This is a genomic window from Ruegeria sp. CJ3 (assembly GCF_056536725.1).
The window spans coordinates 1-55,506 of sequence record NZ_JBQFQE010000005.1 but is presented as its reverse complement, the minus strand read 5'-3'; the positions used below and the strand labels follow the sequence as shown (position 1 = coordinate 55,506).

Here is a 55,506-nt window from a genome sequence, read left to right as displayed (position 1 = left end):
GGACGATGACAGCGACAAGTCGTTTGAGGCGACACCGCAGAAGCTTGAGAAAGCCCGTAAGAAGGGCGAAGTCGCCAAGTCCAACGATCTGTCGGTGGTGGCCGCCTATTCCGGATTGCTGGTCGCGATGCTGCTGGTCGGGCAGTATATGGCGGAACAAATTGGCACCCTGTTTGTAGTTCTTATCGACCAATCGGATCGACTGGCGGACCTGCTGACAACAGGCCCGGTGACGGCCCCGGTGGCTGGCATACTGCGCTCTACGTTGGTGCCGGTTGCTGCCCTGTTCGTGGTGCCGGCGGTCGCAGTGGTGCTCAGCCTGATCGCACAGCGCGCCCTGATATTTGCCCCGGACAAGCTGAAACCCAAAACCTCTCGCATCTCGATCCCCTCGAATGCAAAGAACAAATTTGGGCGGGGCGGCCTGTTCGAATTCGCAAAGAGCTTTGTGAAACTGCTGATCTACGGGGCCTGCCTGGCCCTGTTTCTGCGCGCGAACTTGCCCGAGATTCTCTCGGCCAGCGCGGCACCGGCGCGCGCGTCTATCCTGTTGATGATGAACCTGTTGTTTCGGTTCCTGTTCATCGTCATCACCATCGCGCTGGCCATCGGTATGGTCGACTATCTGTGGCAACATGCCGAGCATCTGCGCAAGAACCGAATGTCCCGCAAGGAAATCCAGGATGAAACCAAGGATTCCGAGGGTGATCCGCATGTCAAACAGCAGCGTCGCCAGCGTGCACAGGACATCGCCACCAACCAAATGATGACGGATGTGCCCAAAGCCGATGTGGTGATCGTCAACCCGACCCACTACGCGGTCGCGCTGAAATGGTCGCGCGCCAGTGGCACCGCACCGGTTTGCGTCGCCAAAGGGGTCGATGAAGTGGCCGCAACGATCCGCGCCACAGCGGGCGAGGCCGGAGTGCCCATCCACTCGGACCCGCCAACGGCGCGTGCGCTGCACGCCACGGTCGAGATCGGTCACGAAATCGCCGAAGAATACTATCGCCCCGTCGCTGCAGCGATCCGCTTTGCCGAGGCCATGCGCAAACGCGCCAAGGCGCGGGTGATGTGATGCGCAACCGGATGACAGACCTGCTGACCGTGACCGAAGCGACCTATCAGCGCGAATACCAGAAGCTGCGCCCATTGTTGCAACATCAGGCGAAGCTGTTGCAGCAACTGGCCCTGCTGGACCGCCAGCTGGCTGAAGTGAAGTCGCTTGGTGCTGACACCCACGGGTACCGCGTCACAGGCACCGATCTGGCGTGGCATAGCTGGGAATCGGCCACGCGGCGGCAGCTGAATACAGAACTAGCGCGACTGCGATCGCAAAAACTTGCAGCGATGGACGACTTGCGTCAGGCTTTCGGGCGCAAGCAAGCGGTGACGGAATTGTCGCAGCGCCTGCAGCAAAGCAAGCGCCGCGTGGCGCAGGAATAGGAATGTGTTCAGGTATCCTGCCGGTTGACGCTGGTGATCAATACCTTCGAGACATCCTGGCCAAGATCCTTTTGCGCAACCTCCAGCAACGCCGCGCGCAGAACTGCAAGGTTATCCGAGCGGGTAAACGCCCCATCAAATCCGCCGCTGTTGGCGTGATCGAACAACACTTGCAGAAACCTGTCTCGCAACTTTGGTTCGATCTCGTAGAAGGCATCCTCGATACCCGAACGCACCTCGAGGCTGAGGGACATGGTGACCAGGGCCGATATCTCATGCTCCGAGACAACAGGGATCACGAACTGCTTGGTCAGCTTCAGGTATTCCTGCGCCTTCTTTTCATCTTTTTTCCCGGATTTTGAGGCTTCTTGCTGTCCAGCCTCAGACTGGGCTGGCTTGGCCTCGGCCTTTTCCTCGGCCTTGTCCGAGGGGGCCAGGACAACACCAGCCCCGACACCCGCAGCAAGACCCGCGACCAGACAGATGATCGGCAAGAGTTTTCCCATCACACCCTCCCTTCAGAACGGCAGAACCGTATCAAGAACCTGCTGCCCATATCGCGGCTGCTGAACATCCGTGATCTGACCGCGCCCACCATATGACACCCGCGCCGACGCGATCTTGTCATAAGTGATTTCGTTCTGGCGCGAGATGTCCTGAGGCCGGACATAACCGGCAACCAGCAGTTCACGCAGTTCGAAATTCACGCGCAGTTCTTGCGAACCGGTGATCGACAGCACCCCGTTGGGCAGCACGTCGACAACCGTCGCCGCCACGCGCAGGGTCAGCTTTTCTTTGCGTTTGACCGACCCTTTGCCCTTACTGACAGAGGCCGAGTCGATCGAGACTGCTTCCTCGAGCGGCGCCCCGTCCGGCAACCGCTCGGCCGCGCGTTGCGGTAGGCCGAACAGGCTGGGCACAGCAAGGCTTTCTGACCCGGCGCGGGATCGATTGGTGTCGTTGGATATCTCGGCCTTTTCGTCCAGCTCGATCACCACCGTCAGAATATCACCTTTCTTCATCGCCCGCTGATCCCCAAGCAGGGACTGCTGCCCGCCGCTCCACAAGGAAGCACGGTCCACAGTGCGTTGGGGTTGGCTGTGCAAAGGCAGGCCGGGCCACAGCATCGCAACATGCTCAGGCGATTCCGTATTGGGTGTCAGGCTGGGCGGTTTGCCAAGATGATCCAGCCGACCGCAAGCGGCAACGCTCAGAATGGCAAAGAGCAGGCATTTCGTTAAATTTGACATTACTTGACCTCGATTTGACCATCGGGGCGGATCACGCCCGTTACCGTTGTGCGCGACGACAGGTTCATCACCCGGATGCGCTCTCCCGCAGCCCCGCGCCCCAGCGCGCGGCCCTCGGCGGTGATCGACAGCGCGGTACGATCAAAGACCAGCGTCACCAGATCATTGCGATCGACAATCGCGGGCGGGCCGATATCCGACGGACGGATCGGCCGCCCCGGGTACAGCGCAACGCGCGCCTCTTGCCCAATCAGGTCCGAGAGCTGCCAGACGGCCCCCGCCACATCGGTAGCTTTGACCTGAAGGTCCGCAGCGGCGATAATTTCCTTTGCACGGATCGTCCGGGTTGGCACCACAATCTCGGCCCGTATTGCAGCGGGTATCAGCGTAAGAAGGCAGATCAGAACCCGCATCAGCGCACCTGCGTCGTTGCGCCCATCATCTGATCGACGGCCGAGATGACCTTGGCGTTCATCTCATAGCCGCGCTGCGCTTCGATAAGTTCCGTCACCTCGCGAACCGCATCGACCGAGCTGTCCTCGAGATAGCCCTGCCGCAAGGTCCCCAGCCCATCCTCACCCGGCGTTCCGACCACCGGCGCGCCCGAGGCTTCGGTTTCTTTGAACAAGTTGCTGCCCACGGCCTCAAGCCCCTTGGCATTCGAGAAACTGGCCAGCGTGAATTCACCCAACAACTGCCCCTCGGCAGTATCGTCGAAATAGGCGTAAACCTCGCCCGCGGCGTTGATCGAGATCGATCTGGCATCGTCGGGAATGGTGATCTCGGGGGCGACGGCAAACCCGTCAGAAGTGACGATCAACCCCTCGGCTGACCGTTTCAAACTGCCATCACGGGTAAAGGCCGACTGGCCGTTGGGCAAGGTGACCTCAAGATAACCGCGCCCTTCGATAGCCACGTCCAGATCGCTGCCGGTGGCCGACAGCCCGCCCTGTTCCAGTTGCACCGTCACCGCCGAGGGCCGCACGCCAAGACCCAGCTGAATGCCGGTTGGCAGCACAGTGCCATCCGAGGCGTTCACCGCCCCCGCCCGCGCCATCTGTTGATAATGCAGATCGGCAAATTCGGCCCGCCGCGCGTTGTAGCCGGTGGTGTTCATATTCGCCAGGTTGTTCGAGATCGTCTCGACCCGCATCTGCTGGGCGGTCATGCCCGTGGCGGCGATTTTCAAAGCCCGCATGGTACAGTCTCCTTAAACAATTCAGCGCATCAGCGCCTTGAGGGCGCCACGCACCCGTTGATCCTCGGCATCCAGAAAGCTCTGGCCCAGTTCATAGGCACGCTGAATTTCAACCAGTCGTGTCACCTGTTCGATGGCGTTGACGTTCGATCCTTCGAGAAAGCGGTGCAGAACGACCGGTTCATCCACCGGTTCAATATCAGCATCGGTGCGGAATTGCGTGCTGCCTTCCCGCACCAGATCCTTTGGCTCAGCCGCCCGGTAGACACCGATCTGGCCCAGAAGCTGGCCGTTCACGCTGAGCGTACCATCGCTGCCAACATCAATGCTGGCTGCATCGGGCGGAATGAAAACAGGGGCGCCGTTGCTGTCCAGCACCCGATGCCCGTCCATCGTCACCAGGTCGCCCTCGGCGCTGGGGGCGAAACTGCCTGCACGGGTCAGTCGATTGCCGCCGGGTGTTTCGATCATGAAGAACCCGTCGCCCTCGATGGCGAAATCGAACTGGCCGCCGGTTTCGGTCAGCACACCTTGCTGCAGCGACGTGTTGCGCACCTGAGCGCGGCTCATCGACAGTGAGGGCGCGTGGGGCATGTCGCGGATGAACTCAGAAAACACCAGCCCCTGCTGGCGGTATCCGGTGGTGTTGGCATTGGCGATGTTGTTCGCCACCAGCCGCATTTCGTTCATCAGCCCGGACTGGCGGGACAGGGTGGTATAGGCGGTGTCCATCAGCGACCTCCAGCAATCAGGGGGATCAGTGTCCCGGTGAAGAATGTGACAAGGGTCTGGGTCATGAACCCCATCGAAATCCAGAACACGATGACGATGGCGATCAGCTTGGGTACAAAGGTCAGCGTCATCTCCTGCACCGAGGTCAGCGCCTGAAACAGACCAACCGCCAGACCCGAGATCAGCGCCACCGCCAGAATCGGAACCGAGGTGATCACCGCGACCCACAGCGCCTGACGGACGATGTCATAGAACAGACCTTCGCTCAGCACGGCTCAGACCGGCATCCGCAGGATTTCCTGATAGGCCTCGACCACTTTGTTGCGGACGATCACGGCGGTCTCGACCGCCAGTTCGGTCTGCGCCAGCGCCTGCACTAGCGCGTGCGGATCGGCCTGCCCCACCATCGACGATTGCGCCACCTGCTCGCTGTGTTTCAGCGTTGCGGCAAAATCCTGAAAGGTTGCCCGCAGCCCCTGCGCCCGTCCAGCATGATCGGGGTCGGCCTGCGTGGCGGGGCGCGCGCCGGCATAGCTCTGCGCCGCGGTAAGAGATCGGATATCCATTCTGGCTGTCCTTTATTTGCGAAGTAAATCCATCAGGCCCGACGACATCTGCCGGGTCTGGTCGAACATCTTGAGGTTGGCCTCGTAGCTGCGCTGCGCCTCGCGGGCGTCGGCGATCTCGATCATCAGATCGACATTCGATCCGTGGTAATGGCCAGTCTCATCCGCCATCGGATGGCTGGGGTCATAAATCCGGCTCAGGTCGCGGCGGTCGAGCCTGACGCGGCCCGCCTGCACGGTTTCCGCGCCGCCCTTTTCGACCGTTTCAAACGGTACCGTCTTGCGACGATATCCGGGCGTATCCGCGTTCGAGATATTCTCGGACACATGCCGCAACCGCACCGCCTGCGCCCGCAAGGCACTGGCCGAGGCCGTCAGCGAATGGGAAAAATCGCTCATGCCATTGCCCCCTTACGCCCGGCCCAGAGAAGTGCGCAGGATGCCGATGGACGATTTGTAGATCGCCAGCGCGCGGTCATGCTGGCGCTTTACATCGACGGCTTTCAACATCTCTTCTTCTATGGAAACACCATTGCCGTTCGGGTCGCCTGCCGGCGTGGCCTCATACTCGGCCCAGGGCTGCGCGACCGCTACGCCATTCAGATGACCGGCCCGAGTGGCAGTCATCGAGGCGGCATGCCCCGTGTTTTCAAACGCTGTCTTGAAGGCCTCAAGGTCGCGGGGCTGATAGCCTGGCGTGTCCGCGTTGGCCATGTTGCGCGCGATGACGGCCTGCCGTTGCCCGGCATGGGTTGCCATTGCGTACGCTGTCTTAAAGACGTTCAGGTCAGTGAACATCGGGGCTTCTCCCTCGATCAATTTCAATCAAGGCTTAACCCCGATTCCTTTAGAAAGCGTTTTCAGAAACTGTTGGAGTTCCCGTTATGTCCGATCTCGACCCGGTGCTTGTGAAATGCGAAATCGACCGACTGACCGCCGTGCGCCATATGGGGCGTGTGGCCAGCGTGGCGCGTGGTGTGGTCGAGATCGAAGGGTTGGCCGGACAGGCGCGAATCGGCGACCACCTGACCTTACGGCGGCGCAGCGGCCCGGATTTGCCAGGCGAAGTGCTGCATGTCGAATCGGACCTGATCCACATGCTGCCCGGCGCCGCGCCCGATGGGGTCAGCCTGGGAGATCCGGTGGTGCTGGACCAGACCCTCGCCTTTGCGCCCGGGATGCATTGGCTGGGGCGTGTGGTGGACCCGTTCGGCAGACCTCTGGATGGCAAGCCGCTGCTGGCAGGGGCGCAGGGACGCGACATCATGCAGACACCACCGCCCGCGGTGGACCGCAAACCGCTGGGCGCGCGGATGGAGGCCGGGCTGGCGATCCTCAACACCATGCTGCCGATTGTGCAGGGTCAGCGCATGGGGCTGTTTGCGGGATCGGGTGTGGGCAAATCCACGTTGCTGGCCACGTTGGCGCGGTCGATGCAGGCCGACGCGGTGGTGGTCGCCCTTGTCGGTGAGCGTGGGCGCGAGGTGAATGAATTTGTCGAATCCGCTCTGGGGGCCGAAGGCATGCAGCGCGCGGTGGTCGTGGCCGCGACCTCGGACCAGTCGGCACTGGCTCGGCGACGCTGCGCATGGTCGGCGATGGCCGTGGCCGAGTATCTGCGCGATCAAGGCCTGAACGTCCTGTTTCTGGCCGATTCCGTCACCCGCTTCGCCGAGGCGCATCGTGAGATTGCCGTAGCCATGGGCGAAGCGCCCTCGTTGCGGGGGTTTCCGCCATCGGTCACGCCCCTGATTGCCGCCCTTTGCGAACGCGCCGGCCCCGGCACTGCCGAGCAGGGCGATATCACCGCGGTGTTCAGCGTGCTGGTTGCGGGTTCGGACATGGATGAGCCGGTGGCGGACATTCTGCGCGGTGTTCTGGACGGGCATATCGTCCTGAGCCGCAACATTGCCGAGCGGGGGCGTTTCCCGGCCATCGACCTCAGCCGCTCGGTGTCGCGCAGCCTGCCGGATGCCGCGTCCGAGGACGAAAACCGCATGATCGCACAGACCCGCAAGCTGGTCGGCAGCTACGAGCAATCCGAAGTGATGATCAAGGCCGGGCTCTATGCCGAGGGGGCCGATCCGTTGCTGGATCAGGCGGTGCGCGTGCATGAAGAACTGGATGACTTTTTCGGCAGGACCGACCCGGACGGGATCGCGAACAGCTTCAACCGCCTGGCCGTGATCCTGCGCCGCGCCAATGCTGGCCTGCCCCGATGATCGCCGCTCGATTTCACGACAGTTTTAAGTGTTAAGCCCCCTTTAAGACCTGCGCTGCTACGCCTTTGGATGGGTGAGAAAAAGGTGGTGGAGATGGGTGCGCAATCCAATGCGGCGCCAATCATCATCAAGAAGAAGCGTGTGTCGGGGGGCGATGGCCACCATGGCGGCGCGTGGAAAGTCGCATATGCTGACTTTGTCACAGCCATGATGGCCTTCTTCATGTTGATGTGGCTGCTGAACGCAACGACGGAAAAGCAACGCAAGGGGCTGGCGGATTACTTTTCGCCGACGATTCCCGTCAACCCGGTATCGGGGGGCGGGGACGGGGCTTTTGGCGGCGACAATATGTTCTCGGAGAAGACGCTCGTGATGAACGGCTCGGGCGCGACCCGCCGCAACCCGACCGAGGCCCATCAGGCGCGCGGCTCAAGCGGTGTCGACGCACGGGGCGGCGACAATGGCACGTCCGAGGATTTCTCGTCGCTCGAGGCGCAACTGCTGGGTCGCACGGGCGAGAGCATGGTCTCGGACAAGATGCTTGAGCACATCGTCACCCGCGTCACCGATGAAGGGCTCGTGGTCGAGCTGTTTGATACCGAAGATCAGGCGTTGTTCGAATCGGGCACTGATACTCCGACGCAGATGATGCGGGCACTGGCGCTGCTGGTGGCCCGGTCCTCTGATCTGGTGACGAATGCTGTTGCGGTGAACGGGCATGTCCGGTCGTCCCCGGTGGTGCTGGTGAAAAACCCGGTCTGGGACCTGTCCACCTCGCGGGCGCAGGTGGCGCGTCAACTGCTGCAGGGCAAGGGCGTGGCGGCGGCTCGGATGGACCGCGTGACTGGGCATGCCGACCGGGAATTGGCCACCGGGAACCCGATGGCGGTGCGCAACAACCGCATCGAAATCGTGTTCCTGCGCAATCCGTGACGGCAAAAGGATAGACGGCATTTTAGCTGTTAGCGCGCTGTTAAGGGGCAGCGCGTTAGCTGTTGCTTCAACGACTGACGCAACAGAAGGGCGTGCTGATGACCATTTCCTCTTCGCTGAATGCCGGTGTGGCGGCGCTGAAAGCCAACGCCAACAGGCTGGCGACGATTTCCGACAACATCGCCAACTCGTCGACCTTTGGCTACAAACGGGTCGAGACCGATTTTCATTCGATGGTCACGTCCGGCCAGGGCGGAAGCTATTCGGCGGGCGGTGTTCGAACGACCAGTCAGCGCCTCATCGACCAGCGCGGATCGCTGGTGACAACCAACAACTCAACCGATCTGGCCGTGCGCGGGCGCGGGATGCTACCGGTACGGCCCAGTTCGCAGATCGCGGCGGGCTCGAATGAGATGTTGCTGACCACCACCGGCTCTTTTCGCACCAATGAAGAAGGGTATCTGGTCACGCAATCCGGCCTTGTGCTGCTGGGCTGGCGCGCGGCAGCTGATGGCTCGATCCCCAGCGTCCCGCGCGACACGCCCGCAGCGCTGGAACCTGTTCAGCTAAGCGTCAATCAACTGTCAGGTGCGCCAACCACGCAGATGAACTTGCGTATGAACCTGCCCGCAACCGCCACGGACGCGGGCGCGCCGGGCGATACACAGCCTTTGTCTGTCGAATATTTCGACAATCTGGGCAAATCCGAAAGCGTCGACATCGAACTGGTTCCCACCGTGCCGGCAACCGGGTCCAGCAATGAATGGACCTTGCGGCTGCGCGATTCCGCCTCGGGCGGGGCCGTGGTCGGGGAATACACCCTGACCTTCACCGACAGCCGTAGCGCCGGGGGCACGTTGGCCAGCGTCACAGCCATATCGGGCGGTGCTTACGATCCGGCGACCGGCAGTTTTATCGTCAACGTCGCCGGTGGCCCGATGGAGATCAATATCGGCCAGATCGGCGATTCGGACGGGATCACGCAGCTCTCTGACACGTTTGCGCCGGTTTCGATCACCCGCGACGGCTCGGCCGTGGGCACGATGACCAGCGTCGAAGTTGACGAGAACGGCTATGTCTATGCGTTCTATGACACCGGCGTCAGCCGTCGCATGTTCCAGATTCCGCTGGCCGATGTGCCCAACCCCAACGGTTTGACGGCGCTGGACAGCCAGACTTACGCGCCGTCTCGCGACAGCGGCACGTTCTTTCTGTGGAACGCAGGCGAGGGGCCGACCGGCGACCTCGTATCTTTCGCGCGCGAAGAATCGACCACCGATGTGGCGACTGAGCTGACCTCGATGATCCAGACGCAGCGTGCCTATTCATCTAGCGCCAAGGTCATTCAGACCGTGGACGAGATGCTGCAGGAAACCACCAATATCAAACGCTGATCCGGGGTTTGACCGGCGGAAAGGAACTGTCCGATGAATATGTCGACGGCTTTAAACAACGCGCTCAGCGGGCTGAACGCAGCCAGCCGCGGGGCCGCGGTCGTATCCGGCAACATCGCAAATGCGCTGACGCCCGGTTATGCCCGCCGGTCACTGGAGCTGACCACCAGCCCGGTCTCGGGCAATGGCGTGCGGGTCGTCGGGATCACCCGGCATCAGGATCCGGTGCTGGCCGCCAACCTGCGCGCCACCACCTCTGATCTAGCGGCGACCAGCGCGATTGCACAATTTCACGCCACGTTCGAAAACCTTGTGGGCACCACGGACGATGCGACCTCGCTATCCGCGCGGCTGGCGACATTCGAAAGCCGCCTGATCACCGCCGCAAGCCTGCCCGAATCCGCCGAGCGTCTGGATCAGGTCGCCCGCGCCGGGCGTGATCTGACCGCGGCCCTTAATGCGGCGTCCGAGGGGGTACGGCAAACCCGCTCGGACGCGGACCGCACCATCGGCAAGCAGGTCACCGCGCTGAACACCGCGCTGCAGGATATCGAGGCGTTGAACGCCCGCATCCCCGCCATTCGAAACTCGGGCGGCGACATCGGTGCACTGCTGGACCAGAGGCAGGTGTTAATTGATCAGGTCAACGAACTGGTGCCCGTCAACGTGATTGCCCGGGACAACGATCAGGTATCGCTCTACGCTGATGGGGGCCTGATCCTGCTGGAAGGCACCGCGGTCGAGTTCGGCTTTGCGACAACAGGCGAGACCAAGCCACACATGACCGTGGACAACGGGCTGCTCTCGGGGCTTGAGGTCAACGGCAACCCGGTTCGCATCAGTGGCGATTATGCCCAAATCCGTGGCGGCGCGCTGATGGCGCAGTTCGAAATCCGCGATACGCTGGCGGTCGACGCTCAGGCCGATCTGGATGCGGTTGCCCGCGACCTGATCGAACGGTTCGAAACGGCCGGTCTGGACCCCACCGTCACCGCAACCGACCCGGGCCTGTTCACCGATGACGGCAGCCGCTTCGATCCGGCGATGCAGATCGGGCTGGCCTCGCGCATTAGTTTGAATGCGGCGGTCGACCCTGACGCGGGCGGCGACAGCTGGAAACTGCGCGCCGGTCTGGGTGCGGCGGTGCCGGGCAACCCGGGCGATGCCAGCCAGTTGCAGGCGTTCAGCGCCATTCTGGCCGATGCCCGCCCGATCACCGGCGCAGGTTTCGGCACTGGCAACATGCGCGCCGCAGAGATCGCTGAGGCGCTGTTGTCCAAGGCGGGCACCGACGCTCATGTTTCGGACACCCGCAAGACCTTCGCCGCCAATGCGCAGCTTGAGATGCAAAAGATCGTGGCCGAACAAGGTGTCGACAGCGACGTGGAACTGCAACGGATGATGCAGATCGAACAGTCCTATGCCGCGAATGCCCGGATCGTCGCGGTGGTTGATGAACTGATGGACACATTGCTGAGGCTCTGGTCATGACACTGAATTCAATTGGCGATCTGGCCCGCGGGTTGACGCTGCGCGCCCGCAGCACCCAGATCAAGACCCAGATCGAGACGCTGTCTTATGAGATGTCGACCGGCAAGGTACGGGATGTTTCTGCCCGTCTGGGCGGGGACTATTCGCACTTGCTGGATCTGGATCGCAACCTGGAGCGGCTGGACGCCTTTGGTGTCGCCACAGCCGAAGCGCGCCTGTTCACAGACGCCATGCAGCTGAGTATGACCACATTCAGCGACTCGGTCAGCGAGCTGTCGGCGGCGCTGCTGTCCTTTGGCACCTCAAATCAGGCGGTGACGCATGAACAAGCCTCGGTACAGGCTCGGAATGAGCTGGACACGATGGTTTCGGCGCTCAACACGCGGACCGGCGGGCGCAGTCTGTATTCGGGCACGGCGACAGATGTTTCACCCCTGCCCTCGGCCGGGGCGCTGCTGAGCGCACTGCAGACCGAGCTGACCGGGCTGATCACAGTCACCGATATCCGACAGGCGGCCGAGGATTGGTTCAACGACCCCACCGGATATGACGCCGTGATGTATCAGGGCTCCGGCACGCCGCTGTCGCCGATGCAAATCTCGGAAAATGAGCGGATATCGCTGCCGATCACCGCAACCGATCCGGCCTTCAAGGCCTCGCTGCGCGACGTGGCGGTGGCCGCACTGGTGTCCGACGCCGCGCTCGGGCTGCCGCAGGATCAGCGCACGGCGCTGTTCAAGGATCTTGGTGTCGATCTGGCAAATGCCAAGGACGAAACCGTCAAATTGCGCGCGCAGGTGGGTGCGGCCGAAGCCCGTGTCGAGCAGGCCGCAACGCGCAATGCGGCGGCGCAAACCAGTGCCGAGCACGCACGCAATGCTCTGATCGCCGCTGACCCGTATGAAACCGCAGCGCAGTTGCAGACTGTGCAGTTTCAACTGGAAAGCCTCTATTCCGTGACTGTCCGCAACGCCAACCTGTCCCTGGTGAATTTCCTGAGATGAAAATCCTTGCTGTCCTACTGATATTGCTGCCCAGCCTCGCCACCGCCGGGGCGATCCGGCTGAAAGATCTGGTCGATTTCGATGGTGTGCGCGGCAATGACCTTATTGGGTACGGGCTTGTGGTCGGGCTGAACGGAACCGGCGACGGGTTGCGTAACTCTCCATTCACCGAAGAGATCATGTCGAATATCCTCGAACGCCTTGGCGTCAACGTGACCGGCGAGGATTTTCGCCCCAAGAACGTGGCCGCCGTGCTGGTGACGGCCAGCCTGCCGCCCTTTGCCCGCGTTGGTGGCCAGATCGACATCACCGTGTCAGCCATTGGCGACTCCAAAAGCCTGCTGGGTGGCACACTGATCATGACACCGCTGAACGCCGCCGATGGTCAGATTTACGCGGTGGCGCAGGGTACCGTTCTGGCCGGGGGCGCAGTCGCAGAGGGTGAGGCCGCATCGGTTGTGCGCGGCGTTCCGACCTCGGGCGTCATCCCCTCGGGCGCGCGGGTCGAACGCGAGATTGACTTCGATCTCTCCAGCCTGGCGCAGCTGCGGCTGGCCCTGCGCGAACCCGATTTCACCACAGCGGGCCGGATCGAGGCGGCGATCAACACCGAATTCAACCGCGCCGTCGCAATCATGCGCGATTCTGGCACGGTTGAGTTGAACATCGCCGCCACGCAGGCGGTTTCGACTGCCCATGCCCTTGGCCGGATCGAAAACATCCTAGTCGAGCCCGAAACCCGGGCGCGGGTCGTGGTCGATCAGCGGTCCGGCACCATCGTCATGGGGCAGGACGTCCGGATTTCGCGCGTGGCGGTATCTCAGGGAAACCTGACCCTGACGGTCGAAGAGGCCCCCATCGCAGTTCAGCCCAACCCCTTTGCACGGGGCGAAACAGTTGTGGTCCCGCGAACCATCGCGGGTATCGAGGAAGAAGAGGGCACAGGCCTGGCCGAAATCCCCGACGCAACCACCTTGTCCCAAGTTGTCGCCGGGCTGAACGCGCTTGGGGTGTCTCCGCGGGACATGATCGACATTCTCAAAACGATAAAGGCTGCCGGGGCCCTGCACGCGGAATTCATCGTCAGATGATGCCGGGCATGCGCCGTATCATTTGGACTTCCAGCTGTCCAGCCAGCGACGGGCCTTGCTGCCGCGCTCCTGAATCGCGTCGCCAGCGGCATAGAGACCATCCTCGACATTTTCAATCATCGGATCGATGCGGCGTTGCCGGAATCTGCGCCACCGTACCCAAAGCGCCCAGACGATGGCGAAGAAGACGGTCAGGAAGATGATATTGAACCACGGGATGATCCGAACGTCCGGGCTGTCCACCGGACGCACCGACACGACGTTGGGGAAAATCGACATCAGTTGATTACGCCATCCATAGTGGCGCAATACAACCCATTGCGGGTTATCCGCGGTCGAGACAAGATTGGTCAGCTCTGCCTGCAGGTTCGAACTGTCAAGCTTGAAATATGGCGGCCAGCCCCAGCCAGTATCCTCGTTACGGTAGACACGCGGTTTGCCGTTGGGCCGGAAGGTTTCCACGAAACGCACATCACGATTCACGGTTTGCGCCGTTTCTTGGCCGGTATCCTGCTGCGCCCAGAAAATCGAGTTCTCGCCGAAATCGACCCGCCGCACCTCGGTTTTGACGATCCGCACCACGTCCTGCTGCGGCAGGGTATATTCCAGCACCGAGGCGACAAGCCCCCAAAACACTATGATAAACGCCCATTTGACATAGACCATCTGTCCGGCCCTCACATGAAATTGGTAATATAGATCAGCAGGGCAATCGCCCCAAGCGGCACGACATAAACCCCTAGCAACAGCTTTCGGCGGAAAGAGCTGTCGTATTTCTTCAGCCCGCGCGCGACGAATGCGTCACGGTCTCCGGTCAGCCCCTTCGCCTCCCAATGGGCGATCAGCTTGCGCCGCCGCATCAGGCGGGAATAGATCGACAGGCCGACATAAATCACGGTCAGGACGATCAGCAGCGGGATCAGAAATCGAATAGCGACGATCATTCAGTGCCTCCCAACAGCGCCCCAGGGACCGACACGGGCGATCAGATCATCGCTGGCGCGGTCATCGCCGCTCATATCCGGCTCGTGTCCGAACAGTGCGGCGCGGGCCCCTGATTTGTCCACCTGATATTCCCGCGCGAGGAAGTCGGCAACATAGGCTTTCTTGGCCTCGGGCCAGGTGGCGTAGGTACTGTAGAACAGCTCTTTGTGGCAGATAAACATCTGCCGCGGATCCAGAGGCGCAAGCTCGGCCAGCAGCATGTTCACCAGATCGCGGTTCGGCGTATTCGCCGCGCGAAGGGTATAGAAATAGGCCGGATGGTCCGAAGTGATGCGCGGCCAAGGCCCTCCGTCCGTTGCCCAGCGCAACAGTTGCGCCAGCCCGTGATAAGCCTGCGGCAACCGATCCGCATGGGTGCGGGCCAGCCGTCGCATATCGCTGCGGTCCAGCCCGGTTAGGTCCACATCGGCATCCGCGGCGGCCGCGACGGTCAGGAAATCCATTTTTTGCTGCAGGATCGCGGCGGAATCCACGCCGCGCGCCTCGATGATCGTTTCCACCAACCCGTTCAACCCAAGGAATTTGGCAATCTGATTGCGCTGCGACAGGTCAAAGACGTATTTGACCGGCGTGTCATCAGGCTTTTCGCCCATGCAAATCACCGCCGGATGATCCAGATCCGGAAACAGATAGAGCCCGCCGAAATGCGCTGCCCAGAAATTGCGCTGCTCGAACGCGGTGTGGCGCAGGCGGACGGGATTGCGGGTGACATCACCGGTGTCCCTGGCGGTTTCAATCATCTTTGCGATCAGGACATCGTCGAACCAGGCATCTTCTTCAGTTTTGAACTGTTCGACCATTCCCGCCAGTTGTTCAGCCTTGCGTAGGGTGCCACCCGCGGTGTCAGCCTCAATCTCGATCTTGCGCAGATTCAGCAAGTCACGCGGCGTGGTGAGTTTGATGACCGAGTTCACCAGCTCTCCGGCCACCGCATCGGTGGCGGTCAGGGCAAACAACTGCGCCTCGTTCATCTCGATGAATTCGCGCAGGATATCGCGCGAGGTCGAGAATTTGACGTTCAGCAGAGGCGCGCGTTTCTGCTCGGTCGTCAGCAGAATGAACTGCCGGTTGACCCCGTTGGGGTTGAGGTAGAGCTCGTCCTCCAGCTCAATCCCCACCTCTGGCGAATAGCCCGAGATATCGACATGGAAATCCGTCAGTGCCGTGGTTTTGCCCGCCAGATGCTGCAGCGCGCGGTTATACCGCTCGACCAGAGCCGGGCTGGAGATGTGGACAAGGTTGCCGAACATTAGGCCTTTTTCGATGAGGCGGATCACTATAACGGCTCCCAAACATCTCGACGAAGCAACTCGCTCAATACGCTGTTAGACTGCTTGAGTTTAAGTTTTTCGAACAAGAGCTTGTCCCCGAAAGACAAAGACGTTTCAATTTCTTGAGCTAACTCAAACAATCGTTGAAGCTCCAAGTAGCTTGCACTTTTGGGCCGCAACTCAAGTACTTGTTTGCTGTTCTCAAATTTACTCAATAAGTCGGCAACACCGCGACAAATCTCTCGAACGTAGGTTTCATCGTTGGACGTATCAATTTCATCGAAGGGTCCAAATGACAAATTACCAAAAAACACGAAATCCGTATCATTACTTGGAACTATACCAAATTGCCAGTTTTCTTCGTTAGATTTGATTTCACGCGCTTGCGTGGCAATGGACGAAATCAAAGATACGAGAGCATCTTTGGAGCGTTTTTCATCCCTTTCTAGTTTTTGGTCCTCAAAAATCTGCGCTTGGGCTGCCATCGACCTAGCCATGTCTTGAGTAGCTTTACGCTGCTCTTCCATCTCTTCTTTTTGCATGGCCAAGACTCGTCTTTGTTCGCCAAGCTCCACGGATTGCAGCAAGACAGTCGCAATCAACCATATGAACGCAAGTACCCCAGCCAACCCAGCTAATGTATCTCCTACTTCGTTTGGCGGAGCCGCATACAAATGACGCCATTTTGCGGGACATTCACCCGATGGAAACAAATCACCATTGCAAGTCGGGGCAAGTCCAAACCAAACAATCAATGCGGAGAAGCTTAACGTGGCAGCGCAGGCCCACATAATGGGATTTTCGAGACGAAAGAAACCGACACGCCCCATCATCTCAGCCATTTATCCCTTCCCCTCCAGATACCGCCGTTTGGCCTCTTCCATCCGGCCCATCTCGCGCACTGCGTTTTCGATGGCGACCTCATCGCTCTTGTCGGCATAGCGGAATTCGCTGTCGGCGTAGCGGTTGATCTCTTGTATCACCATCTCGACCGTGATCGGCTGGCGCAGGTCTTCGATCATGGCCTTCTTGGTGTCGTAGTCACGGAACAGGAACAGGTCGGGGTTTTCCATCCATTCGTCAGGCAGTTCGAAATCCATCGCGCGGACCTTGACCGCGTCGGTGATGTTCTTGATCGCGCGGCCAGTGAACCGCTCATCCGCCTGCTGGATCGCTTTGAGGTAAGTGCCCAGCTTGGCAATCGTATCCATCTGACCGATATCGCCGGAGACCCGGTCATAAACCTGCAGCAAAGCGTCCTCATGCGGGCGGGCGTGGCTTTCGAAGCTGGCGGCAACGGCTTTCTTGATCTCCTGCGCGGCATAAGCCTCGTGCTCACCCAGCGGGATGTCATGGTTGCGGCCCATCAGCAGGTGCAAGATGTCGATGTAATCCTCGCGCGTTTGCGGACCGTCCACCAGGAACCGAGCGCCCGCCCGCTGGCGCAGGGCGTCGTCCACATTCTCGGGGTAGTTCGAGAACATGCCGAAGGTGCAGTTGCCGCGCACGACGGTGTTGGCACCCGCAAAGCTCTCCATCAGTACGGCGGTGATTTCCAATTGGCCCGCGCTGGACTGCCGGTCGCCGCGCTTGCCCGCCAGTTGGTCGATATCATCGATGGTGCCGAACCCGATGACCGAGGGGTCAATGATCGAGTTGATAAACGCCTTGGCGTTCTGGCCGGACCTACCCTGATAGCTGTCGATATTGTCGGTGCTCAGGTTCTGATAGCGAAACGGATAGCCCGCGTTCTGGCAATAGTCGTTGATCAACCCGGCCATCATCTGGATCAGGGTGGTCTTGCCTGTGCCCGGTTTGCCATCGCCCATGAAGGTAAAGATGAACCCGCCAAGCTCGGCGAACGGGTTCAGGCGGCGATCGAAATCATAGGCCATCACCATCTTGGCCAGCTTCATCGCCTGATACTTGGCGATATGGTTGCCGACCACCTCGTTCGGCTTCTTGAACGTCATGGTCAGGGTGGTGGATTTCGCCTTTGAAGCCGGTTCGAACCCTCGAATGGTCAGGTCATCGGCCTCAATATGCCATGCGGCATTCTGGAACGGAGCCAGATGGCCAGCAGACCCTGCGCGCAGGGCGGCCTTGTCCATTAGGTGTTCCGCATATGCGCTGGTGGCCGCAATCAAATGCGCGTCGTCAAGCGCATGTTTGGCCAGCGTCTGATCCAATTCCCACAGCGCGCCATGCAGGGCCAACTGGCCATTATCGGTCAGAACTTCTTCGATCTCACCCAGATCAACGCTGGTCTCGCCCAGATGCGACGACATCAGATAGGCCAGTGCATTGCCGAAACTATGCGACGTGATCAGGGCCTCAGCCGTCAGCAATTCCGAAAACTCTGTCTTGCGCGCGGCGGGCAAGTCCCCGGCCAGATTGGCCCGTTTCAGATCAGCCAGCGGCGTCTGCTCTGCATAGGCCTCGGCCACAGCCAAAGCGATCGAGACAGCACGACGAATAGCCTGCTGCACCACCGCCTGCGACGGAGAGACCAACGCATCACCATCATCCGACGCCTCGATCCGCTCGACCAGATGCACCCCATCCGCGCGGACCGTCCGTCGTGTCACCAACCCCGGAGTCGTCGACCGAAACCGCCGCCCTGTGGACACACCCGGAGACCGCTCGACCGCCACCTCAGTCGCCTTGGCAATCCGAGGCGCATGTTCAAATCCGTTCAGCAAAGCGGTCGCTGCCGGATAATGCTTGCGAATATCGTCTTCACGCAATTCCATCTGATCTGACGTCAAACTCATCTCAAAATCCGCCCATGCTTCATCTTTTCAAAATACTCTCGCCGAAGGCGAAACTAATAGCGCAACACCTGCCCAGACTTACTGACCACGAATTTGCGCACATCGGCGAACCCCGGCGGGTTGCGCTCGGCCAACACCTGAAACGGGCGCTGAGGCAATATGATCGACCGCTGCGTGCTCGTGGCCCCGGTCTCAGCCCCCTGCCCACCGAACGGGTCCAAAGCGAACACCTCGCGTTCAACGGTCGAGAACCACCCGGCGCGTTCTTCGATCACCTCTTCGCTTTCCAACTCTTCGGTGGTCCAGGCCAGCGCCCAGTCCTGCCCCTGAGGCGCCTGCGCGTCCTCAAGCACCTGCCGCAGAGGGCCGGATTGCTCAGTATAGGCCGAGGAATACATCGGCCCCACATGGATACGACGCAGGTGTTTGGGATGCAGGTCGTCGAAATCCTGATCGAAGCCTTTGGCGATGGTCACCAGTTTCAGCCCGCCCAAGGACTGCGCCATCAGATGCGCCTGCACCTCGGGCCAGCGGCGTTGGTCCTTGGGCAGGGCCGTTCTGCCGCTGTCCTCAAGCTGCATCAAGTAGATGACTGGCAGGTTGATCTGGCTGTCATAGACGGCCCAGTGGATCATGAACTTGCGCCGCTCGCCTTCATTCCCGATCCAGTGGCATTCGGGATCATTGCGGGCCCAGAACAGCTGACCTTTCAGCAATTCCTCATAATAGAGCCTTTGGGATAGCGCGAATTGCAGCTTGGTGGGGATTTCCTGATCGCCGATGATCGTCCGCACCATGTCGGTTTTCAGATCATCCTCGGAGGGCATATTCGCCAGATGCACCTGCGCCTGCTGCGCGTCATTGGCCATGGTCAGCAGCTCGGCCGCCACCGGAAACCCGCTGTCGCGCTTGTCCATGGCAAGGCTGCCAAAGAACCGCCCGGTATCACGCCCGACCAGCAAGTATTTCATGGAAAGCGCGCGGAAGGTGTAGAGCAATCCCGAAAGGTAGCGCGACACGATCCGCACCTCTTGCTTGCTGATCGCGCCCTCCGCCTCCATCGTCGCGGCCACGCGGAGGAGGTGGACTGTGATCACCTCAAATTTGCGGAAATATCGGCGCGAGGCGAAGGTGTCGGTCAGGCCGACATGGTCTTGGGTGGGGTTAACGTCACTCATTTTACGTTTGCCTGCGAATGGCGCTTCTGTTTTCTCAATAGAACAAGAGCCCAAGCCACGGTTCCGAGGCCAAGAATCATACTGGGCGTACCCACCAAAAACGCCAAATGGTAGGAAATACGAGCTATGAACATTCCAATGTTGCCTTGAGCAAACAAAAGCCCGGAAAAAAACGCCGCCAAAACAGGCCAAACAATCATGGCCGCACCGAGCCAGAGCATCCTCAAACCCAGCGGTTTAGGTCTTTGATGATTTTGTTTAATCAACGGTTCCGTTCCACAAACGATAAGCAGAATGAGAAAGGCTAGTGACGACAATAACCACGGCCAACCATCCAAATGGCCCGCCTAGAACAGCGTACATCACTGAAAACACAAGCCAGAAACAACCGATAACGACCCACCAAAACCAGTTCTCTGGAGCCACTAAAAAAGTCAGCAATTCCAGTAGCTCCAAGATCAACCCCCATACAAATTCTTATCATGCTTCTCGACAATCGAGGCAAACCGGCGGGCAAAGCGTTCATCCGCCTTGGCTTTTTTCTCCAACACGTCGCGGGCAAAGACCATGTGATCCTCATGTGCCTCAAGCATGTCGGCCATTTTCTGGTTGGTCGCGGTGCCGATGGCGGCCATGGCGGTTTGCGCCTCTTGGTCGGTCTGCACGCCGATCTCGTTGATGCGGTGGGCCACGTCCTGCTGCTGCGCGGTTTTCAGCGATTTGGTCAGGGCGTCATACAGCACCACGCGCTGTTGCGTGTCTGTCTGCAGCTTGTTGATCAGTACCATTTGCGTCGCCGCCTGGTTTTGCAGGGAATCGACCCAGGTCTTGCCCTTTTCAATATAGCGCTCCAGCGTCTGGGATTTGGCCAGCTTGACCTGCTCTTCCTGAACCTTGGCGTTGTATTGCTTGTTCAGCCCGGCCAGCTCAGTTTCCAACTGGGTCCGCGCGGCGGCGTCCTGTTCGACGCTGATTTTGTTCTCCAGCGTGATGATCGTCGGGTCCATGCCCTGAATCTCGGCGCGCAGCGCCTCAAGCTCGGCTACGGTCGCTTCGCGGTCGTCCAGTGTGACGGTCAGGTTGTCTTCAACCTTCACGCGCTGTTCTTCCAGTACCGACAACTGCCCTTCCAACAGCTTCACGATCACGTCGGATTTGGCAATTAGATCCTGTAGCTTGTCGTCGATATTGGCTGTGCGCATCCGCTCCTGCCGCATCGACTCGGATTTGGCCTTGGCGAAGATGCCGACAAACGACTCCCAGCCGGTTTTCGAACGCATCTCATCGAAATCCTTGGAAAAGGCGTTGGTGACATCGTCCAACCCCATGATCAGCTCGGCAATATTGGCGTTCATCACCTCGGTATGGGCGTGGACGTCTTCCAAAGTGGCGTTCTCGATGTCGATATCAGCCTCGACTGTCCCGATCTTGGCCCGCGCCGCTTCGATACGAGAGGTCAGCCCTTCGATCTGCGACTGGCTTTCGCGCACCTTGGTCTGCGTTTCCTGAATCAAAGCTTCAAACTGCTGGTTCGACATCTGCTATCCCTTTTTTGTTTTATCTACCTGATATATAGGTAATGTTATGCCTGTTTACATCCCTTTGGATGCCAAATTCCCGCAAAGACTGGCAAATTACGCTGCGAAAGAAAAGACGGGGGCAACCGGTGCGGGCACGCGCATCTGGGGCCGCGACCTGAATGCAACGACCCGCCGGTTTCCGCGTCGGATCGGGTCAGTAGTTCGAGTATCGGAAATTCACCACCTGATCGTTCTGGATTGCACAATGCGCCTTGATATAGCTGCGCGCATCCGTGCTGTCGCTTGAGCGGGCGACCTCAAGATCGATCAGGTCAATGCCATCGGCATTGGTCGTGTAGGACAGCGTCCGCTCGAAATCGACGGCGTAATACCCCTGATTGGACATGGCCGTGTGGGTCCGGTGCATACACAGACCGATAGCGTTCTCTTCAGGCGAGACTTGGGGGTGCTTCTGGTAATGCGATCCATGTTTGTGATGGTGCTTGGCAATCGACGCCCCCAACACACCAAGTGCAATACCGCCGATCAGTGCGCCAGTATCACTAGCCTTGGCCGGTGCAGCGGTTACCGAGGCAAGGGCAAATACAGTGCAGCAGAGGCCGGCAGAGACAATTTTCGGGAACATCGGTCACGTTTTCCTTTTTGGCAAATCGACAAGGGGTCTTGCCAAAAAGACTAACGTGATGGTCGGGCCTATTGCCAGATTTTTGTGCCTCGCCACGCATCAACACGCCGACTGACCAAAAACACTTCGCCCCGCGCCTGGAGGAACGCGGGGCGTGGGCTGCGATAATCCCAGAGAGGCCGGATTATCGCCACGTGATCAAAAGCCTCAGTTTACGGCCTTGGCGTCGACCACATCCTTTTCGATGGCTTTGCCGGACGAAATCTCGATCCGGCGCGGTTTCAGCGCCTCCGGAACCTCACGCTTGAGGTCGATGTTCAGCATTCCGTTCTCGTGGCTTGCGCCAGTGACGCGGACATGGTCGGCCAGCGCAAAGCGGCGTTCGAACGCGCGGGTGGCGATGCCACGGTGCAGATAGCTGCGGTCCTTGTCCTCGGCAGCTTTCTTGCCCGAGACGACCAACGAATTCTCTTTCACTTCGACCGACAGGTCATGTTCGGCAAAACCGGCAACGGCCACCGAGATGCGATAAGTATCGGCTTCGGTCTTTTCGATGTTGTAAGGAGGGTAGCTGGGCTGGGCCACGTCGTTGGTCAGAACACGATCCATCATGTCGGCGACGCGATCAAAACCGATGGTGGCGCGGTGCAGCGGAGCAAAGTCAAAAGTACGCATGTCTATATCCTCATCCTTGAGCGATTTGCGATTGGGTGCCCTCCGTATGGACGGGCAGTGATATGACGGACCCCTGTGCAGGCGATCCGATACATCTCAGATGGGAAGCGGATTGGTGCGGTTCAAGACCCACCGGAACTGATGAATTTCGCACCCGACGTGGATTTGCCGGACCCCGGCTGCAACCGGCGGATCGTGGCCGTGGGCCGGGGCGCATCGCGGCGCATGATCGCCTTCAGCTCGGCCAGAACGGCGGGCAGTTCCATCCCGTATCCGACCTTCTGCCGACCATCCGTTCCGACCGCCGAGACGACCGACAGAATCTGCCAGCGCGGGCCGTTTTTCGCCAGAATGGCCGACCCGGAGGACCCGAAGGTCACGTCGCAGTCAAAGCTGATCAGCCCCTGCCCGCGCTGCAGGATACGGCAGGACCGCTGGCGCGTGATGGCCTCGGCCCGCCCACGACCGTACGAGGCCACGCTGATCTCGTTCCCGGCGACCCGCCCGCTGTGCAGCGCAAAGGGGTTGGCAATGGCATAGGGGATCGGCTCGTCCAGCCGCATCAGGGCCACATCGACCCGGACACGCGGGGCAGACACCGGCCGATTGACCACGAAATCGGGATGTGCCGCGATCTGGATCACCGTGCGTTCGGCCAGCGCTTCACCATCGCTCAGGCCCGCGCGAAAGGTGACTTCGCCGGGGGCGTATGGCTTGCCGGTGGCCTTGTCCAACGCACAATGCGCTGCGGTCAGAACCATATCCCGGGCAATCAGTGTCCCGGTGCAGAACCCCTGATCACCGAAATCCAGCCGTCCGATCGCCTCCCATCCATACAGGTCGTCACGATCGGTCAGGCGACGCTTTCCGGCGTTCTGGGCCAAGACGGCGGTTGCGGAAACAGTGATGAACAGGACAAAGCCCAGAAACAGACGGATCATGGTTTGATAAACTTCGCTCCGGGGTTTGTGCGGCTGCCCGTCGTTGACGCGCTGACGCCACGACCTTCGGACAGTTCGGCCTGCAAAAGTTCCAAGGAATGTTCCAGCGCCGTGCCCAGCGCCACGCGGCGCCCATGCATCTCGGCTTTGGCCGCAACGACCGAGACAATGCGGGGGCGCTCGCCCTCAAAGGAAAAGATCGGGGCCCCGGATGCACCGAAATCGACATTGCAGGACATCACCAGAATACCCGCCTGCCGGGCCATGACCGAGCAGACCTCTTGCAGCGAAGGTGCCTCGGCGCGGTCATGAGCGTATGAGACAACGCCCACATCCTCGCCTCGCGCAGGGCGGCGACCTGTGTCGAACGGAATGACCGAGGTGTTACGGATCGGCTGCCAAAGCTCGATCAGCGCAATGTCGTGCCGAACCCGTGTGGCCGAGGCGTTACCGTCATATTCATAGTCCGGATGAACCACCGTCCGCCGTGCGGTCCGATAGGCCGAGGCGTGACCCAGACGCCAGCCCGCCAGAAACTCGATCCGCGCCGGATCGATCCGCTGACCTGAAACCTTGTCAAACAGGCAATGCGCTGCGGTCAGAACCAGGCTTGGCGCAATCAACGCCCCGGTACAAAACCCGGTCTCGCCAATATCCAACCGCCCAACCGCCATCCATTCGCGCCCGGAATCGGTTGTTTCAAGGCGTTTCAGCCCTGTGTCCTGCGCCAGCGCCGCCACGGGCAGCAGGCCAAAAACAATCGCCGTGATCCAGTTGCGCACGCGGGTCTCCGGTCATGTGGTCCGGCGACAACCTTAATGCGCTGGGTGGGGCAAAATTAGGGCAAACCGGGCACTGCAGAATCTTTCGCGGGCCTGATGCAGCGATGCTGCACCTCCGTCAGCCTCCGGGCCCCAGCGCGCTGGGACGCGGTCCGCCAGTCGCCCAGTCCAGTAGCTCAACTGTGTGAACAACCGGAATCTGCGTGCCCGACCCGATCTGCATCATACAGCCGATATTGCCCGCCGCGATCACATCGGGCCCTGGGGCCTCAAGCGTGCGGACCTTGCGGTCTTTCAGCTGTGCCGAAATCTCGGGCTGCAACAGGTTGTAAGTGCCCGCGCTGCCGCAGCACAGATGGTTGTCCGCAGGCTCTAACACGGTGAAACCGGCAGCTTTCAACAAATCCTTGGGGTGCGAGGTAATCTTCTGCCCGTGCTGCAGCGAACAAGCGGCGTGATAGGCAACGACCATGTCCTTTTTCCCAGCCTCGGGCATCTCGAGCCGGGCCAATACCTCGGTCACATCGGCGGCCAGCGCCGCCACCCGTGCAGCATCTTCGGCCAGCGGATCGTTCCGGAACATATGGCCGTAATCCTTGACGGTCGTGCCACAGCCCGAGGTGTTGACGACAATCGCATCCAGCCCTCCGCCGTCGATCTCGCGCATCCACGCCCGGATATTCGCGGCCGCGGCTGCGTGGCTGTCGCTTGTCCGGCCCATATGATGCGTCAGCGCCCCGCAGCATCCCGCGCCCTCGGCCACAACCACCTCGCACCCCAGCCGGGTCAGCAGCCGAATCGTGGCGTCGTTGATATCCGTGTTCAGCGCCTTTTGGGCACAACCCGTCATCAGCGCCACGCGCATCTTGCGCGCGCCCGATGGCAAGAACTGCTGTGGATCGTCATTGCGGCTGACCGGAGGAATACGGTCCGGCACCATATCCAGCATCGCGCGCAGCCGCGCATCCGGCATCAGAAATCGGAACGGTCGCCCCAACCGCGCGCCGATCAACGCCCAACGAAAGCGCATCGGATAGGGCAGGATCCGTGCCAGCAGCCAACGCAACAACCGGTCGGTCAGCGGACGCTTATAGTTCGCCTCGATGTATTCACGCGCATGATCAACCAGATGCATATAATGCACGCCCGAGGGGCAGGTGGTCATGCAGGCCAGACAGGACAGACAACGATCAATATGCCGGACCGTCTTTTCATCCGGCACCCGGTCGTTTTCGAGCATGTCCTTGATCAGGTAAATCCGCCCCCGCGGGCTGTCCAGTTCGTCCCCCAAAACCTGGTAGGTCGGGCAGGTCGCCGTACAGAACCCACAATGCACGCAACTGCGCAAGATCTCGTTCGAGCGCTGAATCGCCGGGTCTCGCAACTGCGCTTCGGTAAATGTCGTCTGCATCGCCTACCCCATCAAACCCGGATTGAACACGCCGCGCGGATCGAATTTGAACCGAATGCCCTTTGTCAGAGCCTGAATTTCGGCGCTTTGCGGCTGAAACCTACCCAGAGTCTCAAAGGTCTCGCGATCTGCCCTGACCAAAGACGCATGACCCTGAAACGCACCAAGCCGTCCCCTAAGATTGCTACCCGCAGGCATCCGCAGCCAAACCAACCCGCCACCCCAGTCGAATAACACCTGATCGGCCCCGGCCCGCGCCGCGATCTCGGGCGCGGCCCCGGGCTTGACGGACAGACGCCAGATATCGCCGCCTTTGCCCTGAAATGCGTGCACATCGCGAACAGAACACCAAACCGTTTCCGCATCGGCTTCTTCCGACACCTGACCGAAACGCCCCAGATCCGCTGCCAGTCTTTCCAGCCGATACGCAACGGAATCCGCAAAGCCTTCGACTCTGATCAAGGCCTTTCCCGCAACCGGATCATAGGCCGCTCCTGTGACCTCGAACGCCGAGGTCAACGCCGCCGACAACGCCCGTACCGCCACCTCGGCGTCCGGCACCGCAATCGCAAGCGCGCCCACCCGCTCGGGCTTGGGCAGCACCTTCAGCGCCACTTCGGTCAACACGCCCAACGTGCCCCAGGACCCGGCCATCAGCTTGACCAGATCATAGCCAGTGACATTTTTCATCACCCGCCCGCCATTCTTGACGATCTGCCCCTGCCCGTCGACGAACCGCACGCCCAGCAGGAAATCCCGGCAGGCCCCGGCCTGAATGCGCCGCGGCCCCGAGATATTTGCCGCCACCACACCGCCGATGGTCGGCGCCCCGCCAGTGCCCAGCACGCCGCGATGATCCATCGGCTCAAAGGCCAGTCGCTGCCCTTCCGCCTCCAGCACCGCCTCGATCTCGGCCACGGGCGTTCCCGCCTGCGCCACCAGCGTTAGGGCCCCCGGCTCATAAAGCGTGATGCCGCTCAACCCCGCCGCAGACAACACAGGCTCAGCCCCGGCCACCCCACGCGTTCCGCCGCCCACAATCCGGACCGGGCCATCCAACCCCGCCACCAGTTCAGTCAGTTTCGTTTCCGTTTGCGGTTCCATTACACTTCTTCTGTTCAAAAATACTTCGGAGGAGTCGCGCTTGCGCGGCGGGGGCAGCGCCCCCCTATTCCGCTGCCCTCCGCATCTGCGACACGGTCAGCGGAAACACCTTGGCGGGGTTCAGCAACCAGGCCGGATCGAACACATCCTTGACCGCCATCTGCGCCTCAAGATCCTGTGGCGCATATTGATGAGTCATCAAGTCGCGCTTTTCGATGCCCACCCCATGCTCTCCGGTCAGACACCCCCCGGCGTCGACACAGAGCTTCAGTATCTCGGCCCCAAACGCCTCGCATTTCTCCAGATCGCCAGGCTTATTGGCATCAAACAGGATCAAGGGATGCATGTTGCCATCGCCCGCGTGAAACACGTTGCCCACCGGCAGACCATACGCGTCGCTCAGGTCCCCGATCCGCTTCAGGACCGCGGGCAGCGACGAGACCGGGATCGTCCCATCCAGGCACATATAGTCGTTCATCTGACCCATCGCGCCAAAGGCGGACTTGCGGCCCAACCAGATACGCGCACTTTCCTCGGAGGACCGGCTTTCCCTCAATTCCACCGGATTGTGGCGGCGTGCGATCTCAAGGATTCTGGCCAACTGATCATCGATCTCGGCCTCTGATCCCTCCACCTCGACGATCAGCAACGCTTCGCAATCGGGATACCCCGCATGGGCGAAATTCTCACACGCCTGAATGCACAGCCGATCCATGAACTCGATCGCCACCGGCAAAATGCCCGATTTGATGATGTCCGAGACGCATTGCCCCGCCACCTCATTGTCGTCGAACCCCATCAGAACGGGCCGCGCGCCCTCGGGCTTGCGCAGAATGCGCAAGGTCGCCTCGGTCACGACACCCAGCTGACCCTCGGACCCGCAAATCACGCCCAACAGATCCAGCCCGGCTGCATCCAGATGCGCACCGCCGATCTCGACCACGCGGCCATCCATCAGCACCATGGTCACGCCCAGCAGATTGTTGGTCGTCACCCCGTATTTCAGGCAGTGCGCCCCGCCCGAGTTCATTGCGATGTTACCCGCAATCGCACAGGCAAGCTGTGACGAGGGATCAGGGGCGTAAAAGAAATCGTCCTGTTCGACCGCGCCGGTGACGCTCAGATTGGTGCGGCCCGTCTGCACACGGACAAAGCGGTTGCCATAGTCGACCTCAAGAACCTCATTCATCCGCGCCACGCCCAAAATCACGCAATCGGCGGTAGGCAGCGCCCCACCCGCCAACGACGTGCCCGACCCGCGCGGCACCACCGGCACGCCCTCGGCATGGCAGATGCGCAGAATGTCCGCGACCTCCTGCGTGCTGGATGGCAGCACCGCCAGCATAGGGGGGCACCGATAGGCGGTCAGCGCGTCGCATTCATATGCGCGGGTCTCATGCGGGTCGTGGATGATGGCATCCTCGGGCAGCACCTGCCTTAGACGCGCGACGATGGCGTTTTTGCGCGCAAGTACCTTCGCGTTTGGTTGCGGCATCTCCATGGCGGGCCCTCCATTTGGTAAAAAGATATTACCAATTTTCCCATCTGGCAAGTTTGCGCTGCGCCCCCTACTGTCCCGCGCATGACCTGGATTGATCGCGCCCTACTGTTTTCTCCGCTCGATTATGCGGCCATTGCGCTGCTTGTTGGGGCCTGGCAATGGATCGGTTGGCGGATCGAGAATGCGCCCGCGGGCAAGCCGTCGGTCTCGATGATGATGGATGATTTCCGCCGCAACTGGATGCGCGAGATGGTGACCCGGCAGCCGCGCATGTTCGACGCGCATGTGATCGGCAACATGCGGCAGGGCAGCACATTTTTTGCCTCGACCACCATGATCGGCATTGGCGGCGCTCTGGCGCTTCTGGGCAATACCGAACGTCTGGCCGGGGTTGCCAAGGACCTGGCTATCGGCAGCGCGCCGGCGCTGGTGTGGGAGATCAAGATCCTGATCATGCTGCTGTTTCTGTCTAACGCTTTTCTGAAATATGTCTGGGCCCACCGCCTGTTCGGCTATTGCGCGGTGCTGATGGCGGCGGTGCCGAACGACCCGCAGGATGCCCACGCTTATCCCCGCGCCGCGCAGGCAGCCGAGATCTGCGTGACCGCCTCGCGCAGTTTCAATCGCGCCTTGCGGGCCACCTATTTTGCGTTGGCCTCGGTGGCGTGGATTCTGGGACCGCTGGCGTTAATGATCGGGTCGCTGCTGACGCTGGGCGTGCTCTACCGGCGCGAGTTCGCCTCGCATTCGCTGGGCGTGCTGATGACCCTGCCGCCGGACACAGAGACGTGATCGGATCGCCCTGCAACCCGACGTATATTCACACCATGCGATATGTGATTCTTGCCGCCCTTTTGGCCAGCCCCGCCCTTGCCGATGATCCCGTGATCGAAAACGTCACCGCCCGGCAGAGCGGAGATACGTGGCGATTCGACGTGACCGTCTCGCACCCGGAAACCGGTTGGGACGATTATGCTGACGGTTGGCGCGTGCTGGATATGGAGGGGACCGAGCTGGGGATGCGCGTGCTGCATCACCCGCATGAGAATGAACAGCCGTTTACCCGGTCTCTCAGCGGTGTCGCGATCCCGGCAGGCACCTCTCAGGTACAGGTTCAGGCACGCACCAATGTGGATGGCTGGGCCAAGGAGACTTTTGTGGTTTCTCTGAACTAGAACACACCCAACGTCAGACCCGCGCCCAGCGCCGCGCCGATCTCACGGCATTGCTCCAGTTGATCCTGCGGAATGGTCTTTTCGGCCAGAATCGCCTCGGGCGTTTGCGCATGGGTGCACAAGATCAACGGCGGCTGCACCTCTTTCAGCCGCCAGCCGGTTGCAATGCGGGCGATCTGACGGGCGGCGTTCTGCCCGTCGGACCCGGCGCAGATCATCCGGGCATAGGGGCGGCCTTCGATCTTTCCCAGCACGGGGTAATAGCTGCGGTCGAAAAACTCCTTCATCAGACCCGAAATCGCCGCCAGATTCTCGGGCGCGCAGAAGATATAGCCGCCGGCGGCCAGCAGATCCTCCGGCCCCGCTTGATCGGCAACTTTCAGGACGACATCTGCCTCATCGCGCGCGGCATCAGCAGCGGCCTCGGCCATCTGCCGGGCCCCGCCTGTGCGTGAGTGGTAAACGATCAGAAGCTGCGCCATGTTAGACCCGGTGATAAGGGCCACCCGACAAGATGGTTGCGGCCCGATAGAGCTGTTCCGCCAGCATCACACGAACCAACATATGGGGCCAGACCATCGCCCCGAATGAGATCGAAAAATCCGCCTCAGCCCGCAGATTAGGGTCGATCCCGTCCGCACCACCGATGATCAATGCCAGATCCTGCCGCCCGGCATCACGCCAGCCACTCAGTTTCTGCGCAAAATCCGGCGACGACATCACCCGCCCGCGTTCGTCCAAAGTGCAGATCACAGCGCCTTTGGGCAGAGCCTTGCGCAACAAAGCACCCTCAGCTCCCATACCCGCGTTTTTCTTGTCCTCAACCTCGATCACCCGCGCAGGACCAAGGCCCAAGCCACGGCCGGTCCGGTCGAAACGAGTCAGATAATCATCAAGCAGGGATTTCTCCGGTCCGGCGCGCAATCGCCCGACCGCAACGATGCTGATACGCATGTCTCTCTCGCCTCCGGCCCTTCAATACGGACCGGGATAGCGCCTCAGTTGGCCGAGGCGCTGCCGCCCTGAGGCAGCCACATCTTTTCCAGCTGGTAGAATTCACGCACTTCGGGGCGGAAGATATGGACGATCACGTCGCCCGTATCGATCAGCACCCAGTCGCCGGCATCCTTGCCTTCGACCTTCGAGGTGAAACCGAATTCCTGCTTGATGCGATCCGTCAGCTTTTCCGCCATGGCCGAGACCTGACGGGTCGACCGACCCGAGGCAATCACCATGTGATCCGCAACAGACGACTTGCCCTGCAGGTTGATCTGCACGACGTCTTCGGCCTTGTCATCGGAAAGTGAGGAAAGGATACGTTCAAGCAGCTTGTCGCTGATTGACTGAGAGTGGGCCATTACGCTGGCCCCGTCTTCGGCGGGCAAACCCGCCTGGGTATGTAGAGACAGGACATAGTCCTCCTTTGCTGCGCGCCGCCAGAACCCCGGCGCTGGGGTACTATTAAGGTAACAAGGGGATTGCAACATTTCAATGAAAGGGCTGCCAAGGGGCCTGACGCGCGCTCACTCTTTGGCGAGTTGTTGCGTGTCTGCGTCGTCCGGCAGCAGCCGCACCTCGCGTTGCGGGAAGGGCAGCGAGATGTTTTCGGCCTGAAACGCATCCCACAGGGCCAGGTAGACATTGCCGCGGATATTGGTCAGCCCCTTGGTGGGATCGCTGATCCAGAATCGCAGCAGGTAGTCGACGCTGCTGTCGCCAAAACCTGTGATATGGCAGACCGGTTGGTGCTTGCTGGTCGACAGCACGCGATCCACCGACTTTACCGCACGGATCGCTGTCGCACGGACCAGATGCGGGTCATCGCCATAACTGGTTCCGAAATCCAGATCGAGGCGCACGAACTTATCCGAATGCGACCAGTTCACGACCTGATTGGTGATCAGATCCTCGTTCGGGATCAGGTATTCCCGCCCATCCCGCGTCACCACCGACACGTACCGCGCGCCCAGTGCGTTTATCCAACCGAACGTGTCCCCCAGCGAGATCACATCACCCGGTTTGATCGACCGATCCATCAGGATGATGATGCCCGAGATCAGGTTCGAGACTACTTTCTGCAGCCCAAACCCGATCCCAACCCCGATAGCCCCGGACAACAAGGCGATCCCGGTCAGGTCAAAGCCCAGCGTGCGGATTGCGGCCATGAACACCGCACCGTACAGCAATACCTGAATCCCCTTGGCCAGCAGCACCTGCATCGAAGGGGATATATCGTCATTGCTGTTTAGCCCCCGCTCGGCCGCGCGGGTGCCCACCCGCGCCAGTGTCAACAGAACACCGATCAGCAGGACAGCCTTAAGAATCCCCAGCGCCGAGATATGCAGATCGCCGATGGAAATCGCGACGCCATCCAGAAACCCAGCCACATCATCTGTCAGATTCAGCGCAACAAGCGTTGCATAGACCCACATCGACCATTTGAAGATTTGCCGCAGGGTCCGGTTTCGCACCAGCCTTGAGACCAGCGCAATCGCCAGCCACGCGGCGGCCAGCGTTGCAAAAACACCGATGATGTAGCTGCGCGAGGGCCATGTCGCCTGCTGCATCACCCAATAAAGACCCCAAGAAAGCAGCACGAAATAAACCAGCGTCAGACGGCGCATCAACTGGATCAAGGTACGCAGCCGCCATTTCGGCCAGCCAATGCGCGCGCGGGCCCACGCCTCCCACCGGCCCTGGGTTAGCAGCTTCAGTAGAAACGCCACCCCCCAGAGAAACAGGATGATGATCAACTGGTACTGCCGCCAGCCCGGCGTCACGATCAACTCGATCAGGTTTGCGAATTGAGAGGAGAAGGCCGCCGTCATATTGGCATAAAGCTCGGACAGCGTTTCCGGTAGCAGGTCCTGGTTCATGATCGTCAGATTGACCATCCGTGTGCGGGGATGCAAGCCTGTGATCGGATTGAACCTTGATTGACGGCAAACCCCGATATATCTGGACGCCATGAGACTCAATGTGGCCCAAGAACAGAATCTGGAAGATCGCGCCCGTTTGCGCGAACGGTTCTTTGGGGCTGCCCGCACGGTTCTGGCCCGCCTATCCGCGGCCTAAGCCACCTCGCCAGCTATTTCTCATTACATACGGGAGAGGACCGATGTCCCCCAAAACACTCTATGACAAGATCTGGGATGCCCATGTCGCGCATGAAGCCGATGATGGCACCTGCCTGCTGTATATCGACCGCCATCTGGTGCACGAAGTGACCAGCCCGCAGGCGTTCGAAGGCCTGCGCATGGCAGGTCGCCAGGTGCGCGCGCCGGAAAAAACCATCGCCGTGCCGGATCACAACGTGCCGACTACGCCGGATCGCGTAAACGGGATCGAAAACCCGGAATCGCGTATTCAGGTCGAAGCGCTGGACAAGAACGCCAAGGATTTCGGCATCCACTATTACCCGGTGCATGACGTCCGTCAGGGCATCGTCCACATCGTCGGTCCCGAACAGGGCTGGACCCTGCCCGGCATGACCGTTGTGTGTGGCGACAGCCACACCGCCACCCACGGCGCGTTTGGCGCGCTGGCACACGGTATCGGCACATCCGAGGTTGAGCATGTTCTGGCCACCCAGACCCTGATCCAGAAGAAATCCAAGAACATGAAGGTGGAAATCACCGGCAAACTGCAGCCGGGCGTGACCGCCAAGGACATCACTCTGGCCGTGATCGGCGAGACCGGGACCGCTGGCGGCACCGGCTATGTCATCGAATATTGCGGTGAAGCGATCCGCGATCTGTCGATGGAAGGCCGCATGACCGTCTGCAACATGGCCATCGAAGGCGGTGCCCGCGCAGGCCTGATCGCCCCTGACGAGACCACCTATGAGTATGTCAAAGGCCGCCCGCATGCGCCCAAGGGGGCACAATGGGAGGCAGCGCTGAACTGGTGGAAAACGCTCTATACCGACGAAGATGCGCATTTCGACAAGGTCATCACCCTGCGCGGTGAAGACATCGCACCCGTCGTAACTTGGGGCACCAGCCCCGAAGACGTCCTGCCGATCACCGCGACCGTGCCGCACCCCGATGATTTCGAAGGCGGCAAGGTCGACGCGGCCCGCCGATCCATCGAATACATGGGACTGGAAGCCGGTCAGAAGCTGAGCGACGTCGAGGTCGATACCGTCTTTATCGGGTCCTGCACCAATGGCCGGATCGAAGACTTGCGTGCCGCCGCCGAAATCCTCAAGGGCAAGAAGATCAAGGACGGGATGCGGGCCATGGTCGTACCCGGTTCGGGTCTTGTCCGCGCTCAGGCCGAAGAAGAAGGTCTGGCCGACATCTTCAAAGAGGCCGGGTTCGAATGGCGTCTGGCGGGATGCTCGATGTGTCTGGCGATGAATCCCGACCAGTTGCAACCGGGCGAGCGCTGCGCCGCGACCTCGAACCGTAACTTCGAAGGGCGTCAGGGGCGGGGTGGACGGACCCACCTGCTGAGCCCTGCGATGGCTGCCGCGGCAGCGATCACGGGACGTCTTACGGACGTCCGTGAATTGATGTAAGGTCCGCTCATATCTAGATATTTGAGGGATTGAACAAATGAGTGACTGGATCAAATGGCTCCTGCTGGGGCTTCTGTCCATAGCGTTCGGTATCTTTGTGCTGGGCGCGCCGGTCGTGGCATCCGTAGCCGTAACAGTCGTTACCGGTGTGTTGCTGCTGATCGCGGGCGCATTGCAGATCGTCGGCGGCTTTACCGTCGAAGGTACCGGCAACAAAATCCTGTCGCTCATCATGGGTGCAGTCATGCTGTTTCTGGGCTGGTCCTTCCTGGATCACCCGCTGCAGGGCACGCTGACACTGGCAACCGTGATGCTGATCCTGTTCATGGCAGGCGGCATCGCGCGGATCATCCTGTCATTCCAGATGAAGGGCACGCAGTTCTTCTGGCCGACCATCATCTCGGGTGTGCTGTCGATCATTCTGGCAGGCATCATCTGGAGCTATGTCGGGCAGGAACCGCAGGCACTGCTGAGCATCCTGGGGATCTTCCTGGGCATTGAGATGCTGTTCAACGGGTTTGGCCTGGTCTTCATGGCCTTCTTCGTCAAGAACGCACCCAAAGACGAAACAACCGAAGCTTAAACGCGAGGCACGGGCGCGGCCCTACCCCGCAGGAGTGTAGACATGGAAAAGTTCGACAAAGTCCACGGGGTGGCCGCCCCAATGCCGCTGATCAATATCGACACCGATATGATCATTCCCAAAGTGCACCTGAAAACCATCAAGCGGTCCGGCCTTGGCGTCGTGCTTTTTGACGAGATGCGCTATCACGATCATGGCGGCGAGAACGAGGATTTCGTGCTGAACAAACCCGCCTATCGCAACACCGAGATTTTGGTGGCCGGCGATAACTTCGGCTGCGGCTCGTCCCGCGAACACGCGCCTTGGGCGATCAAGGATTTCGGCATCAAGGTGGTGATCTCGACCAGCTTCGCCGACATCTTCTTCAACAACTGCTTCAAGAACGGCATCCTGCCCATCGTGGTCGAGGAAGAACATCACGTGATCCTGATGGAGGACGCGCATAAGGGTGAAAACGCCCGCATGACCGTGCATCTGGAAGACCAGCAGATCACCACGTCGGATGGTGTGGTCATCGAATTCGACATCGATCCGCACCGCAAGCACTGCCTGCTGAACGGTCTGGACGATATCGGACTGACGATGGAAAAGGACCACCACATCGACAAATTCGAAGATCACGCCAGTCAGGCCCGCCCCTGGGTATGATTCCGGGGACGAATCTGTGGATACTCAACCTAACGGGGTCGCAAGTGCGGCCCCGTTCGTATTATTGGGGTCGGCCTTCGGGAAACCACTATATCTAGATCTCACATTGAGATACACGTCGGATTTGCGTCCAAAATGATGCAATCCCGCACCAGTTGCGCCATCATTTTGCCCGAAATTAAGTGTTTTCTGCACTCCGACTTGAGCGAAATACCGCTTATCGTCAATGTTGGCGATGTTGAGGTAACCGTCGAAAAGAACGGTGAGCACAAGTTGGAAGCGAAAGCCGATCAGAGAATTCGGCTGCTCCGGTTTGGAAAGGGTTCGGATTGTGATTGCACGCACATCGGGGGCGGCGATACGTGGACTATTGGTGGCACTTATGGTGCTCACTCCTGCGTTATACCTCCCCGCATCGACATCGAACGGGACCGAGATCGTCGTCTTTGTGGCGATTCTTGCCTTCCTTCTGACGTTCTCCGAATACAACTCGGCCTTTCCCAGTTTCATCGAATTCCGTGACGCGCCACCGGTAAACCGGCTGCGCTTTGTCGGGTTGGTGTCGATGGTCACCTTCCTGACGCTGATCTGCAAGAACGCTTACGACCCCTCAAGCCTGACCAGCCTATTTTACTCGACCGGCCTGATGGTCGCCAACGTTCTGGATTTCCCCTATTCGCCAGTGCGCCTGGTGGTGTTGATGCTGCCGGCGGATGCGAGCCAGCCTCTGATTGAACTGGTGCGTATCTCGGCCAGCGTGGCTTATGTTGCAGCGCTTGTGACGATTGCCAGCTTTGCCTATGCGGTCAAACTGCGCGGCTGGCCGACGGGCAATGGTGCCTTCAACGTCTGGACCAACCTGCCGCTGTTCGACCCCACCAAGGGCGGAGATGTGGTGAACCGGCTGCAGCGCGACGGCCGGCTGAACATCGCCATCGGGGCGTTGCTGCCGTTCCTGATCCCAGCGCTGATCAAACTGCTGGCCGCGTTTGTGACACCGATTGCACTGGGCAACCCGCAGACCCTGATCTGGACTCTGTGCGCCTGGGCCTTCCTGCCCGCCAGCATGATCATGCGCGGCATGGCGACGCTGCGGATTGCCGGGCTGATCGTAGAAAAACGGCGCGCCTATTCTACCACTGAGGCTGCCCAGATCGCATGATCCGGGCTCTGGTTCTGCTGTTGCTGCCGTTCGCGGCGCAGGCAGAGACGTTGCGCATTGCAAGCTACAACACAGAACTTGGTCGCGACGGTCCGGGCCTGCTGCTGCGCGATATCCGACGCGGCGATGCGCAAGTCCACGCGGTGATCCAAGTGCTGACCGAAACCCGGCCCGATATCGTGGCCCTACAGGGCATCGACTGGGACCTCGAGGGCCTTGCGCTTGCGGCATTGGCAGAGATGCTGGGCGAGAACGGGCTGGACTATCCCTACAGCTTTGCAGCAAAGCCCAATTCAGGGCTTGAGACCGATCTTGATCTGGACGGAGACGGTCAGACCAGCGGTCCCGGCGATGCACAGGGCTGGGGCAGGTTCACCGGCCATGACGGGTTGGCGGTCTTGTCCCGGTATCCCATCCTAGCGGAAAAGGTGCAGTCCTATTCCGAGATGCTGTGGCGCGATCTGCCGGGTGCGACCCTGCCGTCGGTCGAGGGCGCGCCGTTTCCGTCAGCGCAGGCGCAGGCGATCCAGCGACTATCCTCCACCGCTCATTGGGTGATCCCGATCGAGACGCCGGGTGGGCCGGTGCAGATCATGACCTTCCATGCCAGCCCCCCGGTTTTCGACGGACCCGAAGACCGCAACGGGCTCCGCAACCGGGACGAAGTGCGGTTCTGGTCCCAGCTTATGGATGGCAAACTGGGACCAGCCCCGTCTGGCCGCTTCATCATTGCGGGCGACGCCAATCTCGATCCGAACCGCGGCGAGGGCCGCACAGAGGCGATCCGCTCACTTCTGGCTCATCCCCAGCTGCAGGACCCGGCACCGACCGATCCCGAAGGCTCGGGCGCGACGGTGTTCTGGAAAGGGGTTGGCGAAATGCGGGTGGATTATGTTTTGCCATCGACTGATTGGCAGGTGCAGGACACGGGCGTCTATTGGCCTGCGTCGTCTGCCCGCGCTGTGGCCGACACGGCCAGCCGCCATCGGCTGGTCTGGGTCGATCTGCTGGATCGTTAGACCAGCGCCACGCAGAAAAAGGGCCACCGATGGGTGGCCCAATTTCATCACGAGGATTGTCTTTCAAACAGACGCACTTGTTACCCAAACAATGGAAAATCAGGGGGTCGATCCAGGGGGCGTACCCGGAGTCGAGGATCCGCCGGTGGGATCGGGCCTGCCACCCGTCGTCGAGCTTCCGCCAGGATCACGGCCACCGCCCGAAGTCGAACTTCCATCGGGATCGCGGCCACCACCACTGGTGGAGCTGTCATCTCCGTCCCGTCCTTCGCCCGGAGGTGGGCAGGGAATGCCGGTCGACACCTCGATGCAATCATCGGGCGGCGGCGGGGGGGGCGGAGGCGGAGGTGGTGGGGGCGGGATCTGACGACACGGATTGGTTGCGTCCGCATCACTTGGGCTGGAGCCGTCCGAGCATCCGACCACGTCGCCATATTTGTTGAAAATCGGTTCGGCCTGAACCGGGGCCGGCGCCTCGGTCTGGCTGCAGGCCGCGACAAACGCCAGGCAGCACGTCGCCGATAAAAGTTTTGAGAAGTCTCGCATTCATGTTTCCTTTTAAGCCGAGGCCCCCTCTTAGGCAGACCTCACCACCTTCGAAAAAGGTGCATCAATAACCCATTGTGAAATAACGGAAATGGCCGATGGTTTCTGGGTTGCGCGACTTTAGTGCGGAAATATCTGGACAAAAAGCCATCAACCTGCATGAAGATCATGCATATCTGCAGGATTCTGATTGAAGGGCCAGAGCCATGAACTGGGACAACCTCAAGATACTGTTGGCCATCAGCCGCGCGGGATCTCTGACAGGGGCGGCGCACGTTCTGGATGTAGACGCAACAACCATGGGGCGCCGGTTGACGGCGTTGGAACGCGATCTGGGAACCATCCTGTTCATCCGCGCCAAGTCCGGCTTTGTCGCAACCGAGGCGGGTGCCATCGCGATCCGGCGCGCGGAAGAGATCGAGCCCAGTTTCCACTCGATGACCGACGACATCTCGCGCTCGCAATCCGGGGCGGTCGGGACCATGCGGATCATCGGGAACGCATGGACAATGCAGCGATTGGCGGGTGCAGGGATGGATCGTTTCCTTTTGCACAATCCCGGTCTTGATCTGCGTCTGCTGACGCGCACGCCCGCGGCGAAGGTCACTGGTGAGGCTTCGGTTCAGGTTTGGTTTGAAGTCCCGCCGCAATCCGCGGAATATACGATCACACTCGGACAAGTGCCCTATGCGGTTTATCGCGCAGCGCGGCTAAAGGCCGACCCGACCAACTGGGTCGCGTTCTTCGACGAAGAGGCCAGCCGCCCGATCATCAGCCGCGCCATGGACCGCCTGAGCGCCGAGACCGACACCATTCGCCTGACCGCGACAGACGCCAGCGTATTGCTCGCGGCTGTCGCTGCAGGGGTGGGCAAGGGGCTGTTGCCGATGTGTCTGGCCGAAAGGCGCGATGATCTGGTACGCGTCGGACAGGGGCGGCCCGAATTCAGCCGCGCGCTGTACCTTTATCTCAACCCCGACACGGTTGGTTACAAACGTGTGCAAGTCACGGTCGAATGGCTGCGCGCAGCATTTGCGCCGGCGTTTGCACCGGCAGGTTAAGCGGGGATCAAAGCGCGCCAGTATAGGTGCCCCGCGCCGGGTAATTGTTGGCCAAGGTGAACTTCAACCCGCCGACAATGTCCGACATGGCAGGCCGCGCAAAGGGCGTGGTTTGCTGCCACACATAATACAGGGTCTGGTCCGCAGCGATGTAGAAATGCCCCGGTTCGGCGAACAGGTCGGGCTCGGCGCTACCTTCACGCGCGACAGAAATATTCAGCCCCCAGACGTCCCGCGCATCGGCCAGCGACAGCCCGTGACCCACCCGCAGTTTCGACACCCCGGCTTTCTCGACCGTTTCGGCCGCGCGTTCGGCTGTATCGGTGGTGATCATGATCACCTCGATCCCCAGTTCGGCAAAGTCACCCAGCGCGACTTCGACCTCGCCCATCTGGCGAATGCAGATCGGGCAGTGCAGGCCACGATACTGAATCACCAGCGTCCCGTTTTCACCTTTGTCGCGCTCAAGATCGAATGTGCCATGGCCCACCGTTTCGATTTTCAATGAGGGGGCGGAATTTCCGGGTACCAGCATGTGCTGTCCTTGTGGTTTGGTCGGATCGTCTCATTGACCCGATGCTGCGCAAACGCTAGGGCCTGTGCGACAAAACGCAAGGAGACCCTTCATGACCAACCCCTCGCTCCTCATCCTGCCCGGAGACGGAATTGGCCCGGAAGTTATGACCGAAGTGCGCAAAATCATCGACTGGTTCGGTGACAAACGCGGCCTTCACTTTGACGTGAGCGAGGATCTGGTCGGGGGTGCCGCCTATGATGCACATGGCAAACCGCTGTCGGACGAGACCATGGCCAAGGCACATGAGGCCGACGCCGTTCTGCTGGGTGCCGTGGGTGGCCCGAAATACGACGATCTGGATTTCAGCCTGAAACCCGAACGCGGCCTGCTGCGTCTGCGCAAAGAAATGGACCTGTATTCGAACCTGCGCCCGGCCCAGTGCTTTGACGCGCTGGCCGATTTCTCGTCGCTGAAGGCAGACGTGGTTTCGGGGCTCGACATCGTCATCGTGCGCGAGTTGACCTCGGGCGTCTATTTCGGCGAGCCGCGCGGCATCTTCCAGGAAGGCAACGAGCGTGTGGGCATCAACACCCAGCGTTACACCGAATCCGAAATCGAACGCGCCGCGCGCTCGGCCTTTGAACTGGCGATGCGCCGGAGCAAGAAGCTGTGTTCGATGGAAAAGGCCAACGTCATGGAATCGGGCATCCTGTGGCGCGAGGTCGTTGACCGCGTGGCGCTGGATTACCCCGAGGTCGAAGTGACCCATATGTATGCCGACAACGGCGCGATGCAGCTGGTGCGCGCGCCCAAACAGTTCGACGTGATCGTCACCGACAACCTGTTCGGCGATATCCTGTCGGACTGCGCCGCGATGCTGACCGGCTCGCTGGGGATGCTGCCCTCGGCGTCGCTGGGTGCTCCGCGCGCCAATGGCCGGCCGCAGGCGATGTACGAGCCGGTGCATGGCTCGGCCCCCGATATTGCAGGTCAGGGCAAAGCCAACCCGATTGCCTGTATCCTCAGCTTTGCCATGGCGCTGCGGTACAGCTTTGATCAGGGTGCAGAAGCCGGGCGTCTGGAAGCCGCCATCGAGAAGGTTCTGGCCGATGGTGTCCGCACCGCCGATCTGCTGGCGGGCGAAGGGGTCGAACCTGTGTCGACCTCTGAAATGGGCGACGCAATCGTGGCCGCCCTGGACGAGAGCCTCTAAAATAAGAAGGCGGTGCCCGGTGCACCGCCTTTTCTCTGTCAGTTGCCGAAGATATTGTTCAGCAGGTTGTTGATCGCATTTTCAAGACCATTGCCCTTGCGGCGCTGCTGACGCGGCTGGGCGGTGCGCACCGGCGGTTCCGGCGACATCATCGGCAGCGGCGTGGGTGTCATCCCTTCGGTCACGCGCAACATGGTCTCTTTCCAGATCTCTGCAGGCAAACCGCCGCCCGTCACACCCGACAGGGGCGTGTTGTCGTCATACCCCATCCAGACACCTGCGACGTAATCGGCCGTAAACCCGATGAACCACGCATCACGCGCCGCCTGCGTGGTGCCGGTTTTGCCCGCCACCTGCCAGCCCGGCAGTTGCGCCCGCGCCCCGGTGCCTTCTGACACCACGCGTTCCATCATCCAGGTCAGCTGCTTGGCCGCCTTGTCGTTGATCACCCGCTCACCGATGCCGGTGGTCGTTACCATCACCGGCTCGGTCTCGCCCAGCAGCTTGAGTTCTGTCAGACCGTAAGGTTCCACCGCCGAGCCGCCATTCAAGATGCCCGCATAGGCCCCCGTCATCTCGATCAGCGTGCTTTCCGACGCGCCCAGCGCCAAAGCGGGCCCCTCGGCCAGGTCGCTGGCGATGCCAAATTCGCTGGCCACCGTGCGGACATTCTCGAGCCCCGAGATCTCGGCCACCTTCACGGCGGGAATGTTCAACGAGTTCTTCAGCGCATCCGCCAGCGTCACGCGACCATAGTATTTCTTGGTGTAGTTCTTCGGACACCACTGACCCGAACCGGGAATGTCGACGCAATAGGGTTCGTCCATCACCGTATCCAGCGGCGAATAGCCCAACTCCAGCGCCGTGGCATAGACGAACGGTTTGAACGACGACCCGGTCTGCCGCAGCGCCTGCGTGGCTCGGTTGAACGCACCCGATACCCGTGTCTTGCGCCCGCCGACCATGGCCCGGACCGCGCCATCCGCCGACATCACGACGATGGCCGCCTGCGCCTTCGACCCTTCGCGCACCTTTTCCTGAAAGATGAATTGCAGCGCCTCTTCCGCCGACTTCTGCAGCCGCTGGTCCAGCGTGGTGCGGATCACCACGTCTTCGGTTGTGTTGCGTGTGAAGAACTCGGGCCCGCTGGCCATCACCCAATCGGCAAAGTAACCACCCGCACGGGCCGCCGCAGCCTCGGACAGGACCGCCGGGCGGCTGCGCGCCTCGCTGGCCTGGGCTGCGGTCAGATAGCCCTGATCCTGCATCAGCCCAACCACCAGCCGCGCCCGATCCTGCGAGCGTTGCAGGTTGTTGGTGGGCGCATAGCGTGTGGGCGCGACCAGCAGGCCCGCCAGCATGGCGGCCTCGGCGGGGCTGACCTCGGCGGCGGAAATGCCGAAATACCGCTGACTGGCCGCCTCGAACCCGCGCGCGCCTGCACCCAGAAAGGCGCGGTTCAGATAGATGGTCAGAACCTCATCCTTGGAATACTTGACCTCCATCGCCATCGCATAGACGGCCTCTTTCGCCTTGCGCCACAGCGATCCCTGACGGCAATCGGCCTCGTATGCGGCCTCGGATTCCCAATCCGCAGGGTCATAGGGCACGCCCAGACACAGCAGCTTGGCCGTCTGCTGGGTGATGGTCGAGCCGCCATGCCCCGACAAGGGCCCGCGCCCTTCGCTCAGGTTGATGCGCACGGCGCTGGCCACGCCCCGCGGGCTGACGCCGAAATGGCGATAGAATCGCTTATCCTCGGTGGCGACCACCGCGTTCTTGAGATGGGGCGAGACGGTGTCCGCCGTGATCACCCCGCCGAACTGATCACCGCGCCAGGCAAAGACCTTGCCATCGCGGTCCAGCAGCGTCACCGACCCGCGCGCGCGCCCGTCCAGCAGCGCGTCGACATCGGGCAGCGTGGTATAGACAACCCCCACCGCCAGCGCCAGCAACAGGGCGCAGACCGCGCCCACGCGCCAGGTCACGCCCCAGACCAGCCGCCCGATCCAGCGGAACAGGCGGCGGAAAATGCCACCTCCGCCACCGCCCGACCGGCGGCGCGTCTTACGGCGCGCGGTCTTACGCGTGGCCGTCTTGCGCGCGGTCGATTTCTTGCCCGCCGGTTTCGTGCTGCGCTTGGACGCTGCGGGCTTGCGCCCTTTCGAGGGGTATCTTTTATCCGCAACAAGAGGTGTCTTGCGGCGCTTGGACTCAGTCATGCTCAAACTCTGCCCGGTTTGCTTTTGGCGCACCATACCCTGCGGGCGCGGCCATGTAGAGGTGTGAAATTCCGGTATTTCCCCTCTCATATCAGCCTAATTATTGATCACATCCATCAAATTGTGCAAAAAATGTGCAACTTTCCCTAATTTCCTCCTGCCCCGCCCTGCGGAATCGTTCCTTCTGGCCCCTGAAATGGGTCTTTTTCTGCAAGTGCGAAATACCGGCTCAACCGGAATAGTAGAGGGAAACGACGTGAAACTGATCATTGCGACAATCAAGCCCTTCAAGCTTGAGGAAGTCCGCGAAGCCCTGACCGAGGCGGGCGTGCGCGGCATGATGGTGACGGAAATCAAGGGCTTCGGCTCGCAATCCGGCCATACCGAGATTTATCGCGGCGCGGAATACGCGGTGAATTTTGTCCCCAAAATCAAGCTGGAGATCGTGGTGCCCGCCACCATGGCCGACCAGATCGTCGAGACCATCACCTCGACCGCCAAGACCGGCAAGATCGGTGACGGCAAGATTTTCGTCCTCGATGTCGAGCAGGCGCTGCGCGTGCGGACCGGGGAAACCAACGAAGAGGCGCTGTGACGCGCGCCCACCCACACTCATATTCGAGGACTTGAAATGAACCTGATGAAATCTCTCATCCCTGCCGCCGCGATTGTCGCGCTGCCGCAGATGGGCCTTGCGCAAGAGGCCGCTGGCGGCGAGACCGCGCAGCACACGCAATACATCCTGACCTCGCTGCTGTTTCTGGTCGGCGGCTTTCTGGTGTTCTGGATGGCAGCCGGTTTCGCCATGCTCGAGGCCGGTCTGGTCCGGTCGAAAAACGTGGCCATGCAGCTGGTCAAGAACATGGGCCTGTTTTCGTTCGCCGCCATCATGTACTGGCTGGTGGGCTTCAACCTGATGTACCCCGGCGATGGCTGGACCATCACCGGCATTCTGGGCGCCTTCTCGCCCACCTCGCTGGAACCGGTTGGCTTGGCGGATACCGAAACCGCGCTGGATTATGCTTCGGTCGGCTCGGACTTCTTCTTCCAGCTGATGTTCTGCGCCACCACCGCGTCGATCGTCTCGGGCACCATGGCCGAGCGCGTCAAGCTGTGGCCCTTCTTCTTCTTCGTGATCGTCCTGACCGGCATCATCTACCCGATCGAGGCCTCGTGGCAGTGGGGCGGCGGCTGGCTGTCCGAGATGGGCTTTAGCGATTTCGCAGGCTCGACTTTGGTCCATGCCGCAGGTGGTTTCGCAGCGCTGGCCGGTGCCATCGTGCTGGGCCCGCGGATCGGCAAGTACAACAAAGAAGGCAAAGTCGTTCCGATCCCCGGTTCGAACCTTGCACTGGCCACGCTGGGTACGTTCATCCTGTGGCTGGGTTGGTTCGGCTTCAACGGCGGCTCGCAGCTGGCGATGGGCACCATCGGTGACATGGCTGATATCAGCCGCATCTTCGCCAACACCAACATGGCCGCCGCTGCAGGTGCCGTTGCCGCACTGATCCTGACGCAGGTCATGTACGGTAAGGTCGACCTGACCATGGTGCTGAACGGCGCGCTCGCCGGTCTGGTCTCGATCACCGCCGAACCGCTGGCCCCGTCGCTGTTTCAGGCGCTGATCATCGGTGGCATCGGCGGCGTGATCGTGGTCTACACCGTACCGCTGCTGGACAAGATGAAGATCGACGACGTGGTCGGCGCGATCCCGGTTCACCTGATCGCAGGCTTCTGGGGTACATTCATCGTGGCATGGACCAACGGCGACGCGAGCTTCGTAACCCAGATCATCGGCTTCGCAGCCATCGGGATCTTCGTCTTCGTGGTCAGCTTCATCCTGTTCTCGATCCTCAAGGCCACCGTCGGCCTGCGGGTTGGCGAGGAAGAAGAGATCAACGGTCTGGATATGGGCGAGCTGGGTATGGAAGCATATCCTGAGTTCTCCAAGGGCTAAGGCCCCAGACATAAAAGCAAAAAAACCCGGGCGGCTGCGCCCGGGTTTTCTTTTTTGGGATCGACTTGTTGTCAGACGCCCACGTCGACAATCGCTTGCGCCAGAATCGGCACCGTATTGGCGTTCAGGCCGGCGATGTTCAGGCGGCTGTCGCCGACCATATAGATGCCGTGATCGACGCGCAGCTTCTCGACCAGTTCGGGCGCGGCCCCAAGGCGCGAAAACATGCCGCGGTGCTGCGCGACAAAGCCGAACCGGTCGGAACCGCTGACGCGTTGCAGTTCATCGGCTAGCTGTTGACGCAGGCCCAGCATCGACAGGCGAACCTCTTCCAGTTCGGCGGCCCAATCGGCGCGCAGGGCGTCGTCGTTCAGGATCGTCGTCACCACCCGCGCACCGTGATCGGGCGGGAAGGAATAGTTCTGGCGGTTCAGAAAGGCCAGCGTTCCTTGGTTCAGTGCCGTCTGACCGGCATCGGCGCTGACCGCCATCAGCAGGCCGGTGCGCTCGCGGTAGACACCGAAGTTCTTTGAACAGGACGCCGCAATCAGGCACTCCTTGACCGACGACGCCACCAGACGCACCGCCTGCGCATCCTCTTCCAGACCATCGCCAAAGCCCTGATAGGCGATGTCGATCATCGCCACCAGGCCCCGCTCGTTAATCACGTTCACAACCTCTTGCCACTGAACCATATTCAGGTTGGCACCGGTCGGGTTATGGCAACAGCCATGCAGCAGCACGACATCGCCCGCCACGGCAGTTTTGAGGTCCGCGATCATGCCGTCAAAATCGACACCGCGCGTCTCACTGTCGAAATAGCGATAGGGCACGGCTTCCATCCCCAGATAGCTGAGGATCGACAGGTGGTTCGGCCATGTGGGGTTCGACACGAAGACGCGGGCCGAGGGGTTGGCCATGCGGATCATCTCAAACGCCTGACGGCAGGCTCCGGTGCCGCCGGGCGTTGCCACGGCGGCGATATTGCCGCGCGCCACCGACGACCCCAGGATCAGCCCGATCATCGCGTCGGCAAAGGCGGGATCCCCAGCCAGCCCGGTATAGGCTTTGGTCACCTGCTCGTCGACCAGACGCCGCTCGGCGGCCTTGACCGCACGCATCACGGGCGTCACGCCTTCGGCGTTCTTGTAGACACCGACACCCAGATCGATCTTCTGATCGCGCGGGTCCTCGCGGTACATCTGCATCAGCATCAGGATCTTATCGGCAGGCTGCGGTTTGAGATATTCGAACATCAATTCTCTCCGGTTGCGACGGGCAGGGTCGGGAAGGCACCCCATTCCGCCCATGAGCCGTCATAAAGCGAGTGATCTTTCTTGCCCATACGCTCGAGCGCGAGGCTGAGGATTGCGGCGGTGACGCCCGACCCGCATGAGGTGATCGCGGGTTTCGACAGATCGACCCCGGCGGCCTCGAATATGGCGCGGCAGTCCGCGGGCGATTTCATGGTGCTGTCGGCGTTTAGCAACTGGCCAAAGGGCACATTGCGCGCACCCGGAATATGGCCCGACCGCAGCCCTTCACGCGGCTCGGGCTCAGCCCCGGCAAAGCGGGCGGCGGCGCGGGCGTCGATGATTTCGTGATCGGCCAGTTTCGCGGCGGCGGACACCTGCGTCACGTCGCGCACCAGATGGTTCTGCACCCGCACCGTCATGTGGCGATCGCGGATGACGGGGGGCAGATCCTCGATCTCGCGCCCTTCGGCCTGCCATTTGGGAAAGCCGCCGTCCAGAACGGCCACGTTGTTTTGCCCCATCAGCCGGAACAGCCACCACACGCGCGCCGCCGACATCAGGCCGGCACCGTCATAGACCACCACCTGATGTCCGTCGCCCACGCCCATCGCCCGCAAGCGCGACATGAATTTCTCGACCGGAGGGGCCATATGCGGCAAGTCGGACCGGTGATCGGAAATCTCATCAATATCAAAGAACCGCGCGCCGGGGATGTGGCCTGCGTCGTATTCGGCCTTGGCATCGCGGTTCTGCGCGGGCAGATACCAGGACCCATCCAGAACCCTCAGGTCGGGGTCCTTGAGATGTGCGGCCAGCCATTCGGTTGAAACAAGGGTTTTCGGATCGTCCTGCATCAAAGCCTCCCCTAAGCGAGCTTGATTTTTCCCTATACGGGCAGGGATACAGGTTCAACCTATTCCGAGGCCCGACGCAGGCGGAAATACTGAATAATTCCGATCAGGCTGATCAGAATCCAGAACCCCTCGATCAGCATCGAGGCCAGATTGAAGTTGTGGATCAGAGAATAGACGATCAGCACCGACCCCAGCAGGTTAACCACCGGAAACGCCAGATCATCAGAATTCATCATCCGCATCTGCGTGGCGAAATAGGCGGCCACAACCACCAGCGCCCCTGCCGAGCCAACCGCATCGGCCCAGGTCAGCGTATCAAGAAATGCGTTCATGCGGTGCCTCTGCGATCTCAGCCAGCCCGGGTTGCGCATAGTGGTGCATGTTCAGGAATGCCGCCCCCTGCGCCCCGGCGCGATAGCCATGCGGCAGATCGGCGGCGAAACGCAACCCCTGCCCGGCCTGCAACGGCACCCAGTCTCCGTTCCGCAGCACCTCGAGCGTGCCGGCCAGCACGAACACTTCCTCGGTGACGCCGGCGGCATGGGCGGGCGAGGTATGGCTCTGGTTCGGCGAGAGGTCGACGTGAAAGGTTTCGGCCCTCAGTGCGGGGTCGAATGGAAACACGATCTTGACCTGAAGGCTGCCGGGAAAGGTCACAGTCTGGAACACACCCGCATCCGCCGGAGCCCGCATCCCAGCGGTGCCGATCAGCGCGCTAAGCGGCAGTTGAAAGCCCTTGGCGATTTTCCACAGCGTTGCGATGGTCGGGCTGGATTCGCCGCGCTCGATCTGGCCCAGCATGGCCTTGCTGACCCCGGTCATCTCGGCCACTTTCGACAGGCTCAGCCCCGAGGCCGCGCGTACATCCCTCAATTTCAGCGTCAGTTCGTCCGATTCCATACCCGGGCCTTGCGATTTGCCTTGTGCGTTATAACGTACATATGCTACGTGCGCTATAACGTACACACCCAATATCGCAGCTTGGGCAATAGGGAAACAGCATCATGCCACTTTACCGATCCAGAACCTCAACCCATGGCCGCAACATGGCGGGCGCACGCGGTTTGTGGCGCGCCACCGGTATGGGGGATGACGATTTCGGCAAGCCGATCATCGCCATCGTCAACTCGTTCACCCAGTTCGTGCCCGGCCACGTCCACCTGAAGGACCTCGGCCAGATGGTCGCCCGCGAGGTTGAGGCCGCGGGCGGTGTTGCCAAGGAATTCAACACCATCGCCGTGGATGACGGCATCGCCATGGGCCACGACGGGATGCTGTATTCCCTGCCCTCGCGCGAGGTGATCGCGGATTCGGTCGAATACATGGTAAACGCTCACTGCGCCGACGCGATGGTCTGTATCTCGAACTGTGACAAGATCACTCCGGGGATGCTGATGGCCGCGATGCGCCTGAACATCCCCGCGATTTTTGTCTCGGGCGGACCGATGGAGGCGGGCAAGATCGACATCGCCGATCTGGACGCCAAGAAGATCGACCTTGTGGACGCCATGGTTGCCGCCGCCGACGACAAATTCACCGACGAACAAGTCCAGCATATTGAGGAAAACGCCTGCCCCACCTGTGGCTCGTGTTCAGGTATGTTCACCGCGAACTCGATGAATTGTCTGGCCGAAGCGCTGGGTCTGGCCTTGCCGGGCAACGGCTCGACTCTGGCTACGCATTCCGACCGGAAAGAGCTGTTCCTCGAGGCCGGTCGCCGTATCGTCGAGATCACCAAGCGGCACTACGATCTGGACGAAAAAGGCTTCCTGCCGCGCGAGATCGCCACGTTTGAGGCCTTCGAGAATGCCATGAGCCTCGACATCGCCATGGGCGGATCGACCAACACCGTACTGCATCTGCTGGCCATCGCGCATGAGGGCGAGGTGCATTTCACAATGACCGACATGGATCGCCTCAGCCGTCAGGTGCCGTGCCTGTGCAAGGTCGCGCCCAACACCGAGAACGTGCATATGGAAGACGTCCACCGCGCCGGTGGCATCTTCTCGATCCTTGGCGAACTCAGCCGCGCCGGTTTGTTGCACGAAGGCTGCCATACGGTTCATTCCGGCACCATGGGCGAAGCGATTGCCAACTGGGACGTCAAGATCGCCAACAACCCAAAAGCGCAGGACCTGTTCAAGGCCGCCCCCGGAGGCGTGCGGACGACTCAGGCCTTCAGCCAGTCGAACCGGTACAAGGAACTGGACACCGACCGCAAGGGTGGCGTGATCCGGTCCAAGGAGCACGCGTTCAGTCAGGATGGCGGTCTGGCGGTGCTGTTCGGCAACATCGCACGCGACGGCTGTATCGTGAAAACGGCGGGCGTAGATGCGAATATCCTGCAATTCACCGGCTCGGCCTATGTCTGCGAAAGCCAGGATCAGGCGGTCAGCGACATCCTGACCGGCAAGGTGAAAGAGGGCGACGTGGTGGTGATCCGCTATGAAGGCCCACGCGGCGGGCCGGGGATGCAGGAAATGCTGTACCCGACCTCGTATCTGAAATCCAAAGGACTGGGCAAAGCCTGCGCCCTGCTGACCGATGGGCGCTTCTCGGGTGGGACCTCAGGGCTGTCAATCGGCCATGTCTCGCCCGAGGCGGCGGAAGGCGGTGAGATCGGGCTGGTGCAAACCGGCGACAAGATCGAGATCGATATTCCCAACCGGACCATTCATCTGGCCGTGTCCGATGAGGAGTTGGCCGCACGCCGCGAGGCGCAGGACGAGAAGGGCTGGCATCCTGCAGCACCGCGCAAGCGCAAAGTGTCCACGGCGCTGAAAGCCTATGCCAAGCTCACAACCAGCGCGGCGAAAGGCGCTGTGCGGCAGGTTTAAGGCCTGTGCAGGCGGGGCACTCCCGCGTCCGCTACGTGCCATCGGCTACGCCGATACCCCTTGCGAACTTGGGCCCGGCGCCGCGCTTTGCGCGGCGCCGGGCCCAACCAGAGGAGATGTTTCGCAAGAAACATTGACGATGGACGGGAGCCCTTCGCCCCTGTTCAGTCGCCCAGCTTGGCGTGAATCTCGTCCAGATCAATCTCGGCAATCGGCATCTTGTTCGCCGGGTTCTCGAAATCGTATTTGAACAGTTCGAAATCCTGCTTGTAGATTTCATAGACCAGATGCATCGACAGATCGTCGAAGTAATCCTCGACCGGATGCGCGCGTTTGGGTCCATGACCCTCGGATTCGTTGAAGCGCGGAATCTCTGACAGGGTTACGGGGTGTGCGGTGTCAAGACTGTCCAGAACGCCCTGCATCCCGTCATTGAACTTCTCGGTCCAAAAGATGTGATCATAGCGCCCCCCATTCGCGATCAGGGTCGAGACATGACCCGACATGGCTGACCAGTGAATATCCGGGTCCATCGGACGCCGCCAGCGGATCGTGTCTCGTGCAAACAGCAAGAACCGGCGGAAACTGGCGATCTGGTCGAACTCGCCCTTGCCGTCGTCTCCGCCAACTTCGATCCCATAATTGTAAACCAGTGTCGGCACGAGGTTGCCGCGATAGCGTTTGCCGTTGCGCTGGATACCGCAGATCTTGTCGAAAAAAGAGCTTAGAATCCGCGTATATGGGTTGCGCACGCAAGTGAAGGTGTACGAGCCATGCGACCGGACGTTGCGGCTAATCGGGTCCTGGCTGGCCCCAAAGGCCCATTTGTGCATCCCGTCCGTGGCGTCATGAATATCGCCATCAAAGAACTGGCCATGATCCGAGTAATACATGATCTGGCCAATGGTCGAGCAGGCGCATTTCGGCACCACGCGGTACACCATGCTCTGGCTTTCGGTCATCCATGTTCCGGGAAAACCCATCTGCTGCGCCTCCTTAGCCGGGTATCCGAGTGATACCCCGGCTTATTGGCCCAAAGAACCAAAAATATTCTGTTTATTCAATCGCTCATCCTCAGTATCACGGTTGCAAACGGGCAGAAACGGAAATTGCGGAACACCGATGGCAAAGATTGCCTATATCCTGCTGTGTCACAAAGATCCTGACGCGATCATCGAACAGGCCGGGCAACTGACGGCGGCGGGCGATTGCATGGCGATCCATTTCGACGCCCGCGCCAGTGCGGCGGCCTATACGCGCATCCGCGAGGCTTTGAAGGACAACCCAAACGTCACCTTTGCCCAAAAGCGCGTCAAATGCGGCTGGGGTGAGTGGTCTTTGGTTCAGGCCACGCTGAACGCTCTGCAGGCCGCGGTTCAGGCCTTTCCTCGCGCCACCCATTTCTACATGCTGTCAGGCGATTGTATGGCGATCAAGACAGCGGAATATGCGCATCGCTTTCTGGATGAGCACGACGTGGATTTCATCGAAAGCCATGACTTCTTTGAAAGCAACTGGATCAAGACCGGTATGAAAAAAGACCGGCTGATCTATCGACACTATTTCAACGAACGCACGCAATCGCGGCTGTTCTACGCCTCTTACGAGGCCCAAAAGCGCTTTGGCCTGACGCGCGAGATTCCTGCAGACCTGCAGATCATGATCGGCAGTCAGTGGTGGTGCCTGCGCCGCCGCACGGTCGAGATGATCCTGGACCTGCTGCGCCAGCGCCGCGATGTGATCCGGTTCTTTTCGACCACGTGGATACCGGATGAGACGTTCTTTCAAACTCTCGTTCGTCACCTGATCCCGAGACAGGAAATCGACAACCGCACGCTGACATTTCTGATGTTCTCGGATTACGGGATGCCGGTCACCTTCTACAATGATCACTATGACATGCTGCTGGGGCAGGATTACCTGTTCGCTCGGAAAATCAGCCCCGGCGCGCATGAGCTAAAGCAACGGCTGGGGCAACTTTATGCCAGCGAAGGGGTCAGCTTCGACATCTCGGGCGAGGGGCGCAACCTCTATCACTTCCTGACCGGGCGCGGGCGGGTCGGGCGGCGTTTCGGGCAGCGGTTCTGGGAGGCCGGGAATACGCTGGGCCCGAACCGTCAGGTGCTGCTGATCGTCTGCAAGAAATGGCACGTGGCCAAACGGCTGGTGGATCAGATCGCGTCCGAGACCGACATCCCCTGCATCGAATATATCTTCGACGAACAAGACACGCCCCTGCCCGATCTGGGCGGTATCGAGACCACGCTGAAAAAACGCTCGCGCCACCGGCGCGCGGTGGTGCGGATGCTGTTCGATTACTTTGGCGCGGACCGGCTGGTGCTATGCCTCGATCCGTCCAATCTGGAGGTGATTGAGGATTTCTGCACCGATCAGGCCCAGACGCGTATTCTTGAGATCGAATGCGACTATTCCGACGATTACCTGAAAGGCCACGCCCATCGCGTGGGGCTGGCGGGGCAAAACAGTCCTGACGCGTCAGTCACGCGCCTGCTGCCGACCCTGCGCAACGCTTTGGCATACGATTCGGAGCTGATCCGGGGCACCCGGCATGATGGGTTGTTTCACCTGCGCGAAGCCGCGGATCGCGCGGATAACGAAGCAGCCATCGCCGAATTTCTGGACCTCAGCGCTGAACAGGCGCGCGCAGTGATGCAACTGGATTACCTGTTTGCCGATTGAACCCGGCAGCGCACGTGGCGCTGCCGGAGAGATGCCTTAGATATCGAACTTCACACCCTGCGCCAGCGGCAGCTCGGCGGAGTAGTTCACCGTATTGGTCTGACGCCGCATATAGGCCTTCCAAGCGTCCGAACCGCTTTCCCGCCCGCCACCGGTTTCCTTTTCACCGCCAAACGCGCCACCAATCTCGGCCCCCGAGGGGCCAATATTGACGTTGGCGATACCGCAATCCGACCCGGCTGCGGTCAGGAACTGTTCCGCCTCGCGCATGTTCAGCGTGAACACGCAAGAGGACAGGCCCTGAGGCACATCGTTCTGAATGTCGATCGCCTCGGCGAAATCATCATAGCCCATGACATAGAGGATCGGAGCAAAGGTCTCGGTCTTCACGGTCGCGGTCTGGCCCGGCATCTCGGCAATGGCGGGTTCCATATAGACACCGCCCGGCACGCCCTCGGTCACACGATTGCCGCCGAACACAGTGCCGCCCTCGGCCTTCGCCGCCTCAAGCGCTGCGGTCATGGCATTACCCGAGGCTTCATCCACCAGAGGCCCGACCAGCGTGCCTTCGGTCAGCGGGTTGCCGATGGGCAGACCTGCATAGGCTTTCTTCAGACGGGCAACCAGTTCCTCGCGGATCGAGTTATGCACGATCAGACGGCGCAGCGTGGTACACCGCTGACCCGCCGTGCCAACGGCCGAGAACACAATCGCCCGCACCGCCATTTCCAGATCGGCCGAGGGGCCAACGATCATCGCGTTGTTGCCGCCCAGCTCCAGAATGCACTTGCCGAACCGCTGCGCCACGATCGGCGCAACCGCGCGGCCCATGCGGGTGGACCCGGTCGCCGAGATCACCGGTACATCCTCACTGGCGACCAACGCCTCACCCAGCGCGGCGCCGCCGATCAGAGTCTGCAGCAGCCCCTCGGGCGCATCGCCGAACCGGGCCAGTGCGCGTTCGAAAATCTTCTGGCAAGCCATCGCGGTCAGGGGCGTCTTCTCCGACGGCTTCCAGATCACCGGATCGCCGCAAACCAGCGCCAGCGCCGCGTTCCACGACCACACGGCCACGGGGAAGTTGAAGGCCGAAATCACGCCCACCGGCCCCGCCGGGTGCCATGTCTCCATCATCCGGTGGCCGGGGCGCTCAGACGCGATGGTCAGACCATACAATTGCCGGGACAGGCCCACAGCGAAATCGCAGATGTCGATCATCTCCTGCACTTCGCCCAGGCCTTCCGAGGTGATCTTGCCCGCCTCCCAGCTGACCAGCGCCCCCAGCTCATCCTTGGCGGAACGCAGTTCTTCGCCCAACAGACGGATCAACTCACCCCGCTGGGGCGCAGGCACAACGCGCCACGCTTTGAACGCCGCCTGCGCGCGGGCAAACACCGCATCCATCTCAGCCACGGGTGTCTCATGCACCTCGGCCAGCAGGCCACCATCGATCGGAGACGTCACGCGCAGCGTGCCCCCGGTCAGGTCAGCCGCCGTCAGGTCCAGTTTCGCCAGAGTTGCTTCTGCAGTCATCACGATGTCTTTCATATCTCAGGCCGCCTTGTTCTGTTCGGTTACGTCGCCGGCGCGATAAAGCCGGCCAAATTCGGTGTTCAGGAAATCCGCAAGCTTCACCTGTTCTTGCCGGACAAACCCTTTCGAGGGCAGCGCCCCGGTCCGCATCAGATCTACAACACCCAGCACACCTGCCGCAGTGGTGATCTGAATCGCGCTCCAGACCTGACCGTCGATGGTACGGGCGAAGGATTTGTTAATCAGGGATTTCTCGCGCAGCGTGCCATCAACCATGCCTTTGGCGGTGCAATAGACCAGAACGACGTCCTGATCGGTGCGCGGCAAAGCGGTCTCAAAAATCTCTTTCAGCAGATCGCGACGGCGTCCCAGCCCCAGATCGTTCAGCAGCAGGCGCAGGATATCGCGATGCCCCGGATAGCGGATCGAGCGATAGGACACCGCCCGCGCTTTCCCGTCCAGCGTTTCCGGCAACGTGCCCAACCCGCCCGAGGTGTTGAAGCATTCATACTCCACGCCGTCATGGCCGATGAGCTCGTAATCTTCCAATGGCGCAGTCTTGGTTCGCTCACCGTTCACGATGGCATCGCAGGGGTTGCAATATTCATTGATCAGCCCGTCGGTCGACCATGTCAGATTGTATTTCAACGCATTGGTCGGATAAAGCGGCAACGCCCCCACTCGCATATGCAAGCTGTCGATCTCGTCGAATTCAGCCGCCAAAGCCGCACCGGCAATGCCGACAAACCCGGGCGCCAGACCACATTGCGGCATGAACGCCGTCGCACTTTCCTGCGCCAGATCACGCACGGCATTAGTGGCCGCCACATCCTCGGTCAGATCGAAGTAGTGCGCCCCAACGGCCTTGGCCGCCCCCGCGATCGCCGGCGTCAGGAAAAATGGAGCCGCCGAGATCACCGCATCAAACCCTGCAAGCCCTTGCTCAAGCCCTTTAGGGTCCGTTGCATCGATCTGCCGGGTAGGAATGCCGCGCTTATTGAAGGCCGCCAAAGCAGCCAGATCGTGATCCGCAACCGTGACCGAATAATGGGTCGATGATTTCAGCAGGGTCGCGATCATCTGACCGATCTTCCCCGCGCCCACAACGCAAACATTCCAGTTCAAAACTGCGCCTCCATATGTTGTTCTTTACAAATATGGATGACGATCTGTTCGGTTTGCAGGGCATGTCTTGACGAAATCGAAGTTTAGAACGTCGTAGTGCCAATACTTTCGTCATAACGCATAACTGCAATTGCTGCGGCTCACGCCACCCATCCTCTGTTCGCCGTCCAGCAAACCTCACCATCTGCACTTTTTGTTCCCGAATGAACAAAGCCGCCCTGAGGCGGCTTGTATGACACATTGTTCGGTAAAAGTGGTTTCGGGAGTAGGATTTGAACCTACGGCGCGGCGCGTTGCGCGTTCGTCGGGTGATCGATCCACCGCATCGATCACTATTCCTCCTCACCCTTCAGGTTATGAGGCTGCCGAGTTGAGATCTTTGATCACCCAGTCCAGTGGACTGTTTGTAGATCGAACGGGCTGTATTGGGGTTTTCTGACG

60 protein-coding genes (1 of these 60 only partly in view) are annotated in these 55,506 nt (G+C 60.7%); 22 read left to right on the top strand and 38 right to left on the bottom strand.

Annotation, left to right across the window (positions count from 1 at the left end; translation table 11 throughout):
• Together flhB and ACR0J1_RS10545 are read left to right on the top strand one after the other, a co-directional pair.
• On the top strand, positions 1-1,078 hold the 3' portion of the coding sequence (gene flhB, locus ACR0J1_RS10550; RefSeq protein WP_480732794.1) for a flagellar type III secretion system protein FlhB. Its footprint begins 11 nt before the window's first position; 1,078 of the gene's 1,089 nt are visible here — the last part of the coding sequence; its start codon lies off the left edge, out of view; its stop codon occupies positions 1,076-1,078.
• Positions 1,079-1,089: 11 nt separating this feature from the next.
• A complete protein-coding gene (locus tag ACR0J1_RS10545; RefSeq protein ID WP_480732793.1) occupies positions 1,090-1,446 on the top strand; it encodes a hypothetical protein in 357 nt (118 codons plus the stop codon).
• 8 nt (positions 1,447-1,454) lie between these two features.
• Here the strand turns inward: ACR0J1_RS10545 and ACR0J1_RS10540 are convergent, their stop codons facing one another.
• From ACR0J1_RS10540 to ACR0J1_RS10500, 9 genes are read right to left on the bottom strand one after another with little or no spacing between them, the layout of a single operon-like run.
• The gene (locus ACR0J1_RS10540) at positions 1,455-1,952 is read right to left on the bottom strand and encodes a flagellar basal body-associated FliL family protein (RefSeq protein WP_480732792.1); all 498 of its coding nucleotides are present in this window, start codon (positions 1,950-1,952) and stop codon (positions 1,455-1,457) included.
• A gap of 12 nt (positions 1,953-1,964) precedes the next feature.
• Positions 1,965-2,696 carry a flagellar basal body L-ring protein FlgH gene (gene flgH / locus ACR0J1_RS10535; RefSeq protein WP_480732791.1) on the bottom strand — a complete coding sequence of 244 codons (732 nt, stop codon included), beginning with the start codon at positions 2,694-2,696 and terminating at the stop codon, positions 1,965-1,967.
• Positions 2,696-3,109 carry a flagellar basal body P-ring formation chaperone FlgA gene (flgA, locus tag ACR0J1_RS10530; protein WP_480732790.1) on the bottom strand — a complete coding sequence of 138 codons (414 nt, stop codon included), beginning with the start codon at positions 3,107-3,109 and terminating at the stop codon, positions 2,696-2,698. Before flgA ends, flgH begins: the two co-directional genes overlap by 1 nt.
• The gene (gene flgG / locus ACR0J1_RS10525; RefSeq protein WP_480531586.1) at positions 3,109-3,894 is read right to left on the bottom strand and encodes a flagellar basal-body rod protein FlgG; all 786 of its coding nucleotides are present in this window, start codon (positions 3,892-3,894) and stop codon (positions 3,109-3,111) included. The genes flgA and flgG overlap by 1 nt, the downstream gene beginning before the upstream one ends.
• Before the next feature lie 21 nt (positions 3,895-3,915).
• Positions 3,916-4,626 (bottom strand): flagellar hook-basal body complex protein, encoded by a 711-nt coding sequence (locus tag ACR0J1_RS10520; RefSeq protein WP_480732789.1) that lies wholly within the window; start codon positions 4,624-4,626, stop codon positions 3,916-3,918.
• Positions 4,626-4,898 carry a flagellar biosynthetic protein FliQ gene (locus ACR0J1_RS10515; RefSeq protein ID WP_170675403.1) on the bottom strand — a complete coding sequence of 91 codons (273 nt, stop codon included), beginning with the start codon at positions 4,896-4,898 and terminating at the stop codon, positions 4,626-4,628. Before ACR0J1_RS10515 ends, ACR0J1_RS10520 begins: the two co-directional genes overlap by 1 nt.
• Before the next feature lie 3 nt (positions 4,899-4,901).
• Positions 4,902-5,192, bottom strand: coding sequence for a flagellar hook-basal body complex protein FliE (fliE, locus tag ACR0J1_RS10510; protein ID WP_480732788.1), 291 nt, complete (start codon positions 5,190-5,192; stop codon positions 4,902-4,904).
• Positions 5,193-5,204: 12 nt separating this feature from the next.
• The gene (gene flgC / locus ACR0J1_RS10505; protein ID WP_480732787.1) at positions 5,205-5,591 is read right to left on the bottom strand and encodes a flagellar basal body rod protein FlgC; all 387 of its coding nucleotides are present in this window, start codon (positions 5,589-5,591) and stop codon (positions 5,205-5,207) included.
• A 12-nt stretch (positions 5,592-5,603) separates the two neighbouring features.
• Positions 5,604-5,990, bottom strand: a complete 387-nt coding sequence (locus ACR0J1_RS10500; RefSeq protein WP_480531578.1) for a FlgB family protein — start codon at positions 5,988-5,990, stop codon at positions 5,604-5,606.
• 86 nt (positions 5,991-6,076) lie between these two features.
• On the opposite strand from ACR0J1_RS10500, the gene ACR0J1_RS10495 reads away from it, so the two are divergent.
• The 6 genes from ACR0J1_RS10495 to ACR0J1_RS10470 all read left to right on the top strand — a co-directional run bounded on the left by ACR0J1_RS10495 (position 6,077) and on the right by ACR0J1_RS10470 (position 13,327).
• Entirely contained in the window at positions 6,077-7,414 is a 1,338-nt protein-coding gene (locus ACR0J1_RS10495; RefSeq protein ID WP_480732786.1) for a FliI/YscN family ATPase, read from the top strand.
• A gap of 93 nt (positions 7,415-7,507) precedes the next feature.
• Positions 7,508-8,347: a flagellar motor protein MotB gene (locus tag ACR0J1_RS10490; protein WP_480732785.1), complete on the top strand. Its 840-nt coding sequence runs from the start codon at positions 7,508-7,510 to the stop codon at positions 8,345-8,347.
• 98 nt (positions 8,348-8,445) lie between these two features.
• Positions 8,446-9,741 carry a flagellar hook protein FlgE gene (locus ACR0J1_RS10485; protein WP_480732784.1) on the top strand — a complete coding sequence of 432 codons (1,296 nt, stop codon included), beginning with the start codon at positions 8,446-8,448 and terminating at the stop codon, positions 9,739-9,741.
• A 33-nt stretch (positions 9,742-9,774) separates the two neighbouring features.
• The gene (gene flgK / locus ACR0J1_RS10480) at positions 9,775-11,232 is read left to right on the top strand and encodes a flagellar hook-associated protein FlgK (protein ID WP_480732783.1); all 1,458 of its coding nucleotides are present in this window, start codon (positions 9,775-9,777) and stop codon (positions 11,230-11,232) included.
• Positions 11,229-12,236 (top strand): flagellin, encoded by a 1,008-nt coding sequence (locus ACR0J1_RS10475; RefSeq protein WP_480732782.1) that lies wholly within the window; start codon positions 11,229-11,231, stop codon positions 12,234-12,236. The genes flgK and ACR0J1_RS10475 overlap by 4 nt, the downstream gene beginning before the upstream one ends.
• Positions 12,233-13,327 (top strand): flagellar basal body P-ring protein FlgI, encoded by a 1,095-nt coding sequence (locus tag ACR0J1_RS10470; RefSeq protein WP_480732781.1) that lies wholly within the window; start codon positions 12,233-12,235, stop codon positions 13,325-13,327. The genes ACR0J1_RS10475 and ACR0J1_RS10470 overlap by 4 nt, the downstream gene beginning before the upstream one ends.
• Positions 13,328-13,345: 18 nt before the next feature.
• On the opposite strand, the gene ACR0J1_RS10465 is transcribed toward ACR0J1_RS10470, so the two are convergent.
• The 15 genes from ACR0J1_RS10465 to ACR0J1_RS10395 form a co-directional block, all read right to left on the bottom strand.
• The gene (locus ACR0J1_RS10465; protein WP_480732780.1) at positions 13,346-13,993 is read right to left on the bottom strand and encodes a DUF1523 family protein; all 648 of its coding nucleotides are present in this window, start codon (positions 13,991-13,993) and stop codon (positions 13,346-13,348) included.
• Positions 13,994-14,004: 11 nt separating this feature from the next.
• The gene (locus ACR0J1_RS10460; protein WP_480732779.1) at positions 14,005-14,271 is read right to left on the bottom strand and encodes a hypothetical protein; all 267 of its coding nucleotides are present in this window, start codon (positions 14,269-14,271) and stop codon (positions 14,005-14,007) included.
• On the bottom strand, positions 14,272-15,609 hold the full coding sequence (locus ACR0J1_RS10455) for a DUF6638 family protein (protein WP_480732778.1): 1,338 nt from the start codon (positions 15,607-15,609) through the stop codon (positions 14,272-14,274). It abuts the gene before it with no gap.
• Positions 15,609-16,445 (bottom strand): hypothetical protein, encoded by an 837-nt coding sequence (locus ACR0J1_RS10450; RefSeq protein WP_480732777.1) that lies wholly within the window; start codon positions 16,443-16,445, stop codon positions 15,609-15,611. Before ACR0J1_RS10450 ends, ACR0J1_RS10455 begins: the two co-directional genes overlap by 1 nt.
• Positions 16,446-18,377, bottom strand: coding sequence for an AAA family ATPase (locus ACR0J1_RS10445; RefSeq protein WP_480732776.1), 1,932 nt, complete (start codon positions 18,375-18,377; stop codon positions 16,446-16,448).
• 53 nt (positions 18,378-18,430) lie between these two features.
• Positions 18,431-19,555, bottom strand: coding sequence for a hypothetical protein (locus ACR0J1_RS10440; RefSeq protein ID WP_480732775.1), 1,125 nt, complete (start codon positions 19,553-19,555; stop codon positions 18,431-18,433).
• On the bottom strand, positions 19,552-19,893 hold the full coding sequence (locus ACR0J1_RS10435) for a hypothetical protein (protein ID WP_480732774.1): 342 nt from the start codon (positions 19,891-19,893) through the stop codon (positions 19,552-19,554). Before ACR0J1_RS10435 ends, ACR0J1_RS10440 begins: the two co-directional genes overlap by 4 nt.
• Positions 19,894-20,013: 120 nt before the next feature.
• The gene (locus ACR0J1_RS10430) at positions 20,014-21,093 is read right to left on the bottom strand and encodes a hypothetical protein (RefSeq protein WP_480732773.1); all 1,080 of its coding nucleotides are present in this window, start codon (positions 21,091-21,093) and stop codon (positions 20,014-20,016) included.
• Positions 21,094-21,289: 196 nt separating this feature from the next.
• Positions 21,290-21,721 carry a hypothetical protein gene (locus tag ACR0J1_RS10425; RefSeq protein WP_480732772.1) on the bottom strand — a complete coding sequence of 144 codons (432 nt, stop codon included), beginning with the start codon at positions 21,719-21,721 and terminating at the stop codon, positions 21,290-21,292.
• A 207-nt stretch (positions 21,722-21,928) separates the two neighbouring features.
• Complete coding sequence (locus ACR0J1_RS10420) at positions 21,929-22,396, bottom strand: Hsp20 family protein (protein WP_480732771.1); 468 nt, start codon at positions 22,394-22,396, stop codon at positions 21,929-21,931.
• A 122-nt stretch (positions 22,397-22,518) separates the two neighbouring features.
• Positions 22,519-23,337 (bottom strand): trypsin-like serine peptidase, encoded by an 819-nt coding sequence (locus ACR0J1_RS10415; RefSeq protein WP_480732770.1) that lies wholly within the window; start codon positions 23,335-23,337, stop codon positions 22,519-22,521.
• Positions 23,334-24,119, bottom strand: coding sequence for a trypsin-like serine peptidase (locus ACR0J1_RS10410; protein ID WP_480732769.1), 786 nt, complete (start codon positions 24,117-24,119; stop codon positions 23,334-23,336). The genes ACR0J1_RS10415 and ACR0J1_RS10410 overlap by 4 nt, the downstream gene beginning before the upstream one ends.
• Before the next feature lie 118 nt (positions 24,120-24,237).
• Entirely contained in the window at positions 24,238-25,530 is a 1,293-nt protein-coding gene (gene glcF / locus ACR0J1_RS10405) for a glycolate oxidase subunit GlcF (protein WP_480732768.1), read from the bottom strand.
• Between the two features lie 3 nt (positions 25,531-25,533).
• Entirely contained in the window at positions 25,534-26,634 is a 1,101-nt protein-coding gene (locus ACR0J1_RS10400) for an FAD-binding protein (RefSeq protein WP_480732767.1), read from the bottom strand.
• Between the two features lie 64 nt (positions 26,635-26,698).
• Positions 26,699-28,135, bottom strand: coding sequence for an FAD-linked oxidase C-terminal domain-containing protein (locus tag ACR0J1_RS10395; protein ID WP_480732766.1), 1,437 nt, complete (start codon positions 28,133-28,135; stop codon positions 26,699-26,701).
• Between the two features lie 81 nt (positions 28,136-28,216).
• Between ACR0J1_RS10395 and ACR0J1_RS10390 the strand changes: the two genes are divergently transcribed.
• Both ACR0J1_RS10390 and ACR0J1_RS10385 read left to right on the top strand, forming a co-directional pair.
• Entirely contained in the window at positions 28,217-28,927 is a 711-nt protein-coding gene (locus ACR0J1_RS10390) for a DUF599 domain-containing protein (protein WP_480732765.1), read from the top strand.
• Positions 28,928-28,962: 35 nt separating this feature from the next.
• Complete coding sequence (locus ACR0J1_RS10385) at positions 28,963-29,310, top strand: hypothetical protein (RefSeq protein WP_480733042.1); 348 nt, start codon at positions 28,963-28,965, stop codon at positions 29,308-29,310.
• On the opposite strand, the gene ACR0J1_RS10380 is transcribed toward ACR0J1_RS10385, so the two are convergent.
• The 4 genes from ACR0J1_RS10380 to ACR0J1_RS10365 form a co-directional block, all read right to left on the bottom strand.
• Positions 29,307-29,792 (bottom strand): flavodoxin family protein, encoded by a 486-nt coding sequence (locus ACR0J1_RS10380; protein ID WP_480732764.1) that lies wholly within the window; start codon positions 29,790-29,792, stop codon positions 29,307-29,309. The genes ACR0J1_RS10385 and ACR0J1_RS10380 overlap by 4 nt on opposite strands.
• 1 nt (position 29,793) lies before the next feature.
• Positions 29,794-30,264, bottom strand: coding sequence for a 23S rRNA (pseudouridine(1915)-N(3))-methyltransferase RlmH (rlmH, locus tag ACR0J1_RS10375; protein WP_480732763.1), 471 nt, complete (start codon positions 30,262-30,264; stop codon positions 29,794-29,796).
• 44 nt (positions 30,265-30,308) lie between these two features.
• Complete coding sequence (gene rsfS / locus ACR0J1_RS10370; RefSeq protein ID WP_058276550.1) at positions 30,309-30,668, bottom strand: ribosome silencing factor; 360 nt, start codon at positions 30,666-30,668, stop codon at positions 30,309-30,311.
• A 165-nt stretch (positions 30,669-30,833) separates the two neighbouring features.
• Positions 30,834-32,204: a mechanosensitive ion channel family protein gene (locus tag ACR0J1_RS10365; RefSeq protein ID WP_480734525.1), complete on the bottom strand. Its 1,371-nt coding sequence runs from the start codon at positions 32,202-32,204 to the stop codon at positions 30,834-30,836.
• 85 nt (positions 32,205-32,289) lie between these two features.
• Between ACR0J1_RS10365 and ACR0J1_RS10360 the strand changes: the two genes are divergently transcribed.
• From ACR0J1_RS10360 to leuD, 4 genes are read left to right on the top strand one after another with little or no spacing between them, the layout of a single operon-like run.
• Positions 32,290-32,385, top strand: a complete 96-nt coding sequence (locus ACR0J1_RS10360; protein ID WP_260023663.1) for an isopropylmalate isomerase — start codon at positions 32,290-32,292, stop codon at positions 32,383-32,385.
• 43 nt (positions 32,386-32,428) lie between these two features.
• Positions 32,429-33,832: a 3-isopropylmalate dehydratase large subunit gene (leuC, locus tag ACR0J1_RS10355; RefSeq protein ID WP_480732761.1), complete on the top strand. Its 1,404-nt coding sequence runs from the start codon at positions 32,429-32,431 to the stop codon at positions 33,830-33,832.
• A gap of 37 nt (positions 33,833-33,869) precedes the next feature.
• The gene (locus tag ACR0J1_RS10350; protein WP_480732760.1) at positions 33,870-34,415 is read left to right on the top strand and encodes an HdeD family acid-resistance protein; all 546 of its coding nucleotides are present in this window, start codon (positions 33,870-33,872) and stop codon (positions 34,413-34,415) included.
• A gap of 42 nt (positions 34,416-34,457) precedes the next feature.
• Positions 34,458-35,063 (top strand): 3-isopropylmalate dehydratase small subunit, encoded by a 606-nt coding sequence (leuD, locus tag ACR0J1_RS10345; RefSeq protein ID WP_480732759.1) that lies wholly within the window; start codon positions 34,458-34,460, stop codon positions 35,061-35,063.
• Between the two features lie 24 nt (positions 35,064-35,087).
• Here leuD and ACR0J1_RS10340 read toward each other — a convergent pair whose 3' ends face one another.
• Positions 35,088-35,456 carry a hypothetical protein gene (locus ACR0J1_RS10340; protein WP_480732758.1) on the bottom strand — a complete coding sequence of 123 codons (369 nt, stop codon included), beginning with the start codon at positions 35,454-35,456 and terminating at the stop codon, positions 35,088-35,090.
• Here ACR0J1_RS10340 and ACR0J1_RS10335 point away from each other — a divergent pair.
• The 3 genes from ACR0J1_RS10335 (at position 35,446) to ACR0J1_RS10325 (ending at position 38,851) form a co-directional block, all read left to right on the top strand.
• The gene (locus tag ACR0J1_RS10335) at positions 35,446-36,225 is read left to right on the top strand and encodes a hypothetical protein (RefSeq protein ID WP_480732757.1); all 780 of its coding nucleotides are present in this window, start codon (positions 35,446-35,448) and stop codon (positions 36,223-36,225) included. The two genes, ACR0J1_RS10340 and ACR0J1_RS10335, sit on opposite strands and share 11 nt — an antisense overlap.
• The gene (locus ACR0J1_RS10330; RefSeq protein ID WP_480732756.1) at positions 36,222-37,244 is read left to right on the top strand and encodes an endonuclease/exonuclease/phosphatase family protein; all 1,023 of its coding nucleotides are present in this window, start codon (positions 36,222-36,224) and stop codon (positions 37,242-37,244) included. The genes ACR0J1_RS10335 and ACR0J1_RS10330 overlap by 4 nt, the downstream gene beginning before the upstream one ends.
• Before the next feature lie 752 nt (positions 37,245-37,996).
• Complete coding sequence (locus ACR0J1_RS10325; protein ID WP_480732755.1) at positions 37,997-38,851, top strand: LysR family transcriptional regulator; 855 nt, start codon at positions 37,997-37,999, stop codon at positions 38,849-38,851.
• 7 nt (positions 38,852-38,858) lie between these two features.
• Here ACR0J1_RS10325 and ACR0J1_RS10320 read toward each other — a convergent pair whose 3' ends face one another.
• A complete protein-coding gene (locus ACR0J1_RS10320) occupies positions 38,859-39,386 on the bottom strand; it encodes a redoxin domain-containing protein (RefSeq protein ID WP_480732754.1) in 528 nt (175 codons plus the stop codon).
• Between the two features lie 91 nt (positions 39,387-39,477).
• Between ACR0J1_RS10320 and leuB the strand changes: the two genes are divergently transcribed.
• A complete protein-coding gene (gene leuB, locus ACR0J1_RS10315) occupies positions 39,478-40,581 on the top strand; it encodes a 3-isopropylmalate dehydrogenase (RefSeq protein ID WP_480732753.1) in 1,104 nt (367 codons plus the stop codon).
• Between the two features lie 38 nt (positions 40,582-40,619).
• Here the strand turns inward: leuB and ACR0J1_RS10310 are convergent, their stop codons facing one another.
• A complete protein-coding gene (locus ACR0J1_RS10310) occupies positions 40,620-42,803 on the bottom strand; it encodes a transglycosylase domain-containing protein (RefSeq protein WP_480732752.1) in 2,184 nt (727 codons plus the stop codon).
• A 256-nt stretch (positions 42,804-43,059) separates the two neighbouring features.
• On the opposite strand from ACR0J1_RS10310, the gene ACR0J1_RS10305 reads away from it, so the two are divergent.
• Positions 43,060-43,398 carry a P-II family nitrogen regulator gene (locus ACR0J1_RS10305; protein ID WP_480531499.1) on the top strand — a complete coding sequence of 113 codons (339 nt, stop codon included), beginning with the start codon at positions 43,060-43,062 and terminating at the stop codon, positions 43,396-43,398.
• 36 nt (positions 43,399-43,434) lie between these two features.
• On the top strand, positions 43,435-44,760 hold the full coding sequence (locus ACR0J1_RS10300; protein ID WP_480732751.1) for an ammonium transporter: 1,326 nt from the start codon (positions 43,435-43,437) through the stop codon (positions 44,758-44,760).
• A gap of 71 nt (positions 44,761-44,831) precedes the next feature.
• Here ACR0J1_RS10300 and ACR0J1_RS10295 read toward each other — a convergent pair whose 3' ends face one another.
• Genes ACR0J1_RS10295 through ACR0J1_RS10280 form a run of 4 tightly spaced genes read right to left on the bottom strand, consistent with a single transcriptional unit; the run spans position 44,832 to position 47,770 of the window.
• Positions 44,832-46,016, bottom strand: a complete 1,185-nt coding sequence (locus ACR0J1_RS10295) for an amino acid aminotransferase (protein ID WP_480732750.1) — start codon at positions 46,014-46,016, stop codon at positions 44,832-44,834.
• On the bottom strand, positions 46,016-46,870 hold the full coding sequence (sseA, locus tag ACR0J1_RS10290) for a 3-mercaptopyruvate sulfurtransferase (RefSeq protein ID WP_480732749.1): 855 nt from the start codon (positions 46,868-46,870) through the stop codon (positions 46,016-46,018). Before sseA ends, ACR0J1_RS10295 begins: the two co-directional genes overlap by 1 nt.
• A gap of 59 nt (positions 46,871-46,929) precedes the next feature.
• Positions 46,930-47,202, bottom strand: a complete 273-nt coding sequence (locus ACR0J1_RS10285; protein WP_480732748.1) for a CBU_0592 family membrane protein — start codon at positions 47,200-47,202, stop codon at positions 46,930-46,932.
• Complete coding sequence (locus tag ACR0J1_RS10280; protein WP_480732747.1) at positions 47,186-47,770, bottom strand: helix-turn-helix domain-containing protein; 585 nt, start codon at positions 47,768-47,770, stop codon at positions 47,186-47,188. The genes ACR0J1_RS10285 and ACR0J1_RS10280 overlap by 17 nt, the downstream gene beginning before the upstream one ends.
• A gap of 104 nt (positions 47,771-47,874) precedes the next feature.
• On the opposite strand from ACR0J1_RS10280, the gene ilvD reads away from it, so the two are divergent.
• Complete coding sequence (gene ilvD / locus ACR0J1_RS10275) at positions 47,875-49,707, top strand: dihydroxy-acid dehydratase (RefSeq protein WP_480732746.1); 1,833 nt, start codon at positions 47,875-47,877, stop codon at positions 49,705-49,707.
• 164 nt (positions 49,708-49,871) lie between these two features.
• On the opposite strand, the gene ACR0J1_RS10270 is transcribed toward ilvD, so the two are convergent.
• A complete protein-coding gene (locus ACR0J1_RS10270) occupies positions 49,872-50,690 on the bottom strand; it encodes a sulfotransferase family protein (RefSeq protein WP_480732745.1) in 819 nt (272 codons plus the stop codon).
• Between the two features lie 139 nt (positions 50,691-50,829).
• On the opposite strand from ACR0J1_RS10270, the gene ACR0J1_RS10265 reads away from it, so the two are divergent.
• A complete protein-coding gene (locus tag ACR0J1_RS10265) occupies positions 50,830-52,407 on the top strand; it encodes a DUF5928 domain-containing protein (protein ID WP_480732744.1) in 1,578 nt (525 codons plus the stop codon).
• 36 nt (positions 52,408-52,443) lie between these two features.
• Here the strand turns inward: ACR0J1_RS10265 and amaB are convergent, their stop codons facing one another.
• On the bottom strand, positions 52,444-53,940 hold the full coding sequence (gene amaB / locus ACR0J1_RS10260) for an L-piperidine-6-carboxylate dehydrogenase (RefSeq protein WP_480732743.1): 1,497 nt from the start codon (positions 53,938-53,940) through the stop codon (positions 52,444-52,446).
• 18 nt (positions 53,941-53,958) lie between these two features.
• Entirely contained in the window at positions 53,959-55,065 is a 1,107-nt protein-coding gene (locus tag ACR0J1_RS10255) for a saccharopine dehydrogenase family protein (RefSeq protein WP_480732742.1), read from the bottom strand.
• Positions 55,066-55,506: the final 441 nt, after the last annotated feature.

Coding starts and splice junctions, on each gene's coding strand:
- ACR0J1_RS10545 (WP_480732793.1), top strand. CDS start 1,090: ATGACAGACCTGCTGACCGTGACCGAAGCGACCTATCAGCGCGAATAC.
- ACR0J1_RS10540 (WP_480732792.1), bottom strand. CDS start 1,952: ATGGGAAAACTCTTGCCGATCATCTGTCTGGTCGCGGGTCTTGCTGCG.
- flgH (WP_480732791.1), bottom strand. CDS start 2,696: ATGTCAAATTTAACGAAATGCCTGCTCTTTGCCATTCTGAGCGTTGCC.
- flgA (WP_480732790.1), bottom strand. CDS start 3,109: ATGCGGGTTCTGATCTGCCTTCTTACGCTGATACCCGCTGCAATACGG.
- flgG (WP_480531586.1), bottom strand. CDS start 3,894: ATGCGGGCTTTGAAAATCGCCGCCACGGGCATGACCGCCCAGCAGATG.
- ACR0J1_RS10520 (WP_480732789.1), bottom strand. CDS start 4,626: ATGGACACCGCCTATACCACCCTGTCCCGCCAGTCCGGGCTGATGAAC.
- fliE (WP_480732788.1), bottom strand. CDS start 5,192: ATGGATATCCGATCTCTTACCGCGGCGCAGAGCTATGCCGGCGCGCGC.
- flgC (WP_480732787.1), bottom strand. CDS start 5,591: ATGAGCGATTTTTCCCATTCGCTGACGGCCTCGGCCAGTGCCTTGCGG.
- ACR0J1_RS10500 (WP_480531578.1), bottom strand. CDS start 5,990: ATGTTCACTGACCTGAACGTCTTTAAGACAGCGTACGCAATGGCAACC.
- ACR0J1_RS10495 (WP_480732786.1), top strand. CDS start 6,077: ATGTCCGATCTCGACCCGGTGCTTGTGAAATGCGAAATCGACCGACTG.
- ACR0J1_RS10490 (WP_480732785.1), top strand. CDS start 7,508: ATGGGTGCGCAATCCAATGCGGCGCCAATCATCATCAAGAAGAAGCGT.
- ACR0J1_RS10485 (WP_480732784.1), top strand. CDS start 8,446: ATGACCATTTCCTCTTCGCTGAATGCCGGTGTGGCGGCGCTGAAAGCC.
- flgK (WP_480732783.1), top strand. CDS start 9,775: ATGAATATGTCGACGGCTTTAAACAACGCGCTCAGCGGGCTGAACGCA.
- ACR0J1_RS10475 (WP_480732782.1), top strand. CDS start 11,229: ATGACACTGAATTCAATTGGCGATCTGGCCCGCGGGTTGACGCTGCGC.
- ACR0J1_RS10470 (WP_480732781.1), top strand. CDS start 12,233: ATGAAAATCCTTGCTGTCCTACTGATATTGCTGCCCAGCCTCGCCACC.
- ACR0J1_RS10465 (WP_480732780.1), bottom strand. CDS start 13,993: ATGGTCTATGTCAAATGGGCGTTTATCATAGTGTTTTGGGGGCTTGTC.
- ACR0J1_RS10460 (WP_480732779.1), bottom strand. CDS start 14,271: ATGATCGTCGCTATTCGATTTCTGATCCCGCTGCTGATCGTCCTGACC.
- ACR0J1_RS10450 (WP_480732777.1), bottom strand. CDS start 16,445: ATGGCTGAGATGATGGGGCGTGTCGGTTTCTTTCGTCTCGAAAATCCC.
- ACR0J1_RS10445 (WP_480732776.1), bottom strand. CDS start 18,377: ATGAGTTTGACGTCAGATCAGATGGAATTGCGTGAAGACGATATTCGC.
- ACR0J1_RS10440 (WP_480732775.1), bottom strand. CDS start 19,555: ATGAGTGACGTTAACCCCACCCAAGACCATGTCGGCCTGACCGACACC.
- ACR0J1_RS10430 (WP_480732773.1), bottom strand. CDS start 21,093: ATGTCGAACCAGCAGTTTGAAGCTTTGATTCAGGAAACGCAGACCAAG.
- ACR0J1_RS10425 (WP_480732772.1), bottom strand. CDS start 21,721: ATGTTCCCGAAAATTGTCTCTGCCGGCCTCTGCTGCACTGTATTTGCC.
- ACR0J1_RS10420 (WP_480732771.1), bottom strand. CDS start 22,396: ATGCGTACTTTTGACTTTGCTCCGCTGCACCGCGCCACCATCGGTTTT.
- ACR0J1_RS10415 (WP_480732770.1), bottom strand. CDS start 23,337: ATGATCCGTCTGTTTCTGGGCTTTGTCCTGTTCATCACTGTTTCCGCA.
- glcF (WP_480732768.1), bottom strand. CDS start 25,530: ATGCAGACGACATTTACCGAAGCGCAGTTGCGAGACCCGGCGATTCAG.
- ACR0J1_RS10400 (WP_480732767.1), bottom strand. CDS start 26,634: ATGGAACCGCAAACGGAAACGAAACTGACTGAACTGGTGGCGGGGTTG.
- ACR0J1_RS10395 (WP_480732766.1), bottom strand. CDS start 28,135: ATGGAGATGCCGCAACCAAACGCGAAGGTACTTGCGCGCAAAAACGCC.
- ACR0J1_RS10390 (WP_480732765.1), top strand. CDS start 28,217: ATGACCTGGATTGATCGCGCCCTACTGTTTTCTCCGCTCGATTATGCG.
- ACR0J1_RS10385 (WP_480733042.1), top strand. CDS start 28,963: ATGCGATATGTGATTCTTGCCGCCCTTTTGGCCAGCCCCGCCCTTGCC.
- ACR0J1_RS10380 (WP_480732764.1), bottom strand. CDS start 29,792: ATGGCGCAGCTTCTGATCGTTTACCACTCACGCACAGGCGGGGCCCGG.
- rlmH (WP_480732763.1), bottom strand. CDS start 30,264: ATGCGTATCAGCATCGTTGCGGTCGGGCGATTGCGCGCCGGACCGGAG.
- rsfS (WP_058276550.1), bottom strand. CDS start 30,668: ATGGCCCACTCTCAGTCAATCAGCGACAAGCTGCTTGAACGTATCCTT.
- ACR0J1_RS10365 (WP_480734525.1), bottom strand. CDS start 32,204: ATGGTCAATCTGACGATCATGAACCAGGACCTGCTACCGGAAACGCTG.
- leuC (WP_480732761.1), top strand. CDS start 32,429: ATGTCCCCCAAAACACTCTATGACAAGATCTGGGATGCCCATGTCGCG.
- ACR0J1_RS10350 (WP_480732760.1), top strand. CDS start 33,870: ATGAGTGACTGGATCAAATGGCTCCTGCTGGGGCTTCTGTCCATAGCG.
- leuD (WP_480732759.1), top strand. CDS start 34,458: ATGGAAAAGTTCGACAAAGTCCACGGGGTGGCCGCCCCAATGCCGCTG.
- ACR0J1_RS10335 (WP_480732757.1), top strand. CDS start 35,446: ATGGTGCTCACTCCTGCGTTATACCTCCCCGCATCGACATCGAACGGG.
- ACR0J1_RS10330 (WP_480732756.1), top strand. CDS start 36,222: ATGATCCGGGCTCTGGTTCTGCTGTTGCTGCCGTTCGCGGCGCAGGCA.
- ACR0J1_RS10325 (WP_480732755.1), top strand. CDS start 37,997: ATGAACTGGGACAACCTCAAGATACTGTTGGCCATCAGCCGCGCGGGA.
- ACR0J1_RS10320 (WP_480732754.1), bottom strand. CDS start 39,386: ATGCTGGTACCCGGAAATTCCGCCCCCTCATTGAAAATCGAAACGGTG.
- leuB (WP_480732753.1), top strand. CDS start 39,478: ATGACCAACCCCTCGCTCCTCATCCTGCCCGGAGACGGAATTGGCCCG.
- ACR0J1_RS10310 (WP_480732752.1), bottom strand. CDS start 42,803: ATGACTGAGTCCAAGCGCCGCAAGACACCTCTTGTTGCGGATAAAAGA.
- ACR0J1_RS10300 (WP_480732751.1), top strand. CDS start 43,435: ATGAACCTGATGAAATCTCTCATCCCTGCCGCCGCGATTGTCGCGCTG.
- ACR0J1_RS10295 (WP_480732750.1), bottom strand. CDS start 46,016: ATGTTCGAATATCTCAAACCGCAGCCTGCCGATAAGATCCTGATGCTG.
- sseA (WP_480732749.1), bottom strand. CDS start 46,870: ATGCAGGACGATCCGAAAACCCTTGTTTCAACCGAATGGCTGGCCGCA.
- ACR0J1_RS10285 (WP_480732748.1), bottom strand. CDS start 47,202: ATGAACGCATTTCTTGATACGCTGACCTGGGCCGATGCGGTTGGCTCG.
- ACR0J1_RS10280 (WP_480732747.1), bottom strand. CDS start 47,770: ATGGAATCGGACGAACTGACGCTGAAATTGAGGGATGTACGCGCGGCC.
- ilvD (WP_480732746.1), top strand. CDS start 47,875: ATGCCACTTTACCGATCCAGAACCTCAACCCATGGCCGCAACATGGCG.
- ACR0J1_RS10270 (WP_480732745.1), bottom strand. CDS start 50,690: ATGGGTTTTCCCGGAACATGGATGACCGAAAGCCAGAGCATGGTGTAC.
- ACR0J1_RS10265 (WP_480732744.1), top strand. CDS start 50,830: ATGGCAAAGATTGCCTATATCCTGCTGTGTCACAAAGATCCTGACGCG.
- amaB (WP_480732743.1), bottom strand. CDS start 53,940: ATGACTGCAGAAGCAACTCTGGCGAAACTGGACCTGACGGCGGCTGAC.